At 62.6% G+C, this 57,074-nt stretch carries 47 protein-coding genes and 7 pseudogenes (1 of these 54 running past the window's edge); 30 read left to right on the plus strand and 24 right to left on the minus strand.

Features of this window, described 5'->3' with window-relative positions; translation table 11 throughout:
- The 3 genes in view from ACFXS9_RS09155 to ACFXS9_RS09165 are tightly spaced (at most 7 nt apart) and all read left to right on the plus strand, a layout consistent with a single transcriptional unit that may run on beyond the window.
- Window positions 1–531 carry the 3' portion of a DUF4331 family protein gene (locus ACFXS9_RS09155; RefSeq protein ID WP_392687752.1) on the plus strand. 969 nt of this gene lie to the left of the window's left edge, so the window shows 531 of its 1,500 coding nt (coding positions 970–1,500); the start codon falls outside the window, past its left edge; the stop codon is at window positions 529–531.
- A gap of 7 nt (window positions 532–538) precedes the next feature.
- Window positions 539–1,699: a hypothetical protein gene (locus ACFXS9_RS09160; RefSeq protein ID WP_392687755.1), complete on the plus strand. Its 1,161-nt coding sequence runs from the start codon at window positions 539–541 to the stop codon at window positions 1,697–1,699.
- Window positions 1,696–1,908: a hypothetical protein gene (locus tag ACFXS9_RS09165; protein ID WP_392687758.1), complete on the plus strand. Its 213-nt coding sequence runs from the start codon at window positions 1,696–1,698 to the stop codon at window positions 1,906–1,908. The genes ACFXS9_RS09160 and ACFXS9_RS09165 overlap by 4 nt, the downstream gene beginning before the upstream one ends.
- Window positions 1,909–2,324: 416 nt before the next feature.
- Here ACFXS9_RS09165 and ACFXS9_RS09170 read toward each other — a convergent pair whose 3' ends face one another.
- Window positions 2,325–2,795, minus strand: coding sequence for a hypothetical protein (locus ACFXS9_RS09170; RefSeq protein WP_392687761.1), 471 nt, complete (start codon window positions 2,793–2,795; stop codon window positions 2,325–2,327).
- Window positions 2,796–3,055: 260 nt separating this feature from the next.
- Between ACFXS9_RS09170 and ACFXS9_RS09175 the strand changes: the two genes are divergently transcribed.
- From ACFXS9_RS09175 to ACFXS9_RS09195, 5 genes and pseudogenes are all read left to right on the plus strand, one after another.
- Complete coding sequence (locus tag ACFXS9_RS09175; RefSeq protein WP_392687764.1) at window positions 3,056–3,403, plus strand: HdeA/HdeB family chaperone; 348 nt, start codon at window positions 3,056–3,058, stop codon at window positions 3,401–3,403.
- Window positions 3,404–3,482: 79 nt separating this feature from the next.
- Window positions 3,483–3,795, plus strand: a pseudogene (locus tag ACFXS9_RS09180) (urease accessory protein); the annotation flags it as partial.
- Window positions 3,796–4,026: 231 nt separating this feature from the next.
- On the plus strand, window positions 4,027–5,010 hold the full coding sequence (locus tag ACFXS9_RS09185; RefSeq protein WP_392687767.1) for a DUF3616 domain-containing protein: 984 nt from the start codon (window positions 4,027–4,029) through the stop codon (window positions 5,008–5,010).
- Between the two features lie 89 nt (window positions 5,011–5,099).
- Window positions 5,100–5,801 (plus strand): phosphatase PAP2 family protein, encoded by a 702-nt coding sequence (locus ACFXS9_RS09190; RefSeq protein WP_392687770.1) that lies wholly within the window; start codon window positions 5,100–5,102, stop codon window positions 5,799–5,801.
- A gap of 893 nt (window positions 5,802–6,694) precedes the next feature.
- Window positions 6,695–6,820 (plus strand): hypothetical protein, encoded by a 126-nt coding sequence (locus ACFXS9_RS09195; protein ID WP_392687773.1) that lies wholly within the window; start codon window positions 6,695–6,697, stop codon window positions 6,818–6,820.
- A gap of 39 nt (window positions 6,821–6,859) precedes the next feature.
- Here the strand turns inward: ACFXS9_RS09195 and ACFXS9_RS09200 are convergent, their stop codons facing one another.
- The 3 genes from ACFXS9_RS09200 to ACFXS9_RS09210 are packed head-to-tail and all read right to left on the minus strand — an operon-like array spanning window position 6,860 to window position 11,800.
- Window positions 6,860–7,426 carry an invasion associated locus B family protein gene (locus ACFXS9_RS09200; protein WP_392687776.1) on the minus strand — a complete coding sequence of 189 codons (567 nt, stop codon included), beginning with the start codon at window positions 7,424–7,426 and terminating at the stop codon, window positions 6,860–6,862.
- Window positions 7,427–7,484: 58 nt separating this feature from the next.
- Entirely contained in the window at window positions 7,485–10,631 is a 3,147-nt protein-coding gene (locus ACFXS9_RS09205) for a multidrug efflux RND transporter permease subunit (RefSeq protein ID WP_392687779.1), read from the minus strand.
- Window positions 10,628–11,800 (minus strand): efflux RND transporter periplasmic adaptor subunit, encoded by a 1,173-nt coding sequence (locus ACFXS9_RS09210; RefSeq protein WP_392687787.1) that lies wholly within the window; start codon window positions 11,798–11,800, stop codon window positions 10,628–10,630. Before ACFXS9_RS09210 ends, ACFXS9_RS09205 begins: the two co-directional genes overlap by 4 nt.
- Before the next feature lie 361 nt (window positions 11,801–12,161).
- Here ACFXS9_RS09210 and ACFXS9_RS09215 point away from each other — a divergent pair.
- From ACFXS9_RS09215 to ACFXS9_RS09230, 4 genes and pseudogenes are all read left to right on the plus strand, one after another.
- A pseudogene (locus ACFXS9_RS09215) lies at window positions 12,162–12,461 on the plus strand (PKHD-type hydroxylase); the annotation flags it as partial.
- 2 nt (window positions 12,462–12,463) lie between these two features.
- The gene (gene exbB / locus ACFXS9_RS09220) at window positions 12,464–13,462 is read left to right on the plus strand and encodes a tonB-system energizer ExbB (RefSeq protein WP_392687790.1); all 999 of its coding nucleotides are present in this window, start codon (window positions 12,464–12,466) and stop codon (window positions 13,460–13,462) included.
- A 3-nt stretch (window positions 13,463–13,465) separates the two neighbouring features.
- Entirely contained in the window at window positions 13,466–13,933 is a 468-nt protein-coding gene (gene exbD, locus ACFXS9_RS09225) for a TonB system transport protein ExbD (protein ID WP_334382588.1), read from the plus strand.
- Window positions 13,930–14,721 carry an energy transducer TonB gene (locus tag ACFXS9_RS09230; RefSeq protein WP_334368285.1) on the plus strand — a complete coding sequence of 264 codons (792 nt, stop codon included), beginning with the start codon at window positions 13,930–13,932 and terminating at the stop codon, window positions 14,719–14,721. Before exbD ends, ACFXS9_RS09230 begins: the two co-directional genes overlap by 4 nt.
- Before the next feature lie 23 nt (window positions 14,722–14,744).
- Here the strand turns inward: ACFXS9_RS09230 and ACFXS9_RS09235 are convergent, their stop codons facing one another.
- From ACFXS9_RS09235 to ACFXS9_RS09260, 6 genes are read right to left on the minus strand one after another with little or no spacing between them, the layout of a single operon-like run.
- A complete protein-coding gene (locus ACFXS9_RS09235) occupies window positions 14,745–16,196 on the minus strand; it encodes an aldehyde dehydrogenase (RefSeq protein WP_392687805.1) in 1,452 nt (483 codons plus the stop codon).
- A 24-nt stretch (window positions 16,197–16,220) separates the two neighbouring features.
- On the minus strand, window positions 16,221–16,955 hold the full coding sequence (locus tag ACFXS9_RS09240) for an ABC transporter ATP-binding protein (protein WP_392687808.1): 735 nt from the start codon (window positions 16,953–16,955) through the stop codon (window positions 16,221–16,223).
- Window positions 16,948–17,697, minus strand: coding sequence for an ABC transporter ATP-binding protein (locus ACFXS9_RS09245; protein ID WP_392687810.1), 750 nt, complete (start codon window positions 17,695–17,697; stop codon window positions 16,948–16,950). The genes ACFXS9_RS09240 and ACFXS9_RS09245 overlap by 8 nt, the downstream gene beginning before the upstream one ends.
- Entirely contained in the window at window positions 17,694–18,638 is a 945-nt protein-coding gene (locus ACFXS9_RS09250; protein ID WP_392687813.1) for a branched-chain amino acid ABC transporter permease, read from the minus strand. Before ACFXS9_RS09250 ends, ACFXS9_RS09245 begins: the two co-directional genes overlap by 4 nt.
- Window positions 18,635–19,504 (minus strand): branched-chain amino acid ABC transporter permease, encoded by an 870-nt coding sequence (locus ACFXS9_RS09255; RefSeq protein WP_392687816.1) that lies wholly within the window; start codon window positions 19,502–19,504, stop codon window positions 18,635–18,637. Before ACFXS9_RS09255 ends, ACFXS9_RS09250 begins: the two co-directional genes overlap by 4 nt.
- A gap of 30 nt (window positions 19,505–19,534) precedes the next feature.
- A complete protein-coding gene (locus ACFXS9_RS09260; protein WP_392699693.1) occupies window positions 19,535–20,758 on the minus strand; it encodes an amino acid ABC transporter substrate-binding protein in 1,224 nt (407 codons plus the stop codon).
- Window positions 20,759–20,945: 187 nt separating this feature from the next.
- On the opposite strand from ACFXS9_RS09260, the gene ACFXS9_RS09265 reads away from it, so the two are divergent.
- Window positions 20,946–21,857 carry a helix-turn-helix domain-containing protein gene (locus ACFXS9_RS09265; RefSeq protein WP_392687819.1) on the plus strand — a complete coding sequence of 304 codons (912 nt, stop codon included), beginning with the start codon at window positions 20,946–20,948 and terminating at the stop codon, window positions 21,855–21,857.
- A 93-nt stretch (window positions 21,858–21,950) separates the two neighbouring features.
- Here ACFXS9_RS09265 and ACFXS9_RS09270 read toward each other — a convergent pair whose 3' ends face one another.
- The 7 genes from ACFXS9_RS09270 to ACFXS9_RS09300 all read right to left on the minus strand — a co-directional run bounded on the left by ACFXS9_RS09270 (window position 21,951) and on the right by ACFXS9_RS09300 (window position 28,224).
- The gene (locus ACFXS9_RS09270) at window positions 21,951–22,367 is read right to left on the minus strand and encodes a hypothetical protein (protein ID WP_392699694.1); all 417 of its coding nucleotides are present in this window, start codon (window positions 22,365–22,367) and stop codon (window positions 21,951–21,953) included.
- A 66-nt stretch (window positions 22,368–22,433) separates the two neighbouring features.
- On the minus strand, window positions 22,434–23,114 hold the full coding sequence (locus tag ACFXS9_RS09275; RefSeq protein ID WP_392687822.1) for a site-2 protease family protein: 681 nt from the start codon (window positions 23,112–23,114) through the stop codon (window positions 22,434–22,436).
- Between the two features lie 50 nt (window positions 23,115–23,164).
- Window positions 23,165–23,557 (minus strand): GFA family protein, encoded by a 393-nt coding sequence (locus ACFXS9_RS09280; RefSeq protein ID WP_392687825.1) that lies wholly within the window; start codon window positions 23,555–23,557, stop codon window positions 23,165–23,167.
- Between the two features lie 8 nt (window positions 23,558–23,565).
- Entirely contained in the window at window positions 23,566–24,312 is a 747-nt protein-coding gene (locus ACFXS9_RS09285) for an SDR family NAD(P)-dependent oxidoreductase (protein WP_392687827.1), read from the minus strand.
- A 26-nt stretch (window positions 24,313–24,338) separates the two neighbouring features.
- Entirely contained in the window at window positions 24,339–25,070 is a 732-nt protein-coding gene (locus ACFXS9_RS09290; RefSeq protein WP_392687830.1) for an SDR family oxidoreductase, read from the minus strand.
- A 115-nt stretch (window positions 25,071–25,185) separates the two neighbouring features.
- Window positions 25,186–27,006, minus strand: a complete 1,821-nt coding sequence (locus ACFXS9_RS09295) for an IlvD/Edd family dehydratase (RefSeq protein WP_392687833.1) — start codon at window positions 27,004–27,006, stop codon at window positions 25,186–25,188.
- Between the two features lie 159 nt (window positions 27,007–27,165).
- Window positions 27,166–28,224, minus strand: coding sequence for a LacI family DNA-binding transcriptional regulator (locus tag ACFXS9_RS09300; RefSeq protein ID WP_392687836.1), 1,059 nt, complete (start codon window positions 28,222–28,224; stop codon window positions 27,166–27,168).
- 193 nt (window positions 28,225–28,417) lie between these two features.
- Between ACFXS9_RS09300 and ACFXS9_RS09305 the strand changes: the two genes are divergently transcribed.
- From ACFXS9_RS09305 to ACFXS9_RS09370, 14 genes and pseudogenes are all read left to right on the plus strand, one after another.
- On the plus strand, window positions 28,418–29,485 hold the full coding sequence (locus ACFXS9_RS09305) for an ABC transporter ATP-binding protein (RefSeq protein WP_392687839.1): 1,068 nt from the start codon (window positions 28,418–28,420) through the stop codon (window positions 29,483–29,485).
- A gap of 58 nt (window positions 29,486–29,543) precedes the next feature.
- Complete coding sequence (locus tag ACFXS9_RS09310; protein ID WP_392687842.1) at window positions 29,544–30,863, plus strand: ABC transporter substrate-binding protein; 1,320 nt, start codon at window positions 29,544–29,546, stop codon at window positions 30,861–30,863.
- A gap of 65 nt (window positions 30,864–30,928) precedes the next feature.
- Window positions 30,929–31,887, plus strand: a pseudogene (locus ACFXS9_RS09315) (carbohydrate ABC transporter permease).
- The gene (locus ACFXS9_RS09320) at window positions 31,880–32,815 is read left to right on the plus strand and encodes a carbohydrate ABC transporter permease (protein ID WP_392687844.1); all 936 of its coding nucleotides are present in this window, start codon (window positions 31,880–31,882) and stop codon (window positions 32,813–32,815) included. The pseudogene ACFXS9_RS09315 and the gene ACFXS9_RS09320 overlap by 8 nt, the downstream one beginning before the upstream one ends.
- Before the next feature lie 186 nt (window positions 32,816–33,001).
- Window positions 33,002–33,985: a D-erythronate dehydrogenase gene (denD, locus tag ACFXS9_RS09325; RefSeq protein WP_392687847.1), complete on the plus strand. Its 984-nt coding sequence runs from the start codon at window positions 33,002–33,004 to the stop codon at window positions 33,983–33,985.
- A gap of 33 nt (window positions 33,986–34,018) precedes the next feature.
- Window positions 34,019–34,972 (plus strand): sugar kinase, encoded by a 954-nt coding sequence (locus ACFXS9_RS09330; protein ID WP_392687850.1) that lies wholly within the window; start codon window positions 34,019–34,021, stop codon window positions 34,970–34,972.
- The gene (gene eda, locus ACFXS9_RS09335) at window positions 34,969–35,619 is read left to right on the plus strand and encodes a bifunctional 4-hydroxy-2-oxoglutarate aldolase/2-dehydro-3-deoxy-phosphogluconate aldolase (RefSeq protein ID WP_392687852.1); all 651 of its coding nucleotides are present in this window, start codon (window positions 34,969–34,971) and stop codon (window positions 35,617–35,619) included. The genes ACFXS9_RS09330 and eda overlap by 4 nt, the downstream gene beginning before the upstream one ends.
- Before the next feature lie 57 nt (window positions 35,620–35,676).
- A pseudogene (locus ACFXS9_RS09340) lies at window positions 35,677–36,845 on the plus strand (acetyl-CoA acetyltransferase).
- A gap of 160 nt (window positions 36,846–37,005) precedes the next feature.
- The gene (locus tag ACFXS9_RS09345) at window positions 37,006–37,206 is read left to right on the plus strand and encodes a hypothetical protein (protein WP_213285955.1); all 201 of its coding nucleotides are present in this window, start codon (window positions 37,006–37,008) and stop codon (window positions 37,204–37,206) included.
- A 257-nt stretch (window positions 37,207–37,463) separates the two neighbouring features.
- A complete protein-coding gene (locus ACFXS9_RS09350; protein WP_392687855.1) occupies window positions 37,464–38,666 on the plus strand; it encodes a CaiB/BaiF CoA transferase family protein in 1,203 nt (400 codons plus the stop codon).
- A gap of 9 nt (window positions 38,667–38,675) precedes the next feature.
- On the plus strand, window positions 38,676–39,842 hold the full coding sequence (locus tag ACFXS9_RS09355) for an acyl-CoA dehydrogenase family protein (RefSeq protein ID WP_028346638.1): 1,167 nt from the start codon (window positions 38,676–38,678) through the stop codon (window positions 39,840–39,842).
- An 87-nt stretch (window positions 39,843–39,929) separates the two neighbouring features.
- The gene (locus ACFXS9_RS09360) at window positions 39,930–41,066 is read left to right on the plus strand and encodes a thiolase family protein (protein ID WP_392687859.1); all 1,137 of its coding nucleotides are present in this window, start codon (window positions 39,930–39,932) and stop codon (window positions 41,064–41,066) included.
- Window positions 41,063–41,422 carry a Zn-ribbon domain-containing OB-fold protein gene (locus tag ACFXS9_RS09365; RefSeq protein ID WP_392687862.1) on the plus strand — a complete coding sequence of 120 codons (360 nt, stop codon included), beginning with the start codon at window positions 41,063–41,065 and terminating at the stop codon, window positions 41,420–41,422. The genes ACFXS9_RS09360 and ACFXS9_RS09365 overlap by 4 nt, the downstream gene beginning before the upstream one ends.
- Window positions 41,423–41,946: 524 nt before the next feature.
- On the plus strand, window positions 41,947–42,474 hold the full coding sequence (locus ACFXS9_RS09370) for a carboxymuconolactone decarboxylase family protein (protein WP_392687864.1): 528 nt from the start codon (window positions 41,947–41,949) through the stop codon (window positions 42,472–42,474).
- A 28-nt stretch (window positions 42,475–42,502) separates the two neighbouring features.
- On the opposite strand, the pseudogene ACFXS9_RS09375 reads toward ACFXS9_RS09370, so the two are convergent.
- A pseudogene (locus ACFXS9_RS09375) lies at window positions 42,503–43,758 on the minus strand (Hsp70 family protein).
- 228 nt (window positions 43,759–43,986) lie between these two features.
- Here ACFXS9_RS09375 and ACFXS9_RS09380 point away from each other — a divergent pair.
- Complete coding sequence (locus ACFXS9_RS09380; RefSeq protein ID WP_392687867.1) at window positions 43,987–46,323, plus strand: Tex family protein; 2,337 nt, start codon at window positions 43,987–43,989, stop codon at window positions 46,321–46,323.
- Window positions 46,324–46,465: 142 nt separating this feature from the next.
- On the opposite strand, the pseudogene glsA reads toward ACFXS9_RS09380, so the two are convergent.
- The 4 genes and pseudogenes from glsA to ACFXS9_RS09400 form a co-directional block, all read right to left on the minus strand.
- Window positions 46,466–48,324, minus strand: a pseudogene (gene glsA, locus ACFXS9_RS09385) (glutaminase A).
- Between the two features lie 22 nt (window positions 48,325–48,346).
- A complete protein-coding gene (locus ACFXS9_RS09390; protein ID WP_392699696.1) occupies window positions 48,347–50,410 on the minus strand; it encodes a TRAP transporter permease in 2,064 nt (687 codons plus the stop codon).
- A 51-nt stretch (window positions 50,411–50,461) separates the two neighbouring features.
- The gene (locus tag ACFXS9_RS09395) at window positions 50,462–51,625 is read right to left on the minus strand and encodes a TAXI family TRAP transporter solute-binding subunit (RefSeq protein ID WP_392687870.1); all 1,164 of its coding nucleotides are present in this window, start codon (window positions 51,623–51,625) and stop codon (window positions 50,462–50,464) included.
- A 161-nt stretch (window positions 51,626–51,786) separates the two neighbouring features.
- Window positions 51,787–52,008: an acetyl-CoA carboxylase biotin carboxyl carrier protein subunit gene (locus tag ACFXS9_RS09400; protein ID WP_057846297.1), complete on the minus strand. Its 222-nt coding sequence runs from the start codon at window positions 52,006–52,008 to the stop codon at window positions 51,787–51,789.
- Window positions 52,009–52,150: 142 nt separating this feature from the next.
- On the opposite strand from ACFXS9_RS09400, the gene ACFXS9_RS09405 reads away from it, so the two are divergent.
- Together ACFXS9_RS09405 and ACFXS9_RS09410 are read left to right on the plus strand one after the other, a co-directional pair.
- Window positions 52,151–53,128, plus strand: a complete 978-nt coding sequence (locus tag ACFXS9_RS09405) for an IclR family transcriptional regulator (RefSeq protein WP_392687873.1) — start codon at window positions 52,151–52,153, stop codon at window positions 53,126–53,128.
- The gene (locus ACFXS9_RS09410) at window positions 53,058–54,617 is read left to right on the plus strand and encodes an acyl-CoA carboxylase subunit beta (RefSeq protein WP_392687875.1); all 1,560 of its coding nucleotides are present in this window, start codon (window positions 53,058–53,060) and stop codon (window positions 54,615–54,617) included. Before ACFXS9_RS09405 ends, ACFXS9_RS09410 begins: the two co-directional genes overlap by 71 nt.
- Window positions 54,618–54,720: 103 nt before the next feature.
- Here the strand turns inward: ACFXS9_RS09410 and ACFXS9_RS09415 are convergent, their stop codons facing one another.
- Together ACFXS9_RS09415 and ACFXS9_RS09420 are read right to left on the minus strand one after the other, a co-directional pair.
- Entirely contained in the window at window positions 54,721–55,941 is a 1,221-nt protein-coding gene (locus ACFXS9_RS09415) for an MFS transporter (protein WP_392687878.1), read from the minus strand.
- Window positions 55,942–56,255: 314 nt separating this feature from the next.
- Window positions 56,256–57,025: pseudogene (locus tag ACFXS9_RS09420) on the minus strand (enoyl-CoA hydratase).
- Window positions 57,026–57,074: the final 49 nt, after the last annotated feature.

A 57,074-nucleotide genomic window follows, 5' to 3' on the forward strand; every position in this document is an offset into this window, starting at 1 on the left:
GATGTCATTGATATTTTGCTGACTTGGATGGTGAACCGCGACCGCGAATTCCTGGAAGGCGGCACGACGAAGGCAACGAAGCCCGGAACCAAAAACTTCCCATACCTCGCGGCGCCGAATCTGGACCTGCAGGCGGTGGCAGAGACAGTGGACGTCAACGCAACGCCTGACAAGGTGTGGGAGCTGATAGGCCAGTTTGGCGTGGCCAATTGGCATCCTCTGATCGCACAGATTCGCGTGACTGGAACTGGCCCTGGTCAATTGCGCACGATTGAAACGGTCGACGGCAAGCAGATCATCGAGCGTCTCGACGCGGTCGATCCCGCTGGGCGGTTCTATCGCTATGCCAACGTCGCCGGTTTGCCGGTGGCAAACTACACAGCTATGCTGTCGGTGAAGCCCAATGGTGCGGGCAGTTCGGTTGAATGGCGCGCCCAATTCCTTCCGAACGGGCAGGGCACGATACTTGTGAAAGTCATGGTCTCGACGCTGTTCAAGGCTGGCCTGGACAGCCTCAAGTCTCGCTTCTGAGGTGACCATGACCGAATCTGCGGATCTCGATAGCGAGTGTTTCCAGACAACTGATGGTGAGATCGCCATCGTCAACCTGAACAGTGCGCGCCTGCGGTCCTGGAGCCGGTTCTATCAGGACCCGCGACAGCCCGGCGCCGCGGAAACCGTCCTCGAGCACGAGCAACTGACTGCGCAATTTGCCAGCGACCTGTCGGCGCTCGATCGTATGGAAGCATTCGCCGAACAACTCGGCCAGTTGGACGCATCATCGCCGCGCACCATGGTGATTCAGGCGCAAATCGCCTCGACGCTGCATCGCTTTTCAGATGCAAGGCACTATCTCGCACAAGCAAGCCTTGGCGGAGCTCCATCGGCAGACGTCAAGCGCATTTTGTTGAGTGTCGATCAGGCATGCGGCTCGCATCTGGAAGAGGTGCTGCAAGAGCGGCGCGCGATCGTCGCGAAATCCGGCCGTTTTGAAGAGCGTGTAGCGCTCGGTGCGCTGTTGGCAGATGTAGGCCAATTCAAAGCCGCCGACGAAATCTATCGGCAAGCCTTGCGAGGATACAACGATGTTTCGCCGTTCCCGGTGGCCTGGGTCTCTTTTCAATCAGGCATGCTTTGGGGCGAACTCGTACCTGAACCAGAATTGGCTCGCGCCGAGCACTGGTATCGCAAGGCAATTGTCAGCTTGCCTTGTTATGTAAGGGCGCGCGTTCATCTAGCGGAAATTCTTTTGGCCACGGGCCGGACAAATGAAGCGGAGGCGACGCTCAGGCCGGCGCTCGCCAGCGGCGATCCGGAGGTCTCGTGGAGGCTGGCAGACGTCCTGCATGCCCAGGGGAGCGCTGACGAGGCAGCTTCACATCTGGAAACAGCGCGATCCAGATTCGAGGCACTTTTGGACAAGCACTTGTTGGCATTCGCCGATCATGGCGCCGAATTTTATATCGGCAGCGGAAGCGATCCGTTGCGTGCACTAGAGCTCGCTCAGATAAATCTCAGGAATCGCCCGACGCTTCGTGCGTTCGAGCAGACCTACAGCATCGCCCTCGAAGCAGGCGAGACCGACGCCGCCAACGAAATTTCTGTGAAAGCGGCCAAGCGCTGGGGAAATACACCCGCGTTCCAATTGTCGTCATTTGTGCAAGGCTCACTGGAAGCCGGGAAAGGATTCGCCGCATGATCGTCGATCGTCGGGTTTTCGTCGCCGGCGCGGCCCTTGTCGCCTTTGCGCCCGCCCTTCGGATACTGCCGGCCGAGGCTGCCGTACCGGAATCGGCCGCGACCGAGCGACCCGCCTTCATGATAAGCGGCTGGAGCGAAGAAGTTGGCAGCGTCGACAACCAGGACTGGCTGAGGGTCGGTCTCGGGTGGAGGACCGCCTGGCGGTAGGCTTGTTAGCCAACGTCACAGTCACAGTGCGTGATGCGACGACGAGATTCGCTTCGCGCCGGGCCAAGCCAAGCGGAGATGGGAGGGGCGCCGTGAAACCATTCGTGAAATTTTTCGGTCTGGCCGCTATCACCATGGCGCTGGGCGCCGGCGCCCACGCGCAAACGGCTACCCCAGTGACCGCGATGCCCCCTGGCACCACGCAGGGGCCCTGGACGAGCGCGAAGCCTGGCAATTCTGGAAGCTATTGCAGTGCGGGCGAATATGCTGTTGGTATCGAGGTCGAGGTTGCACCGTCTGGGACCGGTCCCTGTGCTGAATGCGTTTCCAGACTTCGGGTCATCTGTCGGCGTTACGGGATATGATCCATCCGGCCGATTTGTGGAAGGCGGTCACTCGGTGATATCTCAACCCGCCTAATAATAATTGCGGAAATACTCGGCGGCATAAGGCGGGTTGCCCAGCATATCGACGGGATCGCCTTCCAACAGTGCGCTAACCTGCGTCTTGTAATCCGCGGAGACATCATCAGGTTGCGGTATTGGCTGGGCGAGAATGGCACGATAGCTTTGATAAGCGTCCTTGGTGCCGATGAAGATGCATACACAATGCTGCGGCTCGGCATAGAGATACCGGACGTCACCCCCGCCGAGGTTATGAATCACGAAGCGATGCGGCGGCAGCGCGTGCAGCGCCTTCTTGCCGGCGACATCGTTGGCGAAATGCACTTTGAAGCCCGCGGAGGACAGATAGAAACTGTTCTTGTCGAGGAATGGTTTGCTAGGCGGCTCTACAGCCAACAGCGAAAGGCATGGCATCAGGAAGATAGCGGATAGGACAGCCAGGGAGCTACGGCTTGGCAAAACCGGACGGCTTGTTGCCGGCATGATTTTGACACCCCGGTCCCGACGGCATCGAACTTAGAAAAGGAATCATAAGTAGCCTATGCAAAATCGGCATCGGGTGAGGATCCACTTTACAGTCCGGCGTACGGCGGCTGACTGTGATTGGCGGGAGCTAGCGAAACCGCATGAGGCGTTCTTTTCCCCACCCGGTTTGTGCCGAAAGTGCATAGCGCGGATTGGCGGTTCTGTCACAGTTCGACCGGACCTTCGCTTCGCCTGAAAGATTGCCCAGGGGTGACAAGATGCTGAAAGCACTAGCTACTGCGACGGCAGTTCTCGCTGCAGCAAGTTCGGACGTTCAGGCACAAACGGACCTCACGGCGTACGCGGATGCTAACGGTTACATTGACGTGCAGGTACTAACCTGTGCGGCCCTTGCAGGAACCTGGCAAGGCGATGCCGACAGGCTGACAAGCTGGTATAGTGGCTGGTACAACGGCCTTGCAAAGAAGCACTACTTCAACATAGTCCGCACGAAAGAGCTGGAACATGAGGTGATTGTCTATTGCAAAGCAAATCCGCAGATTCTGATCATCGAAGCGATCGATGTAATGCTCAAGCAAGAGAAACACAAGGCCGCCTTCAAGTGAAGTGACGATGGGATTTCGCGGTCGCAGAGTCTCGCGTCAGCAGGTTTTGTTGAATTTGGCTGTTTCAGTTGAGTACCGCGCCGCCCACGTGCGTGACCATGGCTTTCGCTGGCGCACCTTGCTGGTCGGGCTGATGCACTGCATGGCGGGTTCGGCGGCGCTACTGGTATTGGCGGTATCGCAGGCGTCCAAGCCTGTGGTCGGCCTCAGTTATGTCGCGCTGTTCTGGATCGGCTCGATGATCGCTATGGGGCCATGTCGACGTGATTGCCGTGCCGCTTGCGGTTTCCGCCCGCTGGCTGACCTGGGCCAATCGCGGTCTCCAGGGTGTAGTCGATCTCGCCATCATCGCAATCGGAATCATGACGGTGGTCGAGACTGTCCTGGCCTGACGCCGGTTGCAGCTTGCGCTGTGGGCTGATGTGGTGGAATCGGGAGTCATCGTTGCGAACGAAGGACTGAGGTTCAATCGTTTTCACACTATCGCGCAATGTTCGCCGACGCGCGCGGCATTGTAACCGGCCGCATCGCCGCATCTCTGATGTAAGATCGTATCCGTAGGCTTTCCAGTGCTGATAGCTAACGGAGCACCGCATGTTTCTTCGCGCCAGGGAGGAACGGCTATGAGGCGCCTCGCAATCATAGGATTAGTCCTAGCGATGTCCTGCAATACCACTGCAAGTCAGCAGAATGCGTCGATCAACGAATATTCGGGTATTTGCGATGCATCGGCTGCGGCCGCGCTTTCTGCGGAGATGTTTGTTGTCGCAAATGATGAAGACAACCTCTTGCGTGTCTATCGCTTCGACGAGCCGAATGTCGTGCAGGCATTTTCACTTGACCAGTTTCTGAAACCCGACCCCGACGAACCAGAGGCCGACATCGAAGGCGCCTCACGCATTGGCGATCAAATCTATTGGATTACCTCGCACGGGCAGAGCAGAAAGGGCAAGGACCGTCCAAGCCGGCATCGACTGTTTGCGACCACGGTAGCGATCCAAGATGGTAAGGTGACACTCACACCGGTAGGCACTGCCCACACGAACTTGCGAGCCGATCTGATCGCCGCGCCGCAGCTTGCAAAATACAACCTGACGGTTGCGGCCACCCTCGCTCCTGAGGATTCGGGCGGGTTCAACATCGAAGGTCTGGCCGCAGCGCCCGATGGTCGCCTTCTGCTAGGATTTCGTAACCCGATCACTGACGGTAAAGCACTGGTCGTACCGATCGAAAATCCAAAAGAGGTGGTCATGGGCAAGAAGGCCCAGATCGGAATGCCGCTCGAAATTATGCTCAACAGTCGAGGCATCCGCAGTATTGAATTTAACTCGGAGCGAAGCCTCTATTTTATTGTCGCCGGGCCTCACGATGAGGTGGGGTCTTTTGCGCCGTACACTTGGTCGGGACGACCGGGGCAAGAACCTGAGATTATAAATGGAATGAATCTCGGGGCGCTGAACGTGGAGGCAACCTTCTTTGCACCGGGCGACAGGACCCACCTTCATGTGATTAGCGATGATGGTGGCCACAAAATCAGTGGAACGGATTGCAAGAAAGTCGATCCTAAGGCGCAGAGCTTTAGAACAATGTCCCTGATCATTCCTTAAGAAAAACCTCCGCACTCAGCATTCGGCTTGAAAGCGGGATCGAAGGGTCTGTTTGAGCTGGTGCCTTATGTCGGGTGGAGGCGACGAAGATGAGAATTACCGAATCGCAGAACGCTGCCAGGCATCTGAAGTCTTGGGCTCCGACCTTGTTCGTCGCCATTCTTTTGTTCGGTTTTGCGTTCATCGCACTCGAAGTGACTGAAGGAGAGCCTATCGCGTTTGACCGCTGGTTGATGGTCGCCTTTCGTCATGCATCCGACCTGTCGCGACCAGTCGGGCCGCCATGGTTGCTCGACGTGGTGCGGGACATCACCGCACTGGGCAGTACCGCGGTACTTGCACTGCTGGTCACGATCGTGACTACGTTCCTCCTTGCCATAGGCAAAAGTCATGCTGGTTTGTTCGTCCTGACGACAGTCCTGAGCGGCGCTATCCTCAATACCCTTCTCAAGCTTGCTTTTGCGCGAGCACGTCCCGATCTCGTCGTCCAACTCACTCAGGTCTCGACGTCGAGCTTTCCGAGTGGGCACGCAGCGATTTCGGCTGTCTGCTATCTGACGCTCGGCTTGATGCTTGCTCAAACGCAAACTTCCCGTTCTGTTCGCATCCACCTTATAACGACGGCCGCGATCCTGACCCTGCTGGTCGGAGTCAGCCGCATATATCTCGGAGTTCATTATCCGAGCGATGTGTTAGCCGGCTGGTGCTTCGGCGCTTCGTGGGCGCTAATCTGCCAGATGCTCATGTCGTATTTGCAGCGCACTGGAAGAATCGAGCAGCCGAGTGACTAATCCGCGTTGCGTCACTGAGTTGACTTCTGATCGTAGGTTCGGCTGGTGGGAAAAGGCGGTAGCGCTCCTCTGATTTGTCCCAACGGCCCGCAGTCTCGCTCCGCTCTGCAGCGTAGCTGTTTGCACCGAAGTAGGAAACTGTCGGCTCGTTGCGCACCGATCGCCCGCGCTGCAAACGCCGCGGCGGCAAGCGCGACACCCTGCATCGGCGCAGCAGATATCGGACCACCTGGTTGACGGCCCCGTAAGCGGCCGTCGCGCTCGATCCGAAAGCGTTAACGAGAAAGACCACTGCCACTTCGGACAGCGAGGCCATCGCCATCTGGTAGGCCATGAGGGCCGGAAGCGATATCGCGCAGGCCACGAGATTGGCCTACGGGGCGCTCGTCACCGCAAGCTTCGGCAGCCCGGACCACCCTTCGATCGGGGCCGGCGTCAGTTCCAATGGCGGGCGGCGTCCACCAATGTTGTCCCGGAAGACCGCTCCTGTCGGCGGGTCGATGGCGACGCGGCGTCCTGAAACGGGGTGGCGCCCGACTTCGTTCAGCTCTGGCGCGGCCTTGAAAGCACCTATAGGCGCAAACTGCATCTGCCGAGGACAACGAGAAGAGTTTTGCAAATGTCTCAGAAGTGGCCGGAAATAGCCGGATCAAAATGCAGGGGGTTTGCAAAACCAGTTGAGAGATTTCAATAGCCTAGCCCGAAAGCCGTTGTGCTACCGTTACACCATTCCCCAAGAATTGCTCAATAACATCAATGCCTTACATGGATGTCCGGGCAATCGGCTGGAGCGGGGATTTGCAATCGCCGCTTTTCGCTGGTGCGTCGTTCTACTCGTTCGGTCCGGGCCTTGGCAAGCGCGGAAGGAGGGGCATTTTCGAACGAATTGCAGGGTGCCGCTGGCGGCGCTTGCCGCCTTCGAATTCTCAGAGCGGTTGCTGAAGGTGACCGTCGACATGCATGTCGACCAGAAGCTGGATGGCGAGGGCGTAGGTGCGGCGGAGATGGCGCGGCAGTAGTGCCGTCATTGCGAGGAGCGAAGCGGCGAACGAGGGGACTTACTTAATCTTCTCATATGCCGCGGCGAAATCCGCCAGCGGCATGGGAATCGTAATCGTTTCCTTGGCCATATTCTGGAACGAAACCTTCAACTGCTTGCCGGATTTCAACGCGGCCAGCATGTCAGGCGAAATCTGGGCGTTGGCGTAGCAGCCGCGCGCCTCACAGGTCTGAACCTGCAGGTCGGACGTCATGCCGTCGTCGACCTGGAGCTTGGCTCCGGCCGGCAGGTTGAGCCCGAGCGGCAATTGCACGATGCCGACCGGTGCGCGGGTTTCGGCCGATACGCGGATATTGATCAGCACGATCAACTGGCCGGTCTTGGTCAGAACGGCGCTTTGCTCGATCGCGCATTCCAGTGGCGCGCCGCGGCTGGCGCTGCTGCACCGTGCAACCCAGTCGGGAGGCGCGGGCGTATTGGCGCCCTCGGCCGGGCCGGCGGTGGGAACTGGCGTTGCCTGCGCCGCGGGCGCAGCATTCTTGGTCTTGGGCGCCTGGGCTTGGCCATGGCCGCACATGCCGAATAGCGCTGCGGCAACAACCGCTGATTTGATTGAAATTTTCACTGAACCGGCTCCGAAGGAAACTACCTTCGGATGTGTCGGTTGCCGGGCAAAGTCAAGTTCATTCGGCCGCTTGCTTGACCGAGCCGCGTGCGTCCGGATGCTCATCATGGTGCGAACCGGTCGAACGGCTCCAGCGGGCAAACGCGTTCGAAAGCCGGTCGAGATAGAGATAGACCACCGGCGTCGTGAACAGCGTCAGCGCCTGGCTGACGAGCAGGCCGCCGACCATGGCATAGCCGAGCGGCTGGCGAATTTCCGATCCGGTGCCGGTACCGAGCATCAGCGGCACCCCGCCGAGCATCGCCGCCATCGTCGTCATCATGATGGGGCGGAATCGCAATAGCGCCGCCTTCCGGATCGCGGCTTCGGGCTCGAGCTGCTCGTCGCGTTCGGCCGTGATCGCGAAGTCGACCATCATGATGCCGTTCTTCTTCACGATGCCGATCAGAAGCACGATCCCGATCAGGGCAATCAGGCTGAAATCGAATCCGAACAGCATCAGGATGGCAAGGGCACCGACGCCGGCGGACGGCAGCGTGGATAGAATCGTGAGCGGGTGGATGTAGCTTTCGTAGAGAATGCCGAGGATCAGGTACACCACCACGAGCGCTGCGAGGATCAACAGCGGCACGGTGCCGAGCGATTGCTGAAACGCCTGCGCCGTGCCCTGGAAGCTCGAATTGAGTGTCGTCGGCGCGCCAAGCTCGACCATCGCTTGTTGAATCGCGTTGGTCGCCTGGCCCAGTGCCACGCCCTGTGCGAGATTGAAGCTGATCGTGGTTGCCGGGAATTGGCCCTGATGGCTGATCGACAGCGGCCGCACCGGCACGCTGGTCCAGGTGGCAAAGGTCGAAAGCGGCACCTGGTCGCCGGTGATTGGCGATTTCAGGTAGATCTTGTTCAGGGTGTCGAGGCTGCCCTGCAATTCCGGCAATACTTCGAGCACCACCTTGTAGGTGTTGAGCTGCGTAAAGTACTGCGTCACCTGGCGCTGGCCGAACGCGTCATACAGCGTGTCGTCGATCAGTTGCGGCTGGATGCCGTAGCGCGCAGCGGTGTCGCGGTTGATCTTCAATTCAAGCGTGGTGCCGTTGGTCTGCTGGTCGGTCGCAACATCGCGAAGCTGCGGCAGCGTCTGCATCTTGGCCAGGATTTTTGGCGCCCATTCGTTCAGCTCGGCCAAATTGGCGTCCTGCAGCGTGAATTCGAACTGGGTTCGCGTTGGCCGGCCGCCGAGGCGAACGTCCTGCGCCGCCTGCATATAGAGGCGGGCGCCATCGACCTTCTCAAGCTGCGGACGCAGGCGCGCGATGATTTGCTGCGCGGATGCCTTGCGCTCGTCGCGCGGCTTCAGCGTGATGTAGAGATTACCGTTATTGCCGGCACGCCCGGTGCCGCCGATCGCCATCGCGACCGAGGCCACATCAGGGTCGGCCTGCACGATCCTTCCGAGCTCCTCCTGACGACGCTTCATGTCGGCGAATGAGATGTCCTGGCTGGCTTCCGACGTGGCGGTAATCAGGCCATTGTCCTGCTGCGGGAAGAAGCCCTTCGGGATGATCACGAACAGATAGACCGACAGACCGAGCGTGGCGAAGAAGATCATCAGGGTCGTCAACTTCCAGCGCAGCGCGAGGTCGAGACCGCGCTCATAGGCGCGCAGCATTTCGTCGAAGCCGCGCTCGCTCCATTGATACGCCCGGCCGTGCCTGACCTCGCCATGCGCGCGCAGGAAGCGCGAGGCCATCATCGGCGTCAGCGTCAGCGACACGAACATCGACACGAGGATGGTCATTGCGAGGACAACTGCGAATTCGCGGAACAGCCGGCCGATGATGCCGCCCATCAGCAATAGCGGGATCAGCACCGCGACCAGCGAGATGCTGATCGAAACGATGGTGAAGCCGATTTCGCTGGCGCCCTTGAAGGCAGCGGCCAGCGGCTTTTCGCCTTGCTCGATGTACCGCGTGATGTTTTCCAGCATCACGATGGCGTCGTCGACCACGAAGCCGACGGCAATGGTGAGCGCCATCAGCGAGAGATTGTCGAGCGAATAGCCGCACACCCACATCAGCGCGCAGGCGCCGAGCAGCGCCAACGGCACCGTCACCGCCGGGATTACCGTCGCCCAGAAATTGCGCAGGAAGATGAAGATCACCATCACGACCAGCGCGATCGTGAGCAGCATGGTGAATTGGACGTCCTCGACCGCGGCACGGATCGTCGTGGTGCGATCACTCATCACCTCGACCTTGATAGCCGGTGGGAGCGCAGCGAGCAGCCGGGGCAGCGTCCCCTTGATCTGGTCGACGGTCTCGATGACGTTGGCGCCGGGCTGCTTGAATATCACCAGGAATACGCCGCGCTTGCCGTTGGCCCAGGCCGCCTGCTTGGCGTCCTCCGGGCCGGTGACGGCCTGGCCGATATCGCGGATCCGCAACGGACCGCCATTGCGATAGGCGATAATGACGTCGTTCCAGTCCTTGGAATCCGTTAGCTGATCATTGGCGTAAATGGTGTAAGCACGCCGCTCGCCGTCGATATTGCCCTTGGGGCTGTCAACGGTCGTGATCGCGATCTGGCTGCGCACGTCCTCCAGTGACAGGCCCTTGGCGACGAGTTTCGCCGGGTCGATCTGAATGCGGATCGCCGGCTTCTGCTGGCCGCCGATGATGACCTGGGCGACGCCTGAGATCTGGCTGATCTGCTGCGCGAGCTGGGCGTCCACGGAGTCGCTGACGGTCGCGAGCGGCAGTGTGTCCGAAGTCGCCGCCATGATCAGGATCGGCGAATCCGCCGGGTTGACCTTGCGATAGATCGGGGGCGAGGGGAGGTTTTTCGGCAACTGGCCGCTGGCCGCATTGATCGCGGCCTGCACGTCGTTGGCGGCCGCGTCGATCGAGCGGTTGAGATCGAACTGGATGTTGACTGCGGTCGTGCCGAGATAGCTCGTTGACGTCATCTGCGCGACGCCCGGAATCTGCGCGAACTGGCGCTCAAGCGGCTGCGCCACCGACGAGGCCATGGTTTCCGGGCTGCCGCCCGGCAGGTTGGCGGTGACCTGGATGGTCGGGAAGTCGACTTGCGGCAGGGGGGCGACGGGCAACAGCGGGTAGGCGACAAGGCCGATGAACATGATCCCCGCCATCATCAGCGAGGTGCCGATCGGGTAGCGAATGAAGGGCGCGGAGATTCCGCCGCTCATTCCTGGGCAACCTTGGCTTGGGCCGGATCGGAACTGGCGACCGCCGTGGTCACGAGCGAGCCAGGCTGAACCTTGAATTGACCTGCCGTGATCACCTGCTCGACGAGCGAAAGTCCCTCATCGACCACCGAGCGGCCGTCGATCGAGCGCGTCACCTTGATCTTGCGGAGCTCGGCCTTGTTGTCCTGGTTGACCGCATAGGCGTAGAGACCATCGGCGCCATGCTGAACAGCGTCATCCGGAATCACGGTGGCGTTTTTCAGCGTCGTAACGAGCAGCCGCGTCGAAACCGACTGGCCGGGCCACAGCGCGTGGTCCTTGTTGTCGAATACCGCCTTGAGCCTGATCGTCCCGCTCGACGTGTCAACCTGGTTGTTGATCAGCGAAAGCGTGCCGGTGGACAGCGCGCGCTTGCCGTCCGTGGAGAGGGCGATCACTTTGGGTGAACCGGCGGCCAGCGCGGCTCTGATATCCGGCAACTGGTCTTCCGGTGCGGTAAAGATCACCGCGATCGGCTCGATCTGGGCAATGGTGACGATGCCGGTCTGGGTTGCGGCGTTGACGATATTGCCGACATCGACCTGGCGCAGCCCGGCGATACCGGAAATCGGTGCCTTGACGGTGGCGTAGTCAAGCTGGGTTTGGGCGTTGGAAATCGCCGCCGTGTCGGCCTCAACCTGCGCCGTCAGTTGCGCGACGGTCGAGCGCTGCGTATCGGTCTGTTGCCGGGTCGCGAATTCCCCGAGCCTGGTAGAGCGCTGCAGGTCGAGACTGGCATTGGCGAGATTGGCGGCGTCCTGCGCCTTCTTGGCCTTGGCCTGATCGAGGGCGGCCTGGAACGGCCGCGGATCGATCTCGGCCAGGGTATCGCCTTCCTTGACGAACTGGCCTTCCTGAAACGCGATCCTGTTGATCTGGCCGTCGACGCGGGTGCGGACGACGACGGTATTGAAACCTTGCACGGTGCCAAGCCCGGTCAGATAGACCGGAAAATCGGCCCTCTCGACCGGGGCAGTCTTGACGGGGACTGCGGTGCGCGCCGGTGCGCGCTTCCCGGCGTCAGCCTGCGCCGGGCGTTCCTCGCCGTGGAATCGCTGCCAGCCCAAATAGCCCAGCCCGGCAATCGCTGCGACCAACAAGACCCAACGGATGGTGCGTGATCTCGACATGCCGACCTACGTGTTTCGGGAGACAGGCAATGGCACCCAGAACGGTTCCCTGCGGAGACAGATATTGTCTCGGCGTCCTCGGGGCGTACATGCACGAGCGCTTGAGAATCCTAAACAATTGGAAAGGTTGCGGCAGCGCACGCGTGAGGATCGGCATGACGACGGCGTGGCTCGCAATCTCGTTCATGGCTGTCGAACGGACCGCAAATTAGAATCGTTTTGATCTGGATGGATTCAAGCGACGTCTTGCCCCAACCGCGTTGACCGCAGAATTTTCGCTGAGTACCTACGGCGCAGGATTGTCCGCCGCACGTCGGCTGCCGCGAACTGAATTTCGTTAGCGGCATGTCCTGTCGGACCGGAGGAAGATGGCGGTGAGCTGATGGCGGAGAACCCCCGCGGTTCCGACAAAATCAAGCTCGCGGCCGGGGAGTTCGTGCGTTATCCTGCGCCTCGCTTGCATCTGGTCACGCCGGTCACGCGAGGTATGCGGGGGCGCTTTTTTCTGGCTGCAGAGCATGATACGGGATGGCTACGCCCGCAGCCTGATCTTCGATCTCGATATTCGATCCCGGCCCTGGTGGAGCGGCCTGGGCGAGACGACCCTGAAACGGTCAAATTGACCGGTATCTATCATAACCTTATCCGCTACTGGGCCTAAGTATGAATATGTCTCTTTCTCGCGCGACGACATTGGCTGTGATCTCGGCGCTGGCCATGCTGTCGCTTGCGGCGCCATCCTGGGCCCAGCAGAATGTCGCACCCGCAGCGCCGTCTGCGTCCCCGGTCCAACAGGCGCCCGCGGTTTCGCAAGCCCCAGCGGCACCGGTCCAGGCAACCCAGCCGGCTCAGCCGACGGCAGCCGCCGCGCCGGTTGCACCAACCGCAAGCTCAGACGCGACCGCTGCGCCGGCCGGGCGAGAAGGCACCTCGTTGAAGGCAACGACGGTTGCGCCGCGCGAATTGTCGCCGTGGTCCATGTACAAGGATGCCGACGTCGTGGTGAAGGCCGTGATGATCGGTCTCGCCTTTGCCTCGCTCGTGACCTGGACCGTCTTCATCGCCAAGATGTTCGAGCTGACCGTCGTACAGCGCAAGCTGCGCAGGGCGCTGGCCAAGATCGCCGACGCGAGGTCGCTGGCGGAAGCGCAATTCGCGCTGGGCGCCAAGGGCAGCGTATTGTCGGCCTTCCTTGCGGCAGCGATGCGCGAGGCGCGGCTGTCGGCGGGTATCTCGAGCGACGCCGGCATCAAGGAACGCGCCGCGTCGAGCTTTTCGGAAATCGTGCGCGCCGAAGCGCGGCGGATCCGGCTCGGCATGGGGCTGTTGGCGACCATCGGCGCGACGTCGCCCTTCGTCGGACTGTTCGGCACGGTCTGGGGCATCATGAACAGTTTTATCGGCATTTCGAAATCGCAGACCACGAACCTCGCCGTGGTGGCGCCCGGCATCGCCGAGGCGCTGCTCGCCACCGCCATCGGTCTGGTCGCCGCGATCCCCGCTGTCATCATCTACAATCACTTTTCGCGGGTGACCAAGGGCTACATGGAACTGGTCAGCCGTGCATCGGGCGCCGCGGGACGGCTGCTGTCGCGCGATCTCGACCGCACGCACATCAGCTCGCACGGTAGCTCGCATTCGCGCGCGGCGGCGGCGGAGTAGGCGATGGGCGCGTCAATCGCAGAACACGACCTCGATGACGACAGCGATTTCGCGGAATCGCATGAGATCAACGTCACGCCGTTCATCGACGTCATTCTCGTCCTCCTGATCATCTTCATGGTCGCAGCGCCCTTGTCGACCGTCGACCTGCCGGTCGATTTGCCGACGTCGACCGCAACCCCGCAGAAGAAGCCGGACAAGCCTACCTATGTCAGCATCAAGCCGGATCTCTCGGTTGCCATCGGTGAGAACATGGTCAAGCGCGTCGACCTGGTCCGCTCGCTCGATGCGATGCCCGACAGCAGCAAGGAGCGCCACGTCTTCCTGCGCGCTGACCGCGCCGTGCCCTATGGCGAATTGATGGATGTGCTCGAAATCCTGCGCGCCGGCGGCTATTCCAAGATCAAGCTGGTGGCGCTCGAAGGCGTTCCCGAAGCAGCAGCGGCGCAAGCGGCGCCGGCAAAGCCTTGACCGGCCTCGACGAGCAAAAGCCTTCGCGGCGGCTCTGGATTTCCGCCGCAGTGATTGCGCTCGCGCTCCACATTGGCGGCGCGGCGCTGGCGATCGCGCATTTGCAGACCGAAGAAGCCGATGACGCCCTCGGCGCGTCGGCAATCGAGATCGGGCTCGAAATGGCCTCCGTTCACCGCGAGGTGACCGATCTGCCGCCGGGTCCGGATACCGATGCTTCCGCGGCGTCGCCGCAGCTCGCCGAGCAGAAGGCCGAGGTCAAGGAAACCGAGCTGCCGCAGGACAAGCCGACGGAGCCCGAAGAGGCCGACCGGGTGGTGACGGAGAACGAGTCGAAAAAGCCGAAAGAGGACGACCCGAAGATCGCAGCGGTGCAGACGCAGGCGTCGACCGAGTCGGTTGCCTCCGAGGCGACCGCGACGCCGAGTTCAGAGGCCATTCCGGAAGGACAGCGTTCCATCGCACCGGTGATCGGCACCGGCGAGAGCGCACGACGCGTGCGCGCGACCTGGCAAAAGGAGCTGGTCGCGCATCTCGACAAGCACAAGCGTTACCCGAAAGAACGGCAGCAAAAATCCGCCGAGATCCAGATTCGCTTCACGCTCGACCGTATGGGCCGCGTGCTCTCGACCGATATCGAGAAGGGGTCAGGCGATCCGGCCTTCGACGAGGCGGCGCTGGCGATGGTGCGCCGCTCCGATCCGGTGCCGATGCCGCCGCCTATCATCGCCGACGAAGGCCTGACATTCACGCTGCCGGTGATCTTCCGCGTCAAGAACAAGAGCTGACGTCTCGCATTCCTGCCATGGCGTCAGATCGGATAATGCTGCGGCCCGGTTTCGATCGTGATCCAGCGCAATTCGGTGAATTCGGCGATGCCGGCCTTGCCGCCGAAGCGGCCATAGCCCGACGCCTTGACGCCACCGAACGGCATCTGCGCCTCGTCGTGAACCGTGGGCCCGTTGACGTGACAGATGCCGGAATCGATGCGCTTGGCGACCTCGAACGCGCGGGCGATGTCGCGGCCGAACACGGCGGCTGACAGTCCGTATTCGGTGTCATTGGCGACGCGGACGGCTTCGTCCACGCCGTTGACGCGCACGACGCAGACCACCGGGCCGAACGACTCCTCGCCGTAGATCCGCATCGACGAGTTGACGCCGTCGATCACCGTGGCCGACATCAGCGTGCCCTCGCTGCGCCCGCCTGCGACCACCTTGGCGCCTTTGCTGACGGCGTCGTTGATCAAGGCCTGGATGCGGGCCGCGGCATCGGTGCCGATCAGCGATCCCAGCGGCGCGTTACCCTTGCGTGGATCGCCGGCGACAAGCGATCCGGCTTTCGCCGCTAGTTTCGTTACGAAGGCGTCGGCAATCTTCTCGTCGACGACGAGCCGCTCGGTCGACATGCAGATCTGGCCCTGGTTCATGAAGGCGCCGAACGCTGCGGCGGCTACGGCGGCGTCGATGTCGGCATCGTCGAGCACGATCATCGGCGCCTTGCCGCCGAGTTCGAGCAGGGCCGGCTTGAGATATTTGGCTGCCACCTGCGCGATGATGCGGCCGACACGCGTCGAGCCGGTAAAATTGACGCGCCGCACGGCGGGATGGCCGATCAGCATTTCGATCAGCGCGGGGGCATCTTCCGGCGCGTTGGTGATGACGTTGAGGACGCCCGGCGGCAGTCCGGCATCGCGCAGGCATTCGGCGATCAGCCGGTGGGTGCCCGGGCAGATTTCGGAGGCTTTCAGCACCACGGTGTTACCGCAGGCAAGCGGCAGGGCGATGGCGCGTACGCCGAGAATGACTGGCGCGTTCCACGGCGCCATGCTCAGCACCACGCCGGCGGGCTGGCGTACGGCCATCGCGATACAGCCCGGCTTGTCGGAGGGGATGACTTCGCCCGAAATCTGCGTGGTGATGGCCGCCGCTTCGCGCAGCATGCTGGCGGCGAGGTGAACGTTGAAGCCGGCCCAGCCGGCCGTCGCGCCGGTCTCCGCCGCCATCAACTCGATGAACTGGGGTGCCTTCGATGCCAGAAGATCAGCAGCCTTCAACAGGATCGCACGTCTCGCGTTCGGACCGGTAGCGGACCATGCGGGGAAGGCGGCGGCCGCAGTGTCGGCGGCGCGCTTCGCATCCGCGATCTGGGCTGCCGCGGCGCGGCTTGCGAGATCGCCGGTGACCGGGTTGAGGCGATCGAACGTCGCGCCGTTCGATGCCGGGACATCCTTGCTGTCGAGCAGCAGCGAGATTTCGTACATGGCTTTCTCTCCTCACGCGTGGCGTTACGATGATGATGCGGTGGCCGGCGGTACGCCGCCGAGATAGGCGCGCTGGACGGCGGGATCGGCTTTCAACTGGTCGGCGGTGCCGTGCCCGACAATCACGCCGTTTTCGAGCACATAGCCGCGATCGGCGATCCGAAGGCTCTCCTGCGCGTTCTGTTCGACGAGCAAAAGCCCGACACCGGCCTCGCGCACCCGTCGCAAGGTGGCGAACAACTCCTGCACCATCGCGGGCGAGAGCCCGAGCGACGGTTCGTCGAGCAGCAGGATATCGGGATTGGACATCAGCGCGCGGCCGATGGCGAGCATCTGCTGTTCGCCGCCGCTCATGGTGCGCGCGATCTGGGCGGCGCGTTCGCGCAGGCGCGGAAACAGCGCAAGCACCTGCTCGCGCCGCGCCGCTTCACCCTCGCGGGCGCGCTTCGGATTGGCGCCGAGCAGAAGATTTTCCTTCACCGTGAGGTCGCCAAAGATGCCGCGGCCTTCCGGAACCAGCGCCAGCCCGCTTTCGACGATGTCGTGGGCGGCAAGCGCGGAGATATCGCGGCCGCCGAGGCGCACCTGCTTGCCGGGAAGCGTACGCACGACGCCCGCGATGGCTTTCAGGAGCGAAGTCTTGCCGGCGCCATTGGCGCCCAGGATCGTTACGATCTCACGGCGGCCGACGCTGAGGGCGACGCCGTCGAGCGCCCGATGCAGGCCATAAGCGAGGCTGAGATTTTTGACCTCAAGCATCGGCGGCTACCCCGCCAAGATAGGCCTTCACGACGGCCGCATCGCTCAGTACGTCCGCAGTGGCGCCTTCGGCGATCTTGCGTCCGCTGCTCATGACGATGCAGCGGTCGCACAGCGCGCGAACCGCGCTCATCACATGCTCGACCAGCACGATGGTGATTCCGTCAGCCCGCAATGATCGGATCAGGTCGATGCCGATCGCAAGTTCGGATGGATTGAGGCCGGCGAGCCATTCGTCGAGCAGCAATAGCCGTGGCTTTGCCGCGAGGGCGCGTGCGAGTTCCAGGCGCTTGCGGTCGATATAGGTCAGGTCGGCTGCCGGGCGCCGGTCGTGCCCGGCAAGACCGACGCGGTCGAGCAGGGCGTCGATCCGAACCTCGGCGTCGGTCGCGGACAAGTGAGGCCGCTGAAACGCCAAACCCGCCTTGATGTTCTCGCGGCAATCCATGCCGTCGAGCACGCGGACGAGCTGGAATGTCCGCGCCAATCCGAGCCGCGCGATCCGGTACGACGCAAGGCCCGCGATGTTCTGGCCCGTCAGGCGGATGGTGCCGGCATCGGGACGCAGCACGCCCGAGATCAGATTGAGCGCCGTGGTCTTGCCCGACCCGTTGGGACCGAGCAGGCCCATGATTTCGCCTTGGGCGACCGTAAAGTCGAGATCGTTGACCGCGACGAGCCCGCCGAACGCGCGCCGCAACCCACTGATCGTCAGCACGGGTGTTTGTCTGCCCTGGCTCATGCGGTTGCCCGTTGCCTGCTTTTGCCGCCCGCCGTCGTCGATAGCTTTTCCAACAATCCCGCGACGCCCCTCGGCAGCATGTAGACGATCAGCAGGAAGATGCAGCCGAGGATGATCGTGAACGTGTTCGGAAAGCGAGCACTCAGCAGTTCGAACAGTAGCGTCAGCGGCACGGCGCCAAGTACTGGCCCCCACAGCCGGTGCGCGCCGCCGAGCAGCGCCATGATCAGCACCTGAAACGAGATCATCGAATTGAAGGCGATCGACGGCTCGATATAGGTCCAGCGCGGCGCCATTATTGCGCCGACCAGCGTCATGACCGTGGCGCTGATCGTGAACAGGGCGACCTTGGCAAAGGTGGTGTTGATCCCGCAATGTTCTGCGACGGTCTCGTCTTCGCCGATCACCCGCAGCGCAAAGCCGAGGCGCGAGCGCGCGATCAGCCAGCCCAGCAGGAACACGGCGGCCGTGAGCGCGAGCAACTGCCAGTAAATATCGGCCTGCGTGATGTCGACGAAGACATAGCGCCCGAGCACGCGCGACTTGTTGACCTCGAACCAGACCACAAGCTGGCGGATCAGTTCGGTCAATCCAAAGGTGAAGATGACGAAATACACGCCGCTCAAGCGCAGCGTCGAGAGCCCGACGATGCCAGCCACAATGGCGCCGAGCGCCGCTGCGGTCAGCAGTACGAGCGGCCATGGCAAGATCTCGCCGAGCACGGCAACGGTATAGGCGCCGACACCGAAGAAGGCGGTGGTTGCCAGCGAGACGTAGCGGGTGGGCCCAGAGAACATGCCCCACGCCGTCGCCAGCACGGTGTATTGCAAAAGGCTGATGGCGAGCGCGAGGTAGTAGGCATTGCCGAGGCGCGGAACGAGCGCCAGCAGCGCAAGCGCTGTGAGCGCTGTGGCACCAAAGCCGGCGACACGCGCGCTCATCGCGTCGCCCTGCCAAACAGGCCGGCCGGCTTCACCAGCAGCACGGCGAGAAACAGCGCGAAATTCACTGCAAGCGTGAGCCCGGGATCGACATAGGAGGCAACCAGCGCCTCGCTGAGACCAAGCGCCAGGCCTGCGACCAGGCAGCCCAGCATGTTGCCGACGCCGCCCATCACGACGACGATCAAGGCCTTCATCGTGAAGACGACGCCGGATGACGCGCTGAAGGTGAGAAAGGTGCTGACCAAGACGCCAGCGGCGGCGACCAGCGCGCCACCCAACGCAAATGTCAGCGCCGAGGCCTGCCGCACATTGATGGCGACAAGCTGGGCGGCAAAAGGATCGACGGCGACGGCGCGTACCGCCGTGCCGGCGCGGGTCCGTGTCAGCGCGGCATACAGCGCCAGGCCGAGCAGGATGGTGATGCCGAGCGCGGCGAGGCGGTTGGCCGCGACCGTCTCACCGAGAAACTGCACCGGGAAGGCCAGGAACGAATAGCTGTAATAGGCGCCGCCGAACAGCGCGAGCATCGAGCCCTGAATGACGAAGGTGAGGCCAAAGGTTGCGAGAATGCTATCGACCTCGAGCGCGTCTCGGTTGGGCGCGCGTCGCACCAGCGGCGTCAGCAGCAATTTGTAGATTGCAAAGTTCAGCACGAAGGCGAGGGGGACGACCAGCGCCAGTCCAACAAACGGACTGATCGCCCAGCCCGTGAACAGCCAGTGCGATGCAAAGGCGGCGGCGATCAGGAACTCGCCATAAGAGAGGTTCATGATGCGCGCAACGCCGTACTGGAGCGTGAGCCCCATGGCGATGAGCGCATACATGCCGCCCAGCATCAGGCCGGTCAGAATGGCGTTGGTCATTGGCGTGCTGGCCGCGTCTCTATCTTGACGTTACGGTGCCACCCACGCCGGCTTCGGAACGATCGCGGCGCGCGCGCCTTCGTTCTTTGCCGGCGCGATGCCGTAGAACTCGCCGTCCTGCCACTGGCCAACCCACCAGTAACGCGTGGGCATGTTGTTCTCGAGCTTGACCTTGCCGATCACGGTGTCGAACGTGCCGGTCTGGAGATCCTTGATCACGGCGGCGCGGTCGATCTTGCCGACGCGCTCGATCGCCTGCTGCAGCATCTGCAGGCTGGCATAAGTGACCGCACTCGCCCAGCGGTCCGGCTCCGCCCCGTTGGCGGCGGCGGCCTTGTGGCGGGTGAGATAGTCCTTGATCGCGGGACTGTCGCCGCTCCAGCCGCCGATGCCCATCACGCCTTCGGTGTTCTTGCCGAATTTTTGCCGATAGAGCGGGAAGGCGGTGCCGACCCCGGTATAGAAAACCTTCGGATTGAGCCCGGCGATACGCGATTGCTCGGTCAGCGCCAGCGTATCCGGAGGATAGCTGAAGGCAATGAAGACATCCGGGTTGAGCGCCTTGATCTCATTCACGATCGGCGCCAGATCCTGCGTGCCGATCGGATAGCTCTTGTCGTAGGCGAGCTTGAACTTCGCGTTGGTGAGTGCCGGCCGCGCCGCCGACGACAGATCGATCCCGAAGCCGTCGGCAATACTAACCATTGCCACGGTGTCGCCGATCTTCTTTTCGTCGCGCAACTTGTTCAGCAATTCGACCAGCGATTTTGCGGCGTCCGCGCTGGTGCCGAGCAGCCAGAAACTGTTGGGCCAGCGCTTGGCGAGTTCGGGCGCGCGGTCGGTCACGGCTGTGGCGGCGAGGTGCGGATAGCCTTCGCGATTGAGCGTCGGACCAACGGCGAGGTTGAGGCCGGTGCCCCATGGCGGCAGGATGAAATCGACCTTGTCCTGGTTGATCAGCCGCTCGAGCGCGCGCACCGCCTCTTCGGCGTTGGAGCGGTCGTCATATTGTACGACCTCGATCGGGACGCGCTTGTCGCCGAGCTTGATGCCACCGGCGGCATTTACCTCCTTCACCCACAATTCGTAGTTGGGGATGGTGGTGACCGCGGCGCCTCCGGTGTTGGGGCCGGTGCGCGAAATCGCGTAGCCGATCTTGATCGAGGTTTGCGCCTCGGCGATGGCGGTCAGGCCGAGCGTAGCGGCGCAGGTGGCGGCCGCCAGCAGGGCGGTGCGCCGCGTCAGGAATGTCATCATTTTGTCCTCCCAGGGTGCGTCGACCGGCGCCATTGAACTGGCGCTCGTGATCGCCCTGACGTTAGGGTAGGTTGCCGGACGCTTGGAATTGGACGAAACCGGGGAAAGATTGTACTTTTCTGGCAGACCTTCCGCTTAACTGGCGGCGGATTGTCTCAGGAGCGAATTACTTAGAGATTTGGGCATGTCGGCATCACCAGGGCTGAACGGACTGCCGGTCGGCGTCGCGCTGGCGGTGCGTGCGGAGGCTTTTTCGGCTGCCCTGGCGGCTCGATCGTGGGTCATCCGCCAGAAGGCGGAGCGCCGGGCGCATCTATTGTTGCTGCAATCGGACCGCGGCCGGGCTTCATGGCACGGAACCGGTGTCGCGCTCGAAGCGCCGGCGCTGCTCTGGTTGCCGGGCAGCACCGATGCAGCGCTGCACGTTGGTCCCGGCGCGCGTGGCTTCCTGTTGTCGGTGGACGATGCCTTCCTGATCAAGATTATCGCGGGCAGCGCCGAGGCGCTGCATCTGCGCAGAACCACTGAGCGCGCTGCGCTGGTTGCTGGCGAGACGCTTCCTCCACATCTCGACACGATCGCCGAATCCTGCCGCGCGATCGTGGCGGAGTTGCGCGCGCCCGGCTTTGGCAGTGCGACGCTGATCGCCTCACATCTGCTGTTGCTGTGTCTGCAACTCTGCCGGCTCAGCGCCTCGCATGATGAGCGTCACGAGGTTGCAGCGCGTGGCGGTGGTCCGGCGCTGGTCGGCAATTTCCTGCAAATGGTCGAACTGCATTACCGCGACGGCTGGCCGGTGGCGCGCTATGCGGACGCGCTCGGTGTCACGTCCGACAAGCTGCACGCCCATTGCCAACGGGAGAAAAACTGCGGCCCGCGCGCGATCATCCACGAGCGCCTGGTCCGCGAGGCCTGCACGCGTCTGCAGCAGCTCGATCTTCCGGTCGAGCAGATCGGATATGGCCTGGGTTTCCGCGATCCCGCCTATTTCAATCGCTTCTTCCGCAAGTATTGCGGCGCATCACCGGGCAGCTATCGCCGGCAGATCCGACTGGAGCACGCACGCAGCGGTCCGTCCTACGCGGCGTGGCCGTGAAGCCGCGCCCTCTCTTCGAACGGGACAGGGGCATTCGGCGCCATGATCGCCGCGCCAATCCAGCGCGGCCGACGCAATCATTTCGTTCGAAGGTCAGCGCCAGAAGTAGCGGATGCTGACGTAGACGATCGCGAGGCAGATGAAAATCAGTGCCACCGGCAACCGCGGTTTGGCCGCTTGGCCCGACGCAGCCTGTTGTTTCGGCCGGGGGGCCGGACGGCGGAAAGCGGTGACGTTGCCGCTGTCGGTGGCCGGCTCGCTCGCGCGCGAAGGAATCTCGGGTGGCGTTCCGGAGCCGCCCATTTCCGCATAGTAGCTCTTGTACATGAGCTGGATGGTGGCCTCGGAAGCGTCCGCCTCGGTCATCCTCGCAAGGAGCAACTGCCTGTAGCCTTCAAGAAAGTTTTGCGCCTCGGCGGGCAGGGCGGTGAAGCCGTTGAGCTTGGCCAGCATCTTCCATGTTGCAAAATCTGCCCTCGCGCGGGTGTCGGCGCGTCGCGCAATCAACATATCGGCAGCTTTGGTCGCCATGGTCCGGGTCGGTTCTTCCCTTGTGGGTTCGCTTCTGTTTGAAGCTTAAGCGTTGCCGGTGATGAAGAGAAGCGCATTGATCACATAACCGGTCAGTGTCCGCAGTATCGCCGAAATAACATCAAGATTTAGGCCGAGCTGCGCGCCGATGATGGGAAGCAGGATCAGAAGGCCGATCAAAATCAGCATCCCATACGGTTCCAGCCGCGACAGCGGGTAAGCCAGCACCCGCGGCAAAAGCCCGACGGCGACCCGGCCACCGTCCAGCGGCGGGATCGGCATCATGTTGAAAATCGCCAGCACGATATTGATCAGGAAGGCGTTTTTGAGGTTGTCCGCCGTCCATTTGGCGGCTTCCGCCGGCACCAGAGGCAGGGCGTGGAAGGCCAAAGCCGTGACAAGCGCCAAGGCGATGTTGGTGGCAGGGCCGGCCAGCGCCACCCAGACCATGTCGAGCCGAGGGTGGTTCAGGTTCCGGAAATTCACCGGGACCGGCTTGGCATAACCAAACACGAACGGCGAATGCGACAGCAGCAGAACGCCGGGGAGAATGACGGTGCCAAAGGGATCGATATGCTTGAAGGGGTTGAAGCTGACCCGGCCAAGCTCCCATGCAGTCTTATCCCCGAGCCGATACGCCACGAAGGCGTGGGCGGCCTCGTGGAAGGTGATGGCGATGAGGAGTGGGAGCACCCAGACCGATATGCCGTACAGTGAGATGTTCAAGCGGTCTGCCCCGGTTTGCGCTTCGAGACTGCCAACCTAGCATGCCCACGTCATTGGGGAACCGTCTCCTGATATTGCGGCAGGCCGTCGTCGAGGCAAACCCAGGCCATCTTTTCCGAGACCCAGATGTGCTCGGTGGGCGCAAAGGCGTTGCGGTCGTCGAAGGCGGCCAGCGCGACGCCGACCACGGTGCCGTTGGTTCGCCTGGAAAACAGCCTGGTACCGCAGACCTTGCAGAACACCCGGTCGAGCGCCTCCGACGACGGATAACGCGCCGTTTCGCCCTCGACCGAGAGCGACCGCTGGTCGAACAGCGCGCGGGCAAAGAACGGCGAGCCCATCGCCTTCTGGCATTTGCGGCAGTGGCAGATGCGGACGTTGAGCGGGTTGCCCTCGGTCTTGAACCGGACTGCGCCGCAAAGGCATCCGCCTTCCCTGGTCATGGTCGCTCCTAGTACGTCGCGCGGCCGCCCGAGATATCGAACACCGCACCCGTCGAGAACGCGCAATCTTCCGACGCCAGCCACGCCACCATCGCCGCGAGTTCTTCCACCAGCACAAAGCGCCCCTTCGGAATCTTCGACAGCATGAAATCGATGTGTTGCTGCGTCAGTTGGTCGAAGATCGCGGTTTTCGCCGCCGCCGGCGTCACCGCGTTGACGAGGATGTCGTGCTGCGCAAGTTCCTTGCCGAGCGACTTGGTCAGCGCGATCAGGCCGGCCTTCGAGGCCGAATAATGCGCCGCGTTGGGATTGCCTTCCTTGCCGGCGATGGAAGCGATGTTGACGATGCGGCCGTATTTTTGCTGCAGCATCGCAGGCACCACCGCCTTGCAGCAGATGAAGGGGCCGTCGAGATTGATGCGCAGCACCTTGCGCCATTCCTCGAGGTCGGTCTCCCAGACCGTCTTGTTGACGCCGGCGATGCCGGCATTGTTGACGAGGATGTCGATCCTGCCGAGCGCCTTCAGCGTTTCGTCGCGGGTCTTCTCGACGGCGGCGAGGTCGGAGACATCGACCTTGAAGGCGAATACGGCCGGGCCCATTTCCTTGGCGGCTCTTTCCGCGAGCGGCAGGTCAAAATCCCAGATCGCGACCTTCGCACCCGATGCGACGAAGCGTTCGGTGATCGCGCGCCCAAAACCCTGCGCCCCGCCGGTGACGACGGCGCAGCGGCCGTTCAGATCGATCTTGTTCATGCTGGAAGCCTTTGACAGTGTGGACGTCAGAGCATGTAGCCGCCATCGACGACGAGGTCGACACCGGTGGTGAACGCGGCTTCGTCGCTCGCAAGATAGATCGCCATGGCCGCGATCTCCTCGGCGGTGCCCAGCCGGCCCATCTTCTGGCGGGCGATGAACATCTCTTTGCCCTGCGGGCCGACGGCCGTGGCGCGGTCGAGCATCGAGGGTGTCTCCACCGTGCCAGGGCAGATGCTGTTGCAGCGGATGCCCTGGGTGATGAAGTCGAGCGCAACCGCGCGCGTGAGCAACGAAACCGCCGCCTTGGACGCACTGTAGACATAACGGTTGGCCGGTGGCCTCAACGCCGCGCAAGACGAGATGTTGACGATGCTGCCGCCTCCGCCCGCCAGCATCGCCGGCAGAAACGCCTTGATGGTCCGGTGCATGGATTTGACGTTGAGGTCGAACGAGAAGTCCCAGTCCTCTTCCGAACAGTCCAGGATGGTTCCGTGGTGCACGAAGCCCGCCGCGTTGAGCAGGATGTCGATCTTTCCAATGCGCTTGGCGAAGGCGTCGACCTCGGCGGTGCTGCGAACGTCAAGTCGTGCCGTCTCGGCGACGCCTTCCTTGCCCAGGGTGGCGATGCCGTTTTCATTGATGTCGGTGGCGATCACCGTGGCGCCTTCGCGCGCGAATGCTATTGCGCATGCCCGGCCGATGCCCGCCGCTGCGGCGGTGACAACAGCGCGCTTTCCCTTCAGTCGATCTGACATGTTTTTCTTTTCCTCTTTTCTTCGTCATTGCGAGGAGCGATAGCGACGAAGCAATCCATTTTTTCTTGCGCGGAGGCATGGATTGCTTCGCTTCGCTCGCAATGACGGCGCTTACCTAATGATTGTCCCGCGCCACGCCGACGGTGCCGGCGATATTCTGATAACGCGTGGCGAGCTCCATGCAGGCGCCGGTGGCCTGCTGTCCGACCGTCGAGCGGTAGAGCTCCTGCCACGGCGTCTGGTTGGCCGGGTAGGGGAAGCCGCCCTTGTCCTTCAACTCGGTGCGGCGCTTCTTCAATTCATCGCTCGAGATCAGGATGTTGGCATCGCCCGTGTTGAGGTCGATGCGAACCTTGTCGCCGGTTCGCAAGATCGCCAGTCCGCCATCGGCGGCGGCCTCGGGCGAGGCGTTGAGGATCGAGGGCGAACCCGAGGTGCCGGACTGCCTTCCGTCGCCGATGCAGGGCAGCGAAAGAATGCCGCGTTTGATCAGCGCCGCCGGCGGCTGCATGTTGACGACCTCGGCGCCGCCGGGATAGCCGATCGGCCCGGCACCGCGGATGAACAGCACGCAGTGCTCGTCGATATTGAGCGAGGGATCGTCGATCCGGTCGTGATAATCCTCCGGTCCCTCGAACACGATGGCGCGTCCCTCGAACGCATTCGGGTCTTTCGGATTGATCAAATAGCGGTCGCGGAATTCCTTTGAAATCACGCTGGTCTTCATGATTGCGGAATCGAACAGGTTGCCGCGCAGCACGAGGAAGCCGGCGTCCTTTACCAGCGGCTTGTCGTAGCTCCAGATCACGTCGCCGTCGGGCTTTGGCGCCTCGCGGCAGTTCTCGCCGATAGTGCGGCCGTTAACCGTGACGGCGTCTTCGTGGACGCGCTTGTGCGCCATCAATTCGCGCACCACCGCCGGCACGCCGCCGGCGCGATGGTATTCCTCGCCGAGATAGAAGCCGGCCGGCTGCATGTTCACCAAGAGCGGGATGTCGTGGCCGTGCTTCTGCCAGTCGTCGATCGAGAGCTCGACACCGATATGCCGCGCCAGCGCGTTGATATGGATCGGCGCGTTGGTCGAGCCGCCGATCGCCGAATTCACCACGATGCAGTTCTCGAACGCCTTGCGGGTCAGGATGTCGGAGGGCTTGAGATCCTCCCAGACCATTTCGACGATCCGTTTTCCCGTCTCATAGGCGATCTGACCGCGCTCGCGATGCGGCGCCGGGATCGCCGCGCAGCCGGGCAGCGACATGCCGAGTGCTTCCGCCAGCGAGTTCATGGTCGAGGCGGTGCCCATGGTGTTGCAATGGCCGACCGACGGCGTTGAGGACGCCACGAGTTCGATGAACCCGTTGTAGTCGATCTCGCCAGCGGCAAGCATCTCGCGCGCTTTCCAGACGATGGTGCCTGAACCGGTGCGCTCGCCGTTGTGCCAGCCGTTCAGCATCGGACCGCCCGACAGCACGATCGCGGGCAGATTGACGGTCGCTGCCGCCATCAGGCAGGCCGGCGTGGTCTTGTCGCAGCCGGTGGTCAGCACCACGCCGTCGAGGGGATAGCCGAACAGGACTTCGACCAGGCCGAGATAGGCGAGGTTGCGGTCGAGTGCCGCCGTCGGCCGCTTGCCGGTCTCCTGGATCGGATGCGTTGGGAATTCCATCGCGATGCCGCCGGCGGCCCGAATGCCCTCGCGCACGCGATGCGCCAGTTCGAGATGGTGGCGGTTGCATGGGGAGAGGTCGTTGCCGGTCTGGGCGATGCCGATGATCGGCTTGCCGGATTGCAATTCCTCCCGGGTCAGGCCGTAATTGAGGTAGCGCTCGAGATAGAGCGCCGTCATTCCCGGATTATGCGGATTATCGAACCACTCGAGGGAACGTAGTCTTCGGCCCTCGCCATTGGTGGCAGTCTTGTTGTCGTTCTTTTTCATTGGTTCCTCCCGCACTGCAAGCTCATGGGCGGCTAAAATCACGGCGGCGATTGCACCATGCTGAAAATTTCATCCGCTGCAACGCGCTTCGCCCGTGTGCTACTGAGCAACCGATCTTAGTTCGGGCCAAAAGATAGCGCTACCATTTTCTGTCCGCGCTCAATCTATGCCCACAGACCCGGCCATTACGGTGCTTTGTCGCGTTGAGCTTTCACGGACCACCAACTGAAAGCCAAGGTCGAGCACCGGCGTCTGGGGGCGACGGCCCTCGATCGCGTCGATTACCATGGTGACGGCGTGCCGACCCATTTCATAGCGATTGGTTCGCACACTGGTGATCGAGGGGACCGCGGCGGCGGTGAATTCCAGGTCGTTGAAGCCGACAATGGCCAAGTCACGGGGAATCGATATCTGCCGACGCTGGCATTCGAAGAGAACGCCGAGCGCGAGGTCGTCATTGACGCAGAAGACCGCGTCGATATCGGGCGTCTGGGCAAGGAGGTCGGCGAACAGCGTTCCGCCAAGTGTGACGGTCGTGGGTACGGAAGTGGTGACGATGAGGCTCGGGTCGAACAGCGAGGCCGCTTTCATGGCATCACGATACCCTTCGAACCGCCGCTGCACGCGGGGGTCCATTCGCGCACCGAGAAATCCGATGCGGCGGCGTCCTTGCTCGAGGATGTGCGAAATCGCCGCAGAAGCTGCATCGTAGTGCGAAAAGCCGACCATCATGTCGACAGGACTGTCGCCGATCTCCATGATCTGCGTGACCGGGCAATTCATCGACTCCAGGATCGTGCGCGATTCCGCGGTTTGGTTGATACCGGTGACGATCAATCCCGCAGGCTTCTGCGCCCGAAACAGGCGCAGCAGCTTTTCCTCCTGCAGGATGCTGTAGCGCGTATTGGCAAGTTGAATGGTGTAGCGGCTACCTTCGGAGGAATCGTAGATGCCGCGCAGCACATCGGCGAACACGTTGTTGGTGAGAGAAGGAATGACGACGCCGATGACTTCGGTACGGTGCGAGGCGAGGGCGCGCGCAGCGAGATTGGGTACGTAACCCAGTTCCTTCACGGCGCTGTCGACGCGTTCCCGCTTGTTAAGCGACAACGCTTCGGGGTTCCTGAAAAAACGTGATGCCGTGATTGGGCTGACGCCAGCGAGCTTGGCGACCTCGGTGAGGCGGATTTTGCCAGACTTTGTCTGTTTTCGTCCCATCTTGCGGTCATATCACAACAAATTAGACGTTTGAACAATTATTGACAGCGCTACCATCGGATTGCTAAAAGCCGCCAAACTGCGGATGATAATGACCGTTGAATTCGACTTCCGGCATTAGAGTCGAAAAGACAGCATGGCGTCGTCGCCCGTCTGTGGCGCCACAAAGCAGAAATTGAGGGGAGAGAGTTCGATGTCGTCGGTACAGATTCGCGACGTGCGCAAGTCGTTCGGAAACTTTGAAGTTTTGCACGGCGTGTCGATTCCGATCGAGGATGGCGAGTTCGTCGTGCTCGTCGGCCCCTCCGGCTGCGGCAAGTCGACCTTGCTGCGGATGCTCGCAGGCCTCGAAAACATCACCTCCGGCACGATTTCGATCGGCGATCGCGTGGTCAACAATGTCCAGCCCAAAGAGCGCGACATTGCCATGGTGTTCCAGAACTACGCGCTCTATCCGCACATGACGGTCGCCGACAATATGGGCTTTTCGCTCAAGCTGCGCGGCGCCAAGCCCGAGGAAATCTCGACCGGCGTCAAGCGTGCCGCGGAAATCCTGGCGCTGACCCCGCTGCTCGAACGCTATCCCCGGCAATTGTCGGGCGGTCAGCGCCAGCGCGTCGCCATGGGCCGCGCCATCGTGCGCGACCCGCAAGTGTTCCTGTTCGACGAGCCCTTGTCCAACCTCGACGCCAAGCTTCGCGTGGCGATGCGCACCGAGATCAAGGAACTGCACCAGCGGCTCAAGACCACGACGGTCTACGTCACCCACGACCAGATCGAGGCCATGACCATGGCCGACAAGATCGTGGTGATGCATGACGGTATCGTCGAGCAGATGGGCACCCCGCTCGAACTCTACGACACCCCGGCCAACCAGTTCGTCGCGGGCTTCATCGGCTCGCCGGCAATGAATTTCCTCAAGGGCCAGGTGAAGTCGAACGGCAGTGCGGGCTTTGAGGGGCCGAATGGCGTCAAGCTGCCGCTGGCGTCGGCACCGGCCAATTCGGAAGGGCGGCCCGCGGTCTACGGCGTCCGTCCCGAACATTTCACCATCGCCGACGACGGCGCCGAGGCCGAGATCGTCGTGGTCGAGCCGACCGGTTCGGAAACCCAGGTCTTCGCCAAGCTCGGCGGAGAGCAGGTGGTCGCCGTGTTCCGCGAGCGGCATCAATTCAGTCCGGGCGACAAGGTCCGGCTCAAGCCGGATCCAGCGCTCGTGCATCTGTTCGACGAGACGACAGGAAAGCGACTGAATGGCTGAGCAATAACTAAAGTGGCTGAGCAATAACTAAAAAAGATATTCAAAGGGAGGATGGACCATGCACGACTTTACCCGCCGCTCTCTGCTTCAGGGTGGCACGGCACTGGCTGCGGCCGGCGCCTTGACCGGACCGGCACTGCTCGATTTCGCCAAGGCCTGGGCGCAAGCCTCGCCATGGAAGGCCGAGCCCGGCGCCAAGCTGACAGTGATGCGCTGGAAGCGCTTCGTGCCGGCGGAAGACGACGCCTTCAACGCCATGGTCGCCGCGTTCAAGACCGCTACCGGCACCGAAATGAACGTGTTCTCGGAGTCGTTCGAGGACGTGCAGCCGAAGGCGTCCGTTGCCGCCAACACCGGCTCGGGTCTCGACCTCGCCTGGGGCCTGCACACGCTGCCGCAACTGTTCCCGGCGCAAGTGCTGCAGTTGAACGATGTCGCCGACTATCTCGGCAAGAAATACGGTGGATGGACCGAAGCCGCGGCGGTGACCTGCAAGCAGGGTGACAACTGGCTCGGTATCCCGGTCGCGACCATCGGCGGCTACATGACCTACCGCAAATCGTCGGTGGAGAAGGCCGGTTTCAAGGATTTCCCGAAAGACTTCCCGGGCTTCCTCGAAATGTGCAAGGCGCTGAAGAAGAACAACACGCCGGCCGGTTTCCCGCTGGGCCACGCCTCGGGCGACGCCAATGCCTGGCTGCACTGGATCCTCTGGGGTCACGGCGCCTACACCGTCGACAAGGACAACAAGGTCATCATCAACTCGCCCGAGACGGTGAAGGCGCTCGAATACTGCAAGGCGCTGTCCGACACCTTTATTCCCGGCGTCGCGTCGTGGAACGATTCGTCGAACAACAAGGCGTTTCTGTCGGGCGAGCTGCATTGCACCGCCAACGGCATCTCGATCTATGTCGCGGCCAAGGACGATCCGACCAAGAAGGAGCTCACCGAAGACACGTATCATGCGCTGTGGCCGGTCGGTCCCATCGGGAAGCCGACCGAACTGCAGCTCTGCGTGCCGATCCTGGCGTTCAAGTTCACCAAATATCCGAACGCCGCGAAGGCCTTCATCGCCTTCATGCTGGAGAAGGAAAACTACGACAAGTGGCTGATGGGCGCGCGCGGCTATCTCACCCACACGCTCAATGCCTACGATAACTCGCCGGTCTGGACCGCGGATCCGAAGAACCAGGTGTTCAGCCAGGCGAGCAAGCGCGCGTTGCCTGCGTCCGGCATCGGTACGCCGGGTGAGAAGGCGGCAACCGCGATCGCCGACTTCCTGGTGGTCGACATGTTCGCCAACTACTGCACCGGCGCCAAGGATGCCAAGACCGCGATCGCGGAAACCGAGCGGCAGTTGAAGCGCATCTATCGCTAACGAGACCGGGGCGGATGGCGGGTGACCGCCGTCCGCTCCATTCATTTTCAATCGGGACATCGCCCATGGCTGACATCGCAATCGCGCCACGACGCGCCAAGACGGAGATTCGCGAGGCCAACGCGTGGGATCAGCTCAAGCACAACCGTAACTGGTTGGGCTTCTGGTTCATGGTGCCGGCGCTGGTGTTCCTGATTTTCTTCCTGGCCTATCCGCTGGGCCTCGGTATCTGGCTTTCGTTCACCGACACCCGCATCGGTCGCGTCGGGGCATATGTCGGGACCGAGAATTACGAGTGGCTGTGGGACGACGCCATCTTCTGGCTCTCGGTGTTCAATACGCTTTTGTACACGTTCGTCGCCAGCGCGATCAAATTCGGCATCGGGCTCTATCTGGCGCTGCTCCTGAACGAGAACATGCCGTTCAAGGCGATGCTACGCGCGCTGGTGCTGATCCCCTTCATCGTGCCGACCGTGCTCTCGGCGCTGGCATTCTGGTGGATTTTCGATTCGCAGTTCTCGATCATCTCGTGGTCGCTGAAGCAGATGGGGCTGATCACCGAGAATATCAATTTCCTCGGCGACACGACATGGGCGCGTATCTGCGTAATCTTCGCCAATATCTGGCGCGGCGTGCCGTTCGTGGCGATCACGCTGCTGGCCGGCCTGCAGACCGTGTCTCCGTCGCTCTATGAGGCCGCGACGCTGGATGGCGCCACCCGCTGGCAGATGTTCCGCCACATCACCTATCCGCTGCTGACACCGATCATCGCTGTCGTGATGACATTCTCGGTGTTGTTCACCTTCACCGACTTCCAGTTGATCTGGGCGATGACGCGGGGGGCCCGGTCAACGCCACTCATCTGATGGCGACCTTGTCTTACCAGCGTGCGATCATCGCTGGCCAATTGGGAGAAGGCGCGGCGATCGCAAGCGCGATGATTCCGTTCCTGCTCGCCGCGATCATGGTGTCCTGGTTCGGGCTGCAGCGCCGCAAGTGGCAGCAGGGAGAAAGCAATGACTGACCTGCCCACCTCTAAGATCGATCTCAAGGCTGTACTGCATAGCTCGGCGCCGACGGTCGCGAAGGACGATCACAGCGAGGGTATGAGCTATCTGCAGTCGGTTCCCCGGCGTATGGTGACGCTCTATCTGCCGCTGTCGATCATCGTCGTCGTCCTGCTGTTCCCGTTCTACTGGATGGGGCTGACGGCGATCAAACCGGACGAGCAACTGCTCGATCTCGACAGGTACAACCCGTTCTGGACCTGGAATCCGACCTTCAAGCACTTTTACAAGCTCCTGTTCGAAAGCCACTATCCGATGTGGCTCTGGAACACGATGTATGTGGCGGTCTGCGCCACCATCCTGTCGATCATTGCGAGCGTGCTCGCCGCCTATGCAATCGTTCGCCTCCGCTACAAGGGCGCCAACCTGGTCGGCGGCCTGATCTTCCTGGCCTACCTTGTGCCGCCCTCGATCCTGTTCATCCCGCTCGCCACCGTCGTGTTCCAGTACGGCCTGTTCGACTCGCCGATGGCGTTGATCCTGACCTATCCGACCATCCTGATCCCGTTCTCGACCTGGCTGCTGATGGGCTACTTCAAAACCATCCCGTTCGAGCTGGAGGAATGCGCGCTGATCGATGGTGCCAGCCGCTGGCAGATCCTGATCAAAATCGTGCTGCCGCTGGCGATTCCCGGACTGATCTCGGCGTTCATCTTCTGCTTCACGCTGTGCTGGAACGAGTTCATCTATGCGCTGACGTTCCTGCAATCGACCTCCAACAAGACGGTGCCGGTCGCAATCGTCAACGAATTCGTCGATGGCGACATCTATCGCTGGGGCTCGCTGATGGCGGGTGCGCTGGCGGGCTCCTTGCCGCTGGTCATCCTTTACGCCTTCTTCGTCGAGCACTATGTGTCGGCCATGACGGGAGCCGTGAAAGAGTGATGCCAGAGGCCCGCATCAAGAAATAGCAAGCTATCGCTGTCGTCCCTGCGAAAGCAGGGACCCATAATCACCGGCGGCAATTGTTGAGACGAAGCCGTCAACCGTCCCGTCTTGAACGCATCGGCCGCGGCGTATGGGTCCCGGCTCAAGGCCGGGACGACCACGTATGAAGAGGGAGTAGGGGTCTTGCACATTCTGATTCTCGGCGCCGCCGGCATGGTGGGCCGCAAGCTGACCGAACGGTTGCTGCGCGACGGCCGCCTCGGCAAGCACGACATCACCCGAATGACGCTGCAGGACGTGGTGGCGCCCACCAAGCCCAACGCATCGATCCCGATTCAAGTCGTGGCTTCCGATTTTGCTGATCCCGGCGCGGCGGAGCCGCTGATCGCGCATCGACCGGACGTGATCTTTCATCTCGCCGCGATCGTTTCCGGCGAGGCCGAGGCCGAATTCGACAAGGGCTACCGCATCAATCTCGACGGCACGCGATACCTGATCGATGCCATCCGCCACGCCGGCGGCGGCTACAAGCCGCGGCTGGTGTTCACGTCCTCGATCGCAGTGTTCGGCGCGCCTTTCCCGGAAAAGATCGGCGACGAATTCTTCCATACTCCGCTGACGAGCTATGGCACGCAGAAGTCGATCTGCGAACTCCTGATCAACGATTACACCCGCAAGAACCTGCTCGACGGCATCTCGATCCGCCTGCCGACGATCTGCGTGCGGCCGGGCAAGCCGAACAAGGCGGCCTCTGGCTTCTTCTCCAACATCATTCGCGAGCCGCTCGCCGGCGAGGAGGCCGTATTGCCGGTCTCCGAAGACGTGCGGCACTGGCACGCCTCGCCGAAATCGGCGGTGGGCTTTCTGGTCCACGCCGGCACCATGGATCTCGACGCGATGGGGCCGCGCCGCAACCTCAGCATGCCCGGCATGTCGGTGACCGTCGGCGAACAAATCGCGGCCCTCGATCGCGTCGCCGGCAAGAACGTCACCGCGCGCATCAAGCGCGTGCCCGATCCGACCATCATCGGTATCGTCTCTGGCTGGCCGCGGGATTTTTCCACCGACCGCGCACTCAAGCTCGGCTTTACCACTGCCGAGAAGACGTTTGACGACATCATCCGGATTCATATCGAGGATGAACTCGGCGGCAAGTTCGCGGCCTGAGTTGATTTCTCGCCCGGTCATGCGGATGCGGTCATGAGCAAGGTAGCCTGCATCGGCGAGTGTATGGTCGAGCTCAAGCAGGCCGAAGGGGCTGAGGCTGGCCTGTATTCGCGCGGCTACGGCGGCGATACGCTCAATACCGCCGTCTATCTCGCGCGCCTCGGCGCTGGCGCCGACTACATCACCGCGCTCGGCGACGATAGTCTTAGCGATGAGATGATAGCAGGCTGGGCCGCGGAGGGTGTCGGCACGGAGCGCGTGGTTCGGCTGCCCGGCAAACTGCCGGGTCTCTACATGATCGAGACCGACGACAAGGGCGAACGCCGGTTCTTTCACTGGCGCGACAACGCCGCCGCGCGCAGCCTGATGGATTTGCCGGAGACGCCTGAGATCCTTGATGCGCTCGCTGGCTATGACGTGATCTATCTCTCGGCGATTACGCTGTCGCTATATGGTGCGGAGGGGCGGACGCGGCTGTTTGCGGCTCTCAACCGCGCGCGCGACAATGGGGCGCGTTTCGCTTTCGATACCAATTTCCGCGCCCGCGGCTGGCCCGATCTCGATGTTGCGCGCGCCGTTTTTCAGGAGGCCTTCACGGCTGCCGATATCGTGCTGGCCTCCACGGAGGATTTGCTGCCGCTCTATCCGGGGGGGACCAACGAAGCATTGCTGGCGCGGATTCCGGGCGCCGAGGTGGTATTGAAGCTCTCGGAGCCGGCGAGCATCGTGCGTCTGGAAGGCGTGCCTTATCCGATCAAGGCCAAGCCGGTGGAGGCGCCCGTCGTCGACACCACAGCGGCCGGCGACAGTTTCGCGGCCGCCTACGTGGCCGCGCGTCTCGTTGGTGCGGATCCGCTTGAAGCTGCGCGGGCCGGGCATCGTCTAGCCGGCGTTGTGGTATGTCATCCCGGCGCGATCATTCCGCGCGCGGAGATGCCGTCCGGCCTCATTCCGAACCACGTTCATTCTCGCAAGGCATCGCCATGACCGCAGCCGCACGGCAGGAGCAGCTCGCCACGATCTTCAAGTCCGCGACGGTGATCCCGGTGCTCACCATCGAGCGGCTGGAAGACGCGGTGCCGCTCGCTCGTGCGCTGGTGGCAGGTGGGGTGCGTGTGCTGGAAGTCACCCTGCGGACGCCGGTCGCCGCGGATGCCGCCAAGGCCATGATCGCAGAGGTGCCGGACGCCATCGTCGGCATCGGCACGATCCTGAACGCCGACGACTTGGCGCGGGCGCGCGCACTCCGGGCCAAATTCGGTATCAGCCCGGGCGCGACGCCGGGGCTATTGAAAGCCGCCGCCGCGAGCGACCTGCCATTTGCCCCGGGGATCGCGACCGCTTCCGAACTGATGCAGGCGCTGGCGGCCGGCTTCGACATCGTGAAATTCTTCCCAGCGGAACAGTCCGGCGGTATCAAGGCACTTCGGGCGCTGGCGGGGCCGTTTCCGAATGTCAGGGTTTGCCCGACTGGCGGCATCGGCGAGGCCAATGCCGCAACCTGGCTGGCTGAGCCGAATGTGGTGGCGGTGGGCGGTTCCTGGCTTTGTCCGGCGGCGGACATCCGGTCCGGGAACTGGGGCGGCATAACCGCCATGTGCGCGCGGGCCATGAAATCGTTGAAACCGGCGTGAAGTCTGTTCCCCGATAGGCTACAAAAGCCTTCAGAACCGAAATAAGGGAGAACGACCATGACAGCCAGCATCGTCGGATGGGCGCACACGCCATTCGGCAAGTTCGACGCGGAAACCGTCGAGAGCCTCGTGGTCAAGGTTGCGACCGATGCGCTTGCCGACGCCGGCATATCGGCTGAAGACGTCGACGAGATCGTGCTCGGGCATTTCAATGCCGGCTTCTCGCCGCAGGATTTTACCGCCTCGCTGGTGCTGCAAGCCGACCCGAAACTGCGCTTCAAGCCGGCTACGCGGGTCGAAAATGCCTGCGCCACCGGCTCGGCGGCGGTGCACCAGGGTATCCGGGCGATCGCCTCGGGCGCCGCGAGGATCGTGCTGGTGGTCGGCGTCGAGCAGATGACGCGGACGCCGTCGGCCGATATCGGACGCTACCTCCTGAAGGCGTCCTATCTGCCCGAGGATGGCGACACCGTCGGCGGCTTTGCCGGCGTGTTCGGCAAGATCGCGCAAAGCTATTTCCAGAAATATGGCGACCAGTCGGACGCACTGGCGATGATCGCGGCCAAAAACCACAAGAACGGCGTCGCCAACCCCTATGCGCAGATGCGCAAGGATTTTGGCTTCGAGTTCTGCCGCGCCGCGAGCGAGAAGAACCCTATGTCGCCGGCCCCCTGAAGCGCACCGACTGCTCGCTGGTGTCGGACGGCGCGGCAGCGCTGGTGCTGACGGATTCCGAAACCGCCAAGACGATGGGCAAGGCGGTGAATTTCCGCGCCACCGCGCACGCGCAGGATTTCCTGCCGATGTCCAAACGCGACATCCTGCAGTTCGAAGGTTGCACGGTGGCTTGGCAGCGCGCGCTGGCGCAGGCCGGCGTACAGCTCTCCGATCTCTCCTTTGTTGAGACCCATGACTGCTTCACCGTCGCAGAACTGATCGAATATGAAGCGATGGGCCTGACGCCGCGCGGGCAGGGCGCCCGCGCGATTCTGGAGGGCTGGACCCAGAAGGACGGCAAGCTGCCGGTCAATCCATCCGGCGGCCTGAAGGCCAAGGGCCACCCGATCGGCGCCACCGGTGTCTCCATGCACGTGATGACCGCGATGCAGCTCGTCGGCCAGGCGCCCGAGGGCATGCAGCTCAACAATCCAAAACTTGCCGGCATCTTCAACATGGGCGGCGCAGCGGTGGCGAACTACGTCTCCGTGCTGGAGCCCGCGAAGTAGCCGCGAACGTGCTATCGTAGGGTGGGAAAAGGCGCGCTTGCGCCTTGCCCGCCATGAGTGCCGAGAGATGAGACTGGTGGGCACGCGGAGCCTGTCATCGGGCGCGCATTCGCGCGACCCGGTGGCTTTGCCCACCCTACAGTTTTCCGGAGCGTGCATTATGAGCAACGAACGTTCGATGTCAGAGGCAGAACTGAACAACCGGATCAGGATTCTGGAAGACAACATCCGCCAGTTGATCGAACAGGCTGCCGCGGCCTCCGGCGAACGGAACGAAGCGCGCATCGCCGATCGGCTCAGTCAGCAGAATGAAGAGCTGGAACGGCTGACCCGGGAACGCGACGCCAGGTCGAAAAAGTAACCTCCAACCAGCACTACTTTCGTCGTCCCTGCGTTCGTAGGGACCCAAAACCATAGTGTGAGGCTGGAGGCACCCTGTTACGGCGAAAGTAACTAAAGCTTCCCGCAATCACCGCCTACACGGCGTATGGGTCCTGCGTTCGCAGGGACGACATCCATTTTGGTGTCCCGTGCATACGTCCATACGCCGGGCGCGCTTGATCTTCCCAATCCGCTGCCGTTACTTGCCGGAACGACAATTCGGGAGCAGGCTGATCCATGGGACCATTGGAGGGCATCAAGGTCATCGACATGACGACCGTGCTGATGGGGCCCTATGCCACCCAGATGCTCGGCGACTACGGCGCCGATGTCATCAAGGTGGAATCGCTCGACGGTGACGTGACGCGGCAGATCGGGCCGACCCGCCATCCCGGCATGGGGCCGGTGTTCCTCAACACCAACCGGAGCAAGCGCTCGATCTGCCTCGATTTGAAGAAGCCGGCGGGGCGTGACGCCGTGCTGCGGTTGATCAAATCCGCCGACGTGCTGGTTTACAATGTGCGGCCGCAGGCAATGGCGCGGCTGAACCTCGGCTACGACGTGGTCGCGAAAATCAATCCGCGCCTGATCTACGCCGGCGTATTCGGGTTCGGCCAGGATGGGCCCTATGCAGCAAAACCCGCTTATGACGACCTGATCCAGGGCGCGACTGCACTGCCGGCGCTGATGGCGCAAACGGCAGACGGTGTGCCGCGCTATGTCCCCAATGCGCTGGTCGACCGTATCGTCGGGCTCACCGCGGTGGGCGCGATTTGCGCCAGTCTCGTCGATCGTAACCGGACCGGGCGCGGCCAGCGCGTCGATATTCCGATGTTCGAAACCATGGCCGGTTTCGTGATGGGCGACCACATGGGCGGACTCACCTATGAGCCGCCGCTCGACAAGGGCGGCTATGCCCGGCACCTGTCGCCGGACCGTCGGCCCTACAAGACCTCCGACGGCTATATCTGCGTCATCGTCTACAACGACAAGCAGTGGCAAAACTTCTTCGATGCCACCGGGCGCGACGACCTTCGCGTCCATCCGAAATTTGCGACCTTCGCCGGCCGCGCCGCCAATATCGACGCTGTCTATGCCGAGCTGGCGCGCATCCTCCAGACCAAAACCACCGCCGAATGGTTGGCGATCCTGGAGAAGGCCGACGTGCCGGTCATGCCGATGCATGATCTCGAGAGCCTGCTCGGCGATCCCCACATCGTCGCGACCGATTTCTTCCCGGTCGTCGATCATCCAACCGAGGGCCGCATCCGCAACATGAGGCCATCGGCACGATTTTCCGAAACGCCGGTCGAAACGAAGCGGCTGGCACCGCGCCTCAGCGAGCACAGCGCGGAAATCCTCAGCGAAGCGGGTTTTTCGGCGGACGAAATTGCCGCTTTGGTACGCGACGGTGTCACCAAGGCCGTGCCAAACACATAGGACGGACACATGGATTTCGCGCTATCCGCCAACCAGGAATCGATCCGCGACGCGGTCGGCAAAATCTGTTCGCGCTTCGACGATGCCTATTGGCTGAAGAAGGACAAGGAAGGCGGCTACCCCGCCGACTTCCACCGCGCGCTGGCGGACGCCGGCTGGCTCGGCATCTGTATCCCCGAGGAATATGGCGGGTCGGGGTTGGGCATCACTGACGCTGCAATCATGATGCGGACGATTGCGGAATCCGGGGCCGGCATGTCGGGTGCGTCCGCCGTGCACATGAACGTGTTCGGGCTCAATCCCGTCGTCGTGTTCGGCACCAAGGAGCAATGCACGCGCATGCTGCCGCCGATCATCGACGGCCGCGACAAATCCTGCTTTGCGGTGACCGAGCCCAACACCGGGCTCAACACCACGCAGTTGAAAACCCGGGCGGTGCGCAAGGGTGACAAATATGTCGTCAACGGCCAGAAGGTCTGGATTTCCACCGCGCAGGTCGCCAACAAGATCCTGCTGCTGGCGCGCACCACGCCGCTGGAAGAGGTGAAGAACCCCACCCACGGCCTGAGCCTGTTCTATACGGATTTCGACAAGCAGCGTGTCACCGTGCACGAGATCGAGAAGATGGGCCGCAAGCCTGTCGATTCCAATGAACTGTTCTTCGAGAATTTTGAAATTCCGGTAGAGGACCGCCTCGGCGAGGAAGGCCGTGGCTTCGAATACATCCTGCACGGCATGAACCCCGAGCGCATCCTGATCGCGGCGGAAGCGGTGGGTCTCGGCCAGGTCGCGCTGTCGCGGGCCGCGGCCTATGCGAAGAACCGTATCGTGTTCAATCGTCCGATCGGCATGAACCAGGGCATCCAGCACCCCTTGGCGAAGAACTGGATGGAACTAGAAGCCGCGTGGCTGATGGTGCTCTCGGCCGGCTGGCAATACGACCAGGGCATGCAGTGCGGACCGGCCGCCAACGCCGCGAAATATCTCGCCGCCGAAGCCGGCTTCCACGCCTGCGAGCAGGCGGTGATGACGCACGGCGGTTTCGGCTACGCCAAGGAATATCACGTCGAGCGCTATTTGCGGGAATCGCTGATCCCGCGCATCGCGCCGATCAGCCCGCAGCTTATTCTCAGTTTTATTGCCGAGAAAGTGCTGGGACTGCCGAAGTCGTATTGAGGATGGGAAATCGGCCTCTCCACAACGTCATTCCGGGTTCGCGTCTTCAACGCGCCCCGGAATGACGGCGAGAGAAACGGAACAATTATGAGCTTCATCACCGGCGTCGGACTGACGTCCTATGGCAAGCACGAAGGCTCGTCCTCGCTCGATCTCATGAGCCAGGCCGCCGAGCTTGCCATCACCGACGCCGGGCTGAAGCGATCCGAGATCGACGGCATTCTTTGCGGCTATTCGACAGTGTCGCCGCACATCATGCTCGCAACCGTGTTCGCCGAGCATTTTGGGATCCAGCCGTCCTACGCCCATGCCGTGCAGGTCGGCGGCGCCACCGGGCTTGCGATGACCATGCTGGCGCATCATCTGGTCGACGCCGGTGTGGCCAGGCATGTGCTGCTGGTCGGCGGCGAAAATCGTCTCACCGGCCAGAGCCGCGATGCCTCGATCCAGGCGCTGGCGCAGGTCGGCCACCCCAATTACGAGGTGCCGCTGGGGCCGACTATCCCCGCCTATTACGGCCTCGTTGCCTCGCGCTACATGCACGAATACGGCGTCACCGAGGAAGATCTCGCCGAGTTCGCGGTTCTGATGCGCGCACACGCCTTGACCCATCCCGGTGCGCAGTTCCACGAACCAATCACCGTCGCCGACGTAATGGCCTCAAAGCCGGTGGCGATGCCGCTGAAGCTGCTGGATTGCTGCCCGGTGTCGGATGGCGGCGCGGCGTTCGTCGTCAGCCGCGAACGCACCGGCTCGGCCGGCATTCGCGTGCGCGGCTGTGCGCAGGCGCATACCCATCAGCACGTCACGGCTGCGCCAGCTCTAAGCAAACTCGGTGCCGAGATCGCTGTCGCCAAGGCCAAGGCCGCATCCGGTCTCGCGATCTCGGACGTGCGTTACGCCGCGGTCTATGACAGCTTCACCATCACGCTGGCGATGCTGCTGGAAGATCTCGGCCTTGCCCGGCGCGGCGAGGCGGCCGCGCGGGTGCGGGCAGGGCATTTTGGCCGCAACGGCGCCATGCCACTCAACACCCATGGCGGGCTACTGAGCTACGGCCATTGCGGCGTCGGTGGCGCGATGGCGCATCTCGTCGAGACGCATCTGCAGATGACCGGGCGTGCCGGCCCCCGGCAGGTCCGCGATGCCTCGATCGCCCTGTTGCATGGCGATGGCGGCGTGTTGTCGTCACACGTCAGCATGTTCCTGGAGCGGGTGCGATGAGCGAAAAACTCGCTGACTGGACCAAGGGCGCCGAGGCCACCGTCTATCAATCCTGCGGTGCCTGCGGGAAGGCGCAGTATTTCCACCGCAGCTTCTGCGCCGCCTGTGGCGCACCTGATCCGGTCGAGAAGCGCGCCAGCGGGAGAGCGATGGTCTATGCGACGTCGCTGGTCTGCCGCGCCGCGACGCCGGAAACCCGCGCCCACGTTCCCTACAATATCGTGCTGGTCGATGCGGCCGAGGGCTTTCGCATGATGGCCCATGGCGCCAATGATCTCGCGATCGGCGACAAAGTTACGGCGAGCTATCGGCTGTTTGCGGGAAGGTTGGTCCCGTATTTCGAGAAAACGAGGTGAGTGTCAGGTGCAATGCTCACGCAACGAAGCAACCCAGAATTACGCGGAACGGGTGAAAAATCTGAGTGCTTCGACGCGTCAACATTCAGTGCCAGTAGAACACAACGCTGGCGATGACGAGCATCGCTGTTACCGCCAGCATCTGCGCAAGCGCTTCCGAGGCCGCCTTCCTGGTGGCTTCCTTCATGCCTAACTCCCTAGACTTGGGCATGAGTCATCCTTGCCCGTGAAGGCCTGATGAGCTCAGTTTGGTTTTACTCGGAACACCCCGCGACGAGTATTCGCTCCTTTGAGTCCCCACTCAGCGAATATCGACAGTGCTGAGAATCGACCAGCATTGAGGCGGCAATTTGGCTCGCTCGCAGCCGGTTTGTGCACGAGAAAGGGAGTTTTTTGGAGCGTGTTTGACGGCTTGAGCGTAGGCCCAACCTGCGACCGCAACGTTTCGACGGTTGATCGGCTCCCTGCTGCAGTGCATGATCTCTCTGTCGGCAAATCAGAAAATCCAAAGCCCAAGGTGACGAATGGCCCGCATCGAATACAGCGATCCTGCCAGGCACAACGATCGCACCCGCGAACTGCTCGGCAAAAACCGCAATGCGAACATCTTCCGGATGATGGCGCACTCGCCGAGCTACCTCGAACAATACTGTCGGCTGGGCGGGGCCATCAGGCACAAGGGCGAATTGGACCCGATCGTGCGCGAGCTCGCCATCACCCGCACCGGCATCCTGTGCGAGGCGCCTTACGAGATCGTCGCCCATAAGCGAATTGGCAAGAACGTCGGCGTGACCGACGAGCAGAACGAGGCGCTGGAAAACTGGGAAGCGGCGACCTGCTTCAACGACGTGCAGCGCGCCGCGCTCGCCTTCACCGACGAGATCGTCAGGCGTCACAAGCCGACGGACGCAACTTTCAACGCGATTGCCGCCAAGCTGACGCCGGCCGCATTGGTCGAACTGCAGCTTTCGGTCGGCTTCTACATCATGACGTCGAAATTTCTGGAAACCTTTGCCATCGACATGCAGCCGGTGACGGAAGTGGTGGGGTGAGCGGCGGTTGGTCCGCGAACCGCGGATCTCAATTCGCCGGGCCGTATCGCCGCAGCGCCTCCAGCGTCAGTCCCTTGCCGACGGCGCCAAAGATGTCGCCTTCGACGACGCGGGCCGACGGCACGGCCTGGGTGATCGCCTTGTGGACGTGGGCGAGTTTTACCGAGCCGCCGGTCAGGAACACGGAGTCGATAGCTTCAGCGGCCAATCCCGCCTGAACGAGGCAGTTCCTGATACGTGCCGCGATGCGATCGGCCAACTGCCTGGTATGGCTGACGAGGTCGGGGCGGCCGATGTTGGCACTGAGACCGGGGACAACCCATTCCAGCGGAATGTCCGCCCGGTGCTTCTCGGACAGGGCGATCTTGGCATCCTCGATTTCCATTGCCAGCGTATGGCCGCGCTGCTCGTAGACCACGCGGATCAGCCGGTCGAGAAGCCCCGGCTCGGCCGCCTGCTGCCGTACCTGGCGGATATCGGCCATCACGCGCGGCTCATACATGCGGTTGATGTTCGACCAGGTGGCGAGGTCGTGAAAATAACTCGAGGGCACGTCGAGCCCGGCGCGCTTCATGGCGCTGCGGAATCCGAACAGCGGCATCACCACGCCGAGACTGAGCTGACGGTCGAAATCGGTGCCACCGATGCGGACGCCATCATTGGCGAGAATATCGGCTGTACGATCGGCCTTGCCGTGGCGTTCGGGACCCAGCCGCACGATCGAAAAGTCCGACGTGCCGCCGCCGATATCGGCGATCAATGCCAGTTCCTCGGAGGTGATTTGCCGCTCATAGTCCAGCGCCGCCGCAATCGGTTCGAACTGAAACGTGACTTCGTCAAAGCCGATTCCCTGTGCAATCGATCGCAAAGTTTGCTCCGCCTTGCGGTCGGCATCTGGCGCATTATCGACGAAATGCACGGGACGGCCATGGACGACATGGCGCAGTTGGCGGCCCGTAGCCTGTTCCGCGCGACGTTTGACCGCGCCGAGGTAATAGGCAATCACATCGCGAAAGCTGACCGCGCTCGGCCCAGCCGGGTGGTTTCCTCGATCAGCGAGGTGCCGAGCACCGATTTGAGGCTGCGCATCAGGCGGCCGGCTGTGCCTTCGACATAGGCTTCCATGGCCCTGCGGCCGATCAGAACGCTGCCATCCGCCTCATAGAAGATCGCGCTGGGAATCGTGCTGTGCGCCGCTTCCAGCGCCATCAGAACCGGCGCCCGGCCTTCCATGGTGCCGAGCGTCGTGTTCGACGTTCCGAAATCAAGACCGCAGATCGACATGGGAGCTCCGGGAGGGAGCGCCCGTTTACACATTACAAGGCCATCAATCCACCCCTATCTCGGCGTGTTTTCTCCCTTGCAAATCCCGCATGCGCGTTGTTGGCCGGTGGGCCGATCCACAGATCAATTTCTTTCGTGCGGCGGGTTGAAAAATCGATCCGAGATGGTCCATAAGCGGCGTCCCCGCGGCCGGTCCTCCCGCCGCAATCGGCTTTGGAAAGAGGTCGCGTGGCAAATATCAATCGACAGATTGCGCAAGAGCTTGGCGTTCGCGAGGAGCAGATCGCGGCGACGGTCGAACTGCTGGACGGCGGCGCCACGGTGCCGTTCGTGGCGCGCTACCGCAAGGAAATCACCGGCGGGCTCGATGACGCGCAGTTGCGCACCCTGGAAGAGCGCCTGACTTACTTGCGCGAACTCGAAGCGCGGCGGGTGGCGATCCTCGATTCGATCCGCGAGCAGGGCAAGCTCGATGCCGCGCTGGAAGCACAGATTATGGCGGCCGACACCAAGGGCCGCCTGGAAGATATCTATCTGCCGTTCAAGCCGAAGCGCCGCACCAAGGCCGAGATTGCCAAGGAAGCCGGACTCGAGCCGCTGTCCGAGCTGTTGCTGACCCAGCCGCAGAACGATCCGCAGGTCGTCGCTGCCGGCTTTGTCGACGCCGAAAAGCAGGTGGCGGACGTCGCAGCCGCCCTCGAAGGCGCCCGCGCCATTCTGGTGGAGCGATTCGCCGAAGACGCCGACCTGATCGGACGGCTGCGCGAGGAGATGTGGACCAGCGCGCTGATGATCTCCACGGTGCGCAAGGGCAAGAAGCTCGAAGGCGAGAAGTTCAAGGACTATTTCGATTTCAACCAGTCGCTGCACAAGCTGCCTTCACACCGCATCCTTGCGCTGTTCCGCGGCGAGAAGGAAGAAATTCTGGAGCTGCAGATCCAGCCCGAGGCCAATGTACCCGAGGCCGGCGTCCCCAGCGCCTATGAATTGAAGATCATGCAGCGCTTTGGCATCACCGATCAGAAGCGCCCGGGTGACCGCTGGCTGATCGACACCGCGCGCTGGGCGTTGCGGACCAAGATCCAGGTGCATCTCAACATCGACCTGCGGATGCGGTTGTGGACGGCCGCCGAGACCGAGGGCGTGCGGGTCTTTGCCTCGAACCTGCGCGATCTGCTGCTGGCGGCGCCGGCCGGCGCCCGTGTCACCATGGGGCTGGATCCCGGCTACCGCTCCGGCGTCAAGACCGCGATCGTCGATGCGACGGGCAAGGTGGTGGCGACCACAACGATCTATCCGCACGAGCCGCAGCGGCAATGGGATGCGGCACTGGCGACGCTCGGAAAGCTCGCGGTCGCGCATCGCGTCGAGCTCATCGCGATCGGCAACGGCACCGCCTCGCGCGAGACCGACAAATTGGCGACCGAGCTCGTCAAGCTGCTGCCGGATCTCAAGATGTCGAAGATCGTGGTGTCGGAGGCTGGCGCGTCGGTCTACTCCGCCTCAGCCTTTGCATCGGAAGAGCTGCCGGAGCTCGACGTCACCTTGCGCGGCGCGGTGTCGATCGCGCGGCGCCTGCAGGATCCGCTCGCCGAACTCGTCAAGATCGATCCGAAGGCAATCGGCGTCGGCCAATACCAGCACGACCTCGGCGAGGCCAAGCTGGCGCGTTCGCTCGATGCCGTGGTCGAAGACTGCGTCAACGCCGTCGGCGTCGATGCTAATACCGCTTCCGCGCCGCTGCTGGCGCGGGTCTCGGGCATCGGTGCGGGGCTCGCGCAAAGCATCGTGCAGCATCGCGACGCCAACGGGCCGTTCAAGTCGCGCAAGGCGCTCAAGGAAGTGCCGCGGCTCGGACCCAAGGCGTTCGAGCAATGCGCCGGCTTTCTGCGCATCAACAATGGCGAGGACCCGCTGGATTCCTCCGGCGTGCATCCCGAAGCCTATCCGGTCGTGCGTCGGATTCTCGCCGCGACCAAGAGCGATATTAAGGCGCTGATCGGCAATGCCGATGTCGTGCGCCAGTTGAAGCCGCAGGCCTTTGTCGACGAAACCTTCGGCCTGCCGACGGTGACTGACATCCTGCGCGAACTGGAAAAGCCCGGCCGCGACCCGCGCCCGGCGTTCAAGGCCGCGGTGTTCAAGGAGGGTGTCGAGGAGATCAAGGATCTCAAGCGCGGCATGATCCTGGAAGGCACCGTTACCAACGTGGCGGCGTTCGGCGCTTTCGTCGATATCGGCGTGCATCAGGACGGGTTGGTGCACATCTCGGCGATGTCAAAAAACTTCATCAAGGACCCGCGCGAGGTGGTGAAGCCGGGCGACATCGTCAAGGTCAAGGTGCTGGAAGTCGAGGTTGCCCGCAAGCGCATCGCGCTGACGCTGCGGCTCGACGACGAAGTCGGCGCCAAGGGCCCCAAACTGTCTGACAGCAAGATGCGCGAGTACTCCAAGGCGTCGATGACGTCGTCATCACCGCGCAAGCCGCAGGAGCAGGGCGGCGCGCTGGCGGAGGCCTTGCGGCGTGCGGCCGAGAAGAACGGACGAGGGAAGGCGGGGGCGTAGCACGGGAGAGAGCCACGCGGCGTTCCCCGGACGCTGCGCAGCGCGAAGCGGTGCGCTGCTGATCCGGGGTCCATGCTGCGGTTGATGGTGCCGGCTCTGTAGAGCAGCGTTTCACGCTGCACCGCGTCCGGGACACGGAAGTCTAACCCGACGTTAGCAGGTTCAGCCGGGCGTTGGCGAGGATCAGGCGATCGGCCAGCAATTGCGCGAGGTTGCGCATGATGCGCTCGCCGGCGCGCGGATGCTGCTTTCGGAAACGTTCGAAATCGCGCAAGGGGATGTCGTAAGCGCTCGCGGCCATGTCGGCGAAGACGTCGGCGGAGCGGCGCGGCTCCAACAGCGCCATCTCGCCGAACGGCATGCCCGCCGTTAGCGTCGCCAGCCTGATTCCGTCGGGCAGGGTGACATGCACCACGCCGCTCCTGAGAAAGAACAGGAATCGGCGGGATCGCCGGCGGCGATGATCTTTTCGCTCGCCTGATAGGTCCGGATCGACGCGAGCGAGGCGAGATCGGTCAATTCCTCCGCCGTCAGCCCCGCCAGCAGCGATTGCTCGGAGAGTTCGGTCGCCTCGAAGAAGTCGATGGCGCCGCCGTAGCGATAGACGAGTTGGTCTTCCGACCATTCGATGGCGGCGTCGAGCAGGTAATAGTTGCGGATATTGGTGAGGCCTTCGGTCCATTCCGCGATCATCTTCCAGTCCGGCGACGAGCGCCTGATGCCGGACAGAACCACCGTGACGTGGTGCGCGGCGAGCTCGCGGAATTCCTCGGCGAGCAGGCGGGCGCCAGCGCGGGTCATGGCGGTGACGCGGCGCAGGTCGAAAATGACCAATTGCGGGCGGGGCCTGGCCGCAAGCTGGCGCGAGACGTAGTCGACGTTTGAAAACGACAGCGTCCCGACCAGCTCGATCACGCGAACATCCTGGTGGTGGGCGGCGAGGATGTTCTGCTCCTGCGCGCGCCGCACGCGCCGCGAGGGGCTGTTGCCGATGTCGTAGTCGGCGATGATGCTGGTCCGCGCGTCGTCGCTGCGGTTAAGCATGTGAAGATCGTAATGTGACGATAGCGCCTCGCAGACCTTGATGCCGCGCACGCTGTTGCCGTGCTTGTCGAGCTTCGGCGAATAGCTGCCAAGCCCGAGCCGCGCCGGGAGCGCCGCGAGGATGCCGCCGCCAACCCCGCTCTTGGCGGGGATGCCGATCCGGTAGATCCACTCTCCCGCATAATCATACATGCCGGAGCTCGTCATCACGGAAAGCGTGCGCGAGATGGCATACGGCGTCATCACCTGCTCGCCGGTCACGGGATTGATGCCGCGGTTGGCGAGCGTCGCCGCCATCACCGCGATATCACGCGCCGTCACCAGGATGGCGCATTGCCGGAAATAGACCTCCAGGACGGCGGCCACGTTCTCCTTGATGACGGCGTTGGTGCGCAGGAGATAGCCGATCGCCCGGTTGCGGTCGCCGGTCGCGCTTTCGGAAGCATAGACGGCACCATCGACGTCGAGCTCGCGCCCGGCAAACCGGCCCAGCGCCTGCCTGATGTATTCGAATGCCGCATCGCCCTTGGCCTCGTGGATCAGGCCGGAGCAGGAGATCGCGCCGGCATTGACCATGGGGTTGAAGGGATGGTTCTCGGCGTTGAGGCGGATCGAGTTGAAGGGATCGCCCGACGGCTCGACGCCGATGACGCTCTCGACCCGTGCGGCCCCCAGCGTGTCGAGCGCCAGCGCGAACACGAAGGGCTTTGACATCGACTGAATGGTGAAGGGGACCTGCGTGTCGCCGACCTCGTAGACATGGCCGTCGAGGGTGGCGAGGCTGATGCCGAAATGGGCAGGGTCGGCTTTGCCCAGCTCGGGGATGTAATCGGCAACCGCGCCACTGGTTTCGTCAGCGAATTCGGCGTGGCACGCGTGCAGGAACCGCAGCAAGGGCGGCTTCGAGCTGGTCCAGGTCGCAGGGCCTGCCGTGAACGGAAGAGGCAATGGTTTCATCGCCTCTTCTTGTGCAACGCAATCAGGGTGCGCGCAACCGGTCCGACACCAGGGTCTGGCGTCGCACCAGCACCAGCGCGATCAGAACGGTCGGGATCAGGATCGCCAATCCAAGAGAGGTGATCTGCCATTGTGAGAGCGGCATGATGCCGCCGCCGGGTGTCGCGATCACGAAGCCTCCGATCACAAGCAGCACCCGCAGTGGCCATTCCAACGCGTCTGCGGCTCTGAGATCGCCGACAAAGACCTGATAGCCCTGAATACCGCCGCAGATGAACAGCGTGCCGAAGCCTGCCAGCGCCATCAGTCCGAGCCCTTCGAGATACGGGCTTGGTCCTTGGAGCACCAGTGCCGGGTTCAACACGAAGAAGAACGGGATGAAATAGATGATGCTGCCGACCCACATCGATTCCCACCCCGTCTTCATTGCTGGCGAGCCGGCGATGCCGGCCGCGGCAAAGGAGGCGATGGCGACCGGCGGCGTGATCGAGGACAGCATGCCCCAATAGAAGATGAACATGTGCACCGCCATGCGGTTGAGGCCGAGTTTTTCCAGCGCAGGCGCCACCAGGATGGCGAGGAAGATATAGCAGGCCGTCGTCGTCAGCCCGAGCCCGAGCACGAGGCTGGTGAAGGCACACATCACGAGCAGCAGGAGCGCGTTGTCGCCGGCGATCCGCAACAGGTCGTTGGCGAGGCTCGAGACCACGCCGGTCATCGAGAACGCGCCGATCAAGAGCCCGCAACCGGCAAGGATGCCGACCAGCTCGACGAATGTGCGGCCGTTGACCTCGAGGAACTTGCTGATCGTCCCAAGCGTCCAGCGGGTATCCTTGGAGAAGAGCTGGTTCAGCACCAAAAGAAGCGCAGTTGCGTAGAACGGCGCGTGGCTCTCACGCTTGAAGTAGAGCAGCATCACGATCAGCAGCGCGATGACGAAAACGTAGTACCAGCCCTCCTTGATCGTGTCCCATACCTTCGGCAACTCGGCGCGCGGAATGCCCTTCAACCCGTGGCGGGCGGCATAGGAGTCGACCTGCATGAACAGGCCGACATAATAGAGCGTCGCCGGAATGATCGCGGCAATTGCGACCTCGGCATAGCTGACGTTGAGGAACTGCGCGATGACGAACGCGGTCGCGCCCATCACCGGCGGCGCCAGCACCGCACCGGTCGAGGCGCAGGCTTCGATCGCGGCGGCATAGGAGGCGCGGAAGCCGCTCTTCTTCATGACGGGAATGGTCATGGTGCCGGCGGTCAGCACGTTGGAGATGATCGAGCCCGACATCATGCCGAGCAGGCCGCTGGCAAAGATGCAGACCTTGGCGGCGCCGCCGCGGAAGGTGCCGCACATCGCAAACGAAAGGTTGATGAAGAATTTCCCGGCGCCCGTCATCATCAGCGCCGTGCCGAACACCAGAAAGCCGATCACGGTATCTGCAAAGGCCTGGATCGGAATGCCGAGCAGGCTTTCGCCCGAAAGCACGTGATACGCGGTCGCTTGTTCGAGTGTCGATTGGGTGCCGCGAAACGGCCCCAGCCACGTCGCATCGGCGAACAGGGGATACACCGTAAACGGCAGCACGCTCAGCAGCAGGCTCCAGCCGCCGGTGCGCCGCAACGCCTCCATCAGCACGACCCACATGATGACGCCGGCGACGATCACGTAGGTCGGCGCGCCGCCGAATTCCCAACCGGCTTCCGCCGCCTTGCGGACGCTGCGCATCAGGAGGATTGCGCAGGCGAAAGTGGCGACAAAAAGCAGGATGTCATACCAGGGAATTCGATCGAGCGGCGCGCTCCCGGTCCCCGGAAAGATCAGGAACGTGAACGGCAGCATCAGCGCGATCAGGAGATAGAAGTACTCGGTGTTGAGTTGGGTGTAGCCGAGGAAGAAGCGCAGGGAGAATTGCTGGTTGATGCACAGCAGGATGGTTACCGCGGTTGCAACCACCAGCGCCCAGCGCCACGCCCCGCGCAATGTCCGCACCCGCGTGACTTCGGCTTCCTGCATGTTGGCATGCGGGTCGTCGAACTCAATTCGTTTTGCAGGCGCGGCTACGCTATCACTCGCAGCAGGTGACATCATTCCCCCTAGACGGTATTCGCCTTAGGCCCCAAGGCGAGTTTAGCAGCGCTATTCAAAGCCGTTGGGCATGCTCGCCTTTGCCAGCGCCGCGGCCCGCGCCTTCATCCAGCCTTCGAGAAACGCCTTGTCATCCGATGGCGGGCTGGACTTGCCGTAGTCCGTCCATGCGGCGGCCAGCACTTGCTGGCGCTTCAGCAATTCCTTGTTGTAGGCTTCCTGTGCGTCGGTCCATTGACCGGCTTCCTTCAGCGCCTTCGCGGCGCCGGGATGCACCGGAACCACCCAGTTCTTGGTCTGCCGGTCGGCCGCAAGACCAGCCGCGCCCGGCGCGGAATCCTTATAGGCGTCGTAGCCCGTGATCATCGCCTTGGTGATGGCATAGACCTCGTCGGCAGGCAGCGTCCCGTATGCCATGAAAATCGGGTAGGGATAGTTGCCGAGCTCGATCGGCTTGTCCTTGGAGATGCCGGCGCCGCAGGTCGCGACGTGCGGGAAGAAGAACGAGCCAACCTTTTTCACGCGCTCCCACCCGGCCTTGTCGTTGTGGGGCAAGGGCGGCCAGATGATGCCGCGCGGTGATGTCTCGAGTTCCTTCGCCGGGCCGGTGATGGTGGTGGCGAAAGCAGCGTCGACGTCGTTGTTGATCATACCCTTCCACATCGCGCCGTAGCTCGAGAACTCGACGACCTTGACGTCGCTTTGCTTGAGGTCGCCGAAAGCCAGAATGGCGAGCGCGTTCTGATTCAGCGCCGGCGAACCGACCACAAAGCCCACGCTCTTGCCCTTGAGCTGCTTGATCTCGGTCACACCGGAATCCTTTGCGACGCCGAGCGTGGCGGCGTTGCAATCGACCGTGGACAGCACGAGTTGCAGCGGCTGCGGACCCCATTCCTTGGTACCGAATTCGAACACGCCTTCCTGAGCGAAATAGGTGCCGGAACCCATCGCGGACATGGCCGCGCGCTTGGCGCGCAGCGGCGCCAGTCGCGCCACGTCGTTGCCGGCCGGCAGCACGCGGACGTCGGTGCCGTATTTGTCCTTCATCATCTTGCCAACGCCGACGGCGATGTTGAAGCCTGCGGTTCCGGTGTCATAGGCGGTGACGACCATGGTCGGCGGCAGCTTGACGTCGTCCGCATAAGCCGCCGGCAACGTCAGCCATGAGATGCCTGCAAGGGCGAGCGGCGCGAGCGCCTTCAAGCGGTAAGTCATAATTTTCCCCTCAGATTGTTTCGCTATGCGAAAATTGTCTCGTTAGCATCGATCATGTCATCGGCGGCTGGCGATGGCAACGTCACGTGCGTACACGTCAATACCAGAGCTGGACAGATTGTCGCGGAACTCATTCCAAAAAAGTTTATGCCGTGATCCGGTTAAGCTTCGATGATCGCGACAACCTGTCCTTCGGCGATAACGTCGTCGAGTTTGACCAGGATGGCCTTGATCTTTCCGGCCGTCGTCGACGTCACCGGAATTTCCATCTTCATGGCTTCGACGAAAGCGATCTCGTCGCCGTCGCCGACATTGCCACCAGTTGCGACGGGAAGCGCGCACACGCGTCCGGCGACTTCGGTGACAATCTTGATCTCTGGCATTGCCGTTCTCCGGGGGACCGTCTGACGGACTGACTGTCCTCGTGAACGGCTTTTTTGTTGTGGCCGCAGATTGCCTGAGGTAGTTTGTTCTGCAAGTGGAATTTTGTTCCGCAGGGCGGAATTAGGCCATGGAGCCATAACAATGGGAAGACGCTCGGAAAGGCTTAGCAAACAGGGAATGCTCGCCAGCGATCTGGCGGGCGAGGGTGACGTGATCCAGGTGGTGTCGCGGGCGTTCGACGTCTTGCGCTGCTTCGAGGGTCATGAAGCGAGACTAGGCAATCTGGAAATTTCCAGCCGCTGTGGTCTGCCGCGGTCGACCGTATCGCGGCTCACCCACACGCTGACGCGGATGGGCCAGCTCGTCTATCTGCCGCGCGACCAGAAATACCGCATCGGTCCAAGCGCGGTGGCGATGAGCACCTCGATGATGAAGGGGTTGCAGCTTCGCAATCTGATCAGGCTGCGTCTGCAGGACGTCGCCGATCAATTGCCGGGTACCGTCGGCTTCGTGATTCCTGATCGCTATCATCTTGTCTATCTCGAATTCGCGCGCGCGGCGAACGCGCTCGGCCTGCACGAAGGCACCGGCAGCCGCATCTCCATGACGAGCACCGCGGCCGGCTTTGCCTACACCGCAGCGCTCGACACCGACGTCGGCGACGCCTTGATCGCCGAAATGGAGCGCGAGATCCCGGCAGACGCGGCGCTGTTGAAGGCGCGCATCGAAGACAACCGCCGCTATTTGCGCGAACACGGCTATGTCGTGGGCTGCGGCACCTGGAGTCCGCATATCAACGGGTGCGCGGTGCCGGTGTGGTCGCCGCAATATCAAACCTTTGTCGTCGTGACGATCGGCCTTCTCGCCGCGATGTTTGACGAGGAGCGGTTGCACCAGGAAGTGGCGCCGCAGATGCTCGAACTTGGCGTTGCGATCGGCGGCCTGCTGGAAGGCGCCGAGGGCGACATCTTCGCCAACCGGATCGAAAGAAAGCCGCTTCCGGTGCCGGCCCATAATAACAACAAGATCATCAAGACGGAGGATACGAATGAACTGGAAGCCGGAGCTCGACGAGCTCGCTCGGCGCGAAGCGTTCGCGCGCGAGATGGGAGGCGTTGACAAGGTCAAGCGCCAGCATGACCAGGGCCGGCTCACGGTTCGTGAGCGCATCGACAAACTGATCGACAAGAATTCCTTCCACGAGATCGGCGCGATTTCCGGCATCGCCGAATACGACGAAAACAGCGAACTCAAGCGCCTGACGCCGGCCAACTGCGTGTTCGGCCGCGGCAGGATCGACGGCCGCACGGTGGTTGTCGTCGGCGACGATTTCACCGTGCGCGGCGGCTCGGCCGACGCCTCGATCTCGGCCAAGCCGCTGATGGCCGAGGAGATGGCGCATGATTTTCGCCTGCCGATCATCCGCGTCATCGAAGGCTCGGGCGGCGGCGGCTCGGTGAAGACGATCGAGACGCGCGGGGCTGCGAATCTGCCCGGCGGGATCGGCGGCACGCGCTGGTATTGGTTCACGACGGCGAACATGGCGCGCGTGCCCGTGGTCGCGCTCGGGCTCGGTTCGGTGGCGGGCCTTGGCGCGGCACGGCTTGCCGCTAGCCATTATTCCGTCATGACCCGAAATTCCGCGATGTTCGTCGCCGGCCCGCCGGTCGTAAAACGCCTCGGCCAGGACCTGACGAAGCAGGAGCTTGGCGGCGCCGAGATCCAGACGCGCGCCGGCGGCGTCGATGATGCCGTCGATACCGAGGAGGAGGCGTTCGAACGCGCCAGGCGTTTTCTGTCCTATCTGCCGTCCTCAGTATACGACCTGCCGCCGACCACGACCTGCAGCGACGATTCCGAACGCGCGGAAGAATCGCTGTTGAAGGCGGTGCCGCGCAATCGCCGCCAAGTCTACAAGATGCGCCCGATCATCGACGCCGTCGTCGACAAGGGCTCGTTCTTCGAAGTGAACGCCAATTTCGGTCGCCCGATCATCACGGGCCTTGCCCGGTTCGAGGGCCGCGCGGTGCTGCTGCTCGCCAGCGATCCTTTCCATTATGGCGGGTCGTGGACAGCGGAAGCCTGCCAGAAGGTGGTGCGCTGGGTCGATTTCGCCGAGACCTTCCATCTGCCGGTTGTCTATCTCATGGACTGCCCCGGCTTCATGATCGGGCTCGAGGCCGAGAAGTCGGCGACCATCCGCCACGGCGTGCGGGCGATGGCGGCGGTCAACCAGTCGACCGTACCCTGGTGCACCATCATCGTGCGCAACGCGTTCGGCGTCGCCGGCGTCGTGCACCAGCCGGCCAACCGCTATTCGATGCGCTATGCCTGGCCATCGGCCTATTGGGGCTCGCTGCCGCTCGAAGGCGGCATCGAGGCCGCTTACCGCGCCGATATCGACGGGTCGGATGATCCGGCCGCGAAATTGAAAGAGATCGAGGAACGCCTCAACAAGCTGCGCTCGCCGTTCCGCTCTGCCGAGAAATTCTGGGTCGAGGAGGTGATCGACCCGCGCAAGACGCGTTCGCTGCTGTGCGAGTTCGCGCGACTCGCCGAACGGATCCGCACGGTGGGTCCGCCGAGCAACATGTCGACGCGGCCGTAGCAAATTGTAGGGTGGGCAAAAGCGCAGCGTGCCCACCATTCTGTGCCGATGAGGAAAGATGGTGGGCACGGCGCAAGTGCGCCTTTGCCCACCCTACGAATACTCACGCCGTCACAGGCTTCGGCCGCGAGATCGCGAGCACAATCAGCGCCGCCACCACGCAGAGCGTGCCGGCAACGAAGAACGCCGGCAGGTAGGTCTGCAGCACCGTCCGCGACAAGCCCGCACCGAAGGCGGCGACGCCGGCTCCGAGTTGATGACCGGCAAAAATCCAGCCGAACACCAAATTGGCGCGTTCGGGGCCGAACCGCTGGGTAGTGAGCCGCACCGTCGGCGGCACGGTCGCGATCCAGTCGAGCCCGTAGAACATCGCAAACAGCGAAAGGCCGTAGAGCGTGAAATCGGAGAACGGCAGGAACAGCAGCGACAGGCCGCGCAGCCCGTAATACCAGAACAACAGCCAGCGATTGTCGTAGCGGTCCGACAGCCAGCCGGAAGCGATGGTGCCGACGAAATCGAATATGCCCATAGCAGCCAGCAGGCTCGCCGCCTGCACCTGCGGGATGCCGAAATCGAGGCACATCGGAATCAGGTGAACCTGGACCAGACCGTTGGTAGAGGCGCCGCAGATGAAGAAGGTGGCGAACAGGATCCAGAACACACCCGACTTCGAGGCATCGCGCAGCGTGCCCAGCGCCGCCGCCATGATCGGGGTGTTGTTTGGGGGAGGGACCGGCAGCGGCTCGGTGCCTTCGTCGCCGAATGGCCTTAAGCCCACATCGCTCGGCCGGTCACGCATGATCATCAGCACGGCGAAGGCCGCGACGCCGAGCATCACGCACACCAGGCCCAGCGCGATCCGCCAGCCGTAAGCTTCGGTCAGGCTCGCCAGCAGCGGCAGGAAGGCGAGTTGCCCGGTGGCGACGCTCGCGGTCAGGATGCCGACGACGAGACCGCGCCGCGCCACGAACCAGCGCGCAGCAATCGTTGCGCCCAGCACCAGCGCCGTCATGCCGGTGCCGAGCCCGATCACCACGCCCCACAGCAGCATGAGCTGCCAGACCTGTGTCATGGCCAGCGACGCCACCAGGCCGGAGACGACGATCAGCAGCGCCAGCAGCGTGACATTGCGCAGCCCGTAGCGGTTCATGAGCGCGGCGGCAAAGGGCGCCATCAGCCCGAACAGGATGAAGCGGATCGAGAGCGCGGAAGAAATCTCCGCCGTCGTCCAGCCAAATTCCTTCTGCAACGGCACGATGAAGACGCCGGGCGCGCCGACCGTGCCGGCCGAGATCAGGGCGGTGAGGAAGGTCACGGCGACCATCACCTAGCCGTAATGGATATTGCGGCGGGCGAGGGCGGCTGACAGCCAGTTCGAGATCATTGGGGGCTCGGAGGATTCGGGTGGGAAGGTTTGCTTAAGGCGGCTTTACGCATTCTGACGTGACAGTAGTCTGACTTGAATGTCGTACTTCCCTCATTTCAGGACATAGTCAGGACGAAGCCGCGATTGGATTATGGGCATAATATTATACACGGCAGAAACCGCAACCAGGCAATCCAATCAAAGATCTCACCATTCGCATGATAGAAATTGATCGATCGGCAGGGCCGACGAACCGGCCGGCGTCCCTTCGTCTATTTCTTGCGGTCGAGAAATCCCTGCATCAGCCGCTGCGGCTCGCCGGTCAGGAAGGACTTTCCGAATACGCCGACGCTCAAGTTGACGGACTCCGTCAGCGGCAGTTCCTCCCATTGCCGTAGCAACTCCTTCTGCGAACGCAGCGCTTCGGGCCCGCATTCGAGCAGCGCCTTCACGGTATGCTCGACCGCGGCATCGAGCCCGCCTTCCTTGGCGACCACATCGACCAGGCCCCAGGCGAGCGCGGTGGGCGCGTCGATATTTTCTGCCGTCATGACCAGCCAGCGCGCGCGGCCCAGCCGATCAGCCGCGGCAGCAGCGCGGCGTGGATCACCGAGGGGATGCCGACGCGCACTTCCGGCATCCCGAATTTGGCATCGTGGGCCGCAATCCGGAAATCGCAGGCGGCGGCGACTTCCAACCCGCCACCAAGGCACCAGCCGGGAAGCCGCGCGATCACCGGCGCCGGAAAGTGGCGCACTGCCTCGCAGAGGTCGCGCAACCGCGTGATGAAGGCTTCCGCCGATTTCTGGTCGAGCTTCGCCATCTCCTTGATATCGGCGCCGCCGATCATGCTCTTCTCGCTCTGTCCGGCGAGGATGACCGCGCGAATGGTGTTGTCGCCGGCGAGCCTCTCGAACCCTTCGCGCATGCCGTCGGTGACGGCGGAGGAGAGGATGTTGAGAGCGCCCGCATTGCAGATCGCGAGGCGAACGACGCCTCTGTCGTCGCGGTCGATGCCGCAATGAGGATTGAGCATTTCCATTCTGTTTTTCCGGGCTTGTTCTGTCGGTGATCTCACTTCCGGGACATTG

It is taken from the genome of Bradyrhizobium sp. RDI18, from assembly GCF_043203335.1.
Taxonomy (GTDB): domain Bacteria; phylum Pseudomonadota; class Alphaproteobacteria; order Rhizobiales; family Xanthobacteraceae; genus Bradyrhizobium; species Bradyrhizobium retamae.

Excerpts from the sequence above, each read along its gene's own strand:
- ACFXS9_RS09160 (WP_392687755.1), top strand. The coding sequence starts at position 539 with ATGACCGAATCTGCGGATCTCGATAGCGAGTGTTTCCAGACAACTGAT.
- ACFXS9_RS09165 (WP_392687758.1), top strand. The coding sequence starts at position 1,696 with ATGATCGTCGATCGTCGGGTTTTCGTCGCCGGCGCGGCCCTTGTCGCC.
- ACFXS9_RS09170 (WP_392687761.1), bottom strand. The coding sequence starts at position 2,795 with ATGCCGGCAACAAGCCGTCCGGTTTTGCCAAGCCGTAGCTCCCTGGCT.
- ACFXS9_RS09175 (WP_392687764.1), top strand. The coding sequence starts at position 3,056 with ATGCTGAAAGCACTAGCTACTGCGACGGCAGTTCTCGCTGCAGCAAGT.
- ACFXS9_RS09185 (WP_392687767.1), top strand. The coding sequence starts at position 4,027 with ATGAGGCGCCTCGCAATCATAGGATTAGTCCTAGCGATGTCCTGCAAT.
- ACFXS9_RS09190 (WP_392687770.1), top strand. The coding sequence starts at position 5,100 with ATGAGAATTACCGAATCGCAGAACGCTGCCAGGCATCTGAAGTCTTGG.
- ACFXS9_RS09205 (WP_392687779.1), bottom strand. The coding sequence starts at position 10,631 with ATGAGCGGCGGAATCTCCGCGCCCTTCATTCGCTACCCGATCGGCACC.
- ACFXS9_RS09210 (WP_392687787.1), bottom strand. The coding sequence starts at position 11,800 with ATGTCGAGATCACGCACCATCCGTTGGGTCTTGTTGGTCGCAGCGATT.
- exbB (WP_392687790.1), top strand. The coding sequence starts at position 12,464 with ATGAATATGTCTCTTTCTCGCGCGACGACATTGGCTGTGATCTCGGCG.
- exbD (WP_334382588.1), top strand. The coding sequence starts at position 13,466 with ATGGGCGCGTCAATCGCAGAACACGACCTCGATGACGACAGCGATTTC.
- ACFXS9_RS09235 (WP_392687805.1), bottom strand. The coding sequence starts at position 16,196 with ATGTACGAAATCTCGCTGCTGCTCGACAGCAAGGATGTCCCGGCATCG.
- ACFXS9_RS09240 (WP_392687808.1), bottom strand. The coding sequence starts at position 16,955 with ATGCTTGAGGTCAAAAATCTCAGCCTCGCTTATGGCCTGCATCGGGCG.
- ACFXS9_RS09245 (WP_392687810.1), bottom strand. The coding sequence starts at position 17,697 with ATGAGCCAGGGCAGACAAACACCCGTGCTGACGATCAGTGGGTTGCGG.
- ACFXS9_RS09250 (WP_392687813.1), bottom strand. The coding sequence starts at position 18,638 with ATGAGCGCGCGTGTCGCCGGCTTTGGTGCCACAGCGCTCACAGCGCTT.
- ACFXS9_RS09255 (WP_392687816.1), bottom strand. The coding sequence starts at position 19,504 with ATGACCAACGCCATTCTGACCGGCCTGATGCTGGGCGGCATGTATGCG.
- ACFXS9_RS09260 (WP_392699693.1), bottom strand. The coding sequence starts at position 20,758 with ATGACATTCCTGACGCGGCGCACCGCCCTGCTGGCGGCCGCCACCTGC.
- ACFXS9_RS09265 (WP_392687819.1), top strand. The coding sequence starts at position 20,946 with ATGTCGGCATCACCAGGGCTGAACGGACTGCCGGTCGGCGTCGCGCTG.
- ACFXS9_RS09270 (WP_392699694.1), bottom strand. The coding sequence starts at position 22,367 with ATGTTGATTGCGCGACGCGCCGACACCCGCGCGAGGGCAGATTTTGCA.
- ACFXS9_RS09280 (WP_392687825.1), bottom strand. The coding sequence starts at position 23,557 with ATGACCAGGGAAGGCGGATGCCTTTGCGGCGCAGTCCGGTTCAAGACC.
- ACFXS9_RS09285 (WP_392687827.1), bottom strand. The coding sequence starts at position 24,312 with ATGAACAAGATCGATCTGAACGGCCGCTGCGCCGTCGTCACCGGCGGG.
- ACFXS9_RS09290 (WP_392687830.1), bottom strand. The coding sequence starts at position 25,070 with ATGTCAGATCGACTGAAGGGAAAGCGCGCTGTTGTCACCGCCGCAGCG.
- ACFXS9_RS09295 (WP_392687833.1), bottom strand. The coding sequence starts at position 27,006 with ATGAAAAAGAACGACAACAAGACTGCCACCAATGGCGAGGGCCGAAGA.
- ACFXS9_RS09300 (WP_392687836.1), bottom strand. The coding sequence starts at position 28,224 with ATGGGACGAAAACAGACAAAGTCTGGCAAAATCCGCCTCACCGAGGTC.
- ACFXS9_RS09305 (WP_392687839.1), top strand. The coding sequence starts at position 28,418 with ATGTCGTCGGTACAGATTCGCGACGTGCGCAAGTCGTTCGGAAACTTT.
- ACFXS9_RS09310 (WP_392687842.1), top strand. The coding sequence starts at position 29,544 with ATGCACGACTTTACCCGCCGCTCTCTGCTTCAGGGTGGCACGGCACTG.
- ACFXS9_RS09320 (WP_392687844.1), top strand. The coding sequence starts at position 31,880 with ATGACTGACCTGCCCACCTCTAAGATCGATCTCAAGGCTGTACTGCAT.
- ACFXS9_RS09330 (WP_392687850.1), top strand. The coding sequence starts at position 34,019 with ATGAGCAAGGTAGCCTGCATCGGCGAGTGTATGGTCGAGCTCAAGCAG.
- eda (WP_392687852.1), top strand. The coding sequence starts at position 34,969 with ATGACCGCAGCCGCACGGCAGGAGCAGCTCGCCACGATCTTCAAGTCC.
- ACFXS9_RS09345 (WP_213285955.1), top strand. The coding sequence starts at position 37,006 with ATGAGCAACGAACGTTCGATGTCAGAGGCAGAACTGAACAACCGGATC.
- ACFXS9_RS09350 (WP_392687855.1), top strand. The coding sequence starts at position 37,464 with ATGGGACCATTGGAGGGCATCAAGGTCATCGACATGACGACCGTGCTG.
- ACFXS9_RS09355 (WP_028346638.1), top strand. The coding sequence starts at position 38,676 with ATGGATTTCGCGCTATCCGCCAACCAGGAATCGATCCGCGACGCGGTC.
- ACFXS9_RS09360 (WP_392687859.1), top strand. The coding sequence starts at position 39,930 with ATGAGCTTCATCACCGGCGTCGGACTGACGTCCTATGGCAAGCACGAA.
- ACFXS9_RS09365 (WP_392687862.1), top strand. The coding sequence starts at position 41,063 with ATGAGCGAAAAACTCGCTGACTGGACCAAGGGCGCCGAGGCCACCGTC.
- ACFXS9_RS09370 (WP_392687864.1), top strand. The coding sequence starts at position 41,947 with ATGGCCCGCATCGAATACAGCGATCCTGCCAGGCACAACGATCGCACC.
- ACFXS9_RS09390 (WP_392699696.1), bottom strand. The coding sequence starts at position 50,410 with ATGTCACCTGCTGCGAGTGATAGCGTAGCCGCGCCTGCAAAACGAATT.
- ACFXS9_RS09395 (WP_392687870.1), bottom strand. The coding sequence starts at position 51,625 with ATGACTTACCGCTTGAAGGCGCTCGCGCCGCTCGCCCTTGCAGGCATC.
- ACFXS9_RS09400 (WP_057846297.1), bottom strand. The coding sequence starts at position 52,008 with ATGCCAGAGATCAAGATTGTCACCGAAGTCGCCGGACGCGTGTGCGCG.
- ACFXS9_RS09405 (WP_392687873.1), top strand. The coding sequence starts at position 52,151 with ATGGGAAGACGCTCGGAAAGGCTTAGCAAACAGGGAATGCTCGCCAGC.
- ACFXS9_RS09410 (WP_392687875.1), top strand. The coding sequence starts at position 53,058 with ATGAACTGGAAGCCGGAGCTCGACGAGCTCGCTCGGCGCGAAGCGTTC.
- ACFXS9_RS09415 (WP_392687878.1), bottom strand. The coding sequence starts at position 55,941 with ATGGTCGCCGTGACCTTCCTCACCGCCCTGATCTCGGCCGGCACGGTC.